The 57,545-nt window shown below is 66.9% G+C and carries 41 protein-coding genes and 1 pseudogene (2 of these 42 running past the window's edge); 29 read left to right on the top strand and 13 right to left on the bottom strand.

Annotation, left to right across the window (positions count from 1 at the left end):
- The 10 genes from PFLCHA0_RS17635 to PFLCHA0_RS17590 form a co-directional block, all read left to right on the top strand.
- Positions 1 to 494, top strand: the 3' portion of a protein-coding gene (locus PFLCHA0_RS17635) for a (2,3-dihydroxybenzoyl)adenylate synthase (RefSeq protein ID WP_015635964.1). 1,174 nt of this gene lie to the left of the window's left edge; only the last 494 of its 1,668 coding nucleotides appear in the window; the start codon falls outside the window, past its left edge; the stop codon is at positions 492 to 494.
- Positions 487 to 2,232, top strand: coding sequence for an ABC transporter ATP-binding protein (locus PFLCHA0_RS17630; RefSeq protein ID WP_015635963.1), 1,746 nt, complete (start codon positions 487 to 489; stop codon positions 2,230 to 2,232). Before PFLCHA0_RS17635 ends, PFLCHA0_RS17630 begins: the two co-directional genes overlap by 8 nt.
- On the top strand, positions 2,229 to 3,995 hold the full coding sequence (locus PFLCHA0_RS17625) for an ABC transporter ATP-binding protein (protein ID WP_015635962.1): 1,767 nt from the start codon (positions 2,229 to 2,231) through the stop codon (positions 3,993 to 3,995). The genes PFLCHA0_RS17630 and PFLCHA0_RS17625 overlap by 4 nt, the downstream gene beginning before the upstream one ends.
- Positions 3,985 to 7,455, top strand: coding sequence for a non-ribosomal peptide synthetase (locus tag PFLCHA0_RS17620; RefSeq protein ID WP_015635961.1), 3,471 nt, complete (start codon positions 3,985 to 3,987; stop codon positions 7,453 to 7,455). Before PFLCHA0_RS17625 ends, PFLCHA0_RS17620 begins: the two co-directional genes overlap by 11 nt.
- On the top strand, positions 7,452 to 12,875 hold the full coding sequence (locus tag PFLCHA0_RS17615; protein WP_015635960.1) for a non-ribosomal peptide synthetase: 5,424 nt from the start codon (positions 7,452 to 7,454) through the stop codon (positions 12,873 to 12,875). Before PFLCHA0_RS17620 ends, PFLCHA0_RS17615 begins: the two co-directional genes overlap by 4 nt.
- The gene (locus PFLCHA0_RS17610) at positions 12,872 to 13,987 is read left to right on the top strand and encodes a saccharopine dehydrogenase NADP-binding domain-containing protein (RefSeq protein WP_015635959.1); all 1,116 of its coding nucleotides are present in this window, start codon (positions 12,872 to 12,874) and stop codon (positions 13,985 to 13,987) included. Before PFLCHA0_RS17615 ends, PFLCHA0_RS17610 begins: the two co-directional genes overlap by 4 nt.
- Positions 13,984 to 14,763, top strand: a complete 780-nt coding sequence (locus PFLCHA0_RS17605; protein ID WP_015635958.1) for a thioesterase II family protein — start codon at positions 13,984 to 13,986, stop codon at positions 14,761 to 14,763. The genes PFLCHA0_RS17610 and PFLCHA0_RS17605 overlap by 4 nt, the downstream gene beginning before the upstream one ends.
- Positions 14,764 to 14,786: 23 nt before the next feature.
- The gene (locus PFLCHA0_RS17600) at positions 14,787 to 15,110 is read left to right on the top strand and encodes an isochorismate lyase (protein WP_041752761.1); all 324 of its coding nucleotides are present in this window, start codon (positions 14,787 to 14,789) and stop codon (positions 15,108 to 15,110) included.
- Positions 15,103 to 16,527, top strand: a complete 1,425-nt coding sequence (locus PFLCHA0_RS17595) for an isochorismate synthase (protein WP_041752315.1) — start codon at positions 15,103 to 15,105, stop codon at positions 16,525 to 16,527. Before PFLCHA0_RS17600 ends, PFLCHA0_RS17595 begins: the two co-directional genes overlap by 8 nt.
- Before the next feature lie 356 nt (positions 16,528 to 16,883).
- On the top strand, positions 16,884 to 17,354 hold the full coding sequence (locus PFLCHA0_RS17590) for an Imm30 family immunity protein (RefSeq protein ID WP_011061767.1): 471 nt from the start codon (positions 16,884 to 16,886) through the stop codon (positions 17,352 to 17,354).
- A gap of 76 nt (positions 17,355 to 17,430) precedes the next feature.
- Here the strand turns inward: PFLCHA0_RS17590 and PFLCHA0_RS17585 are convergent, their stop codons facing one another.
- The 4 genes from PFLCHA0_RS17585 to PFLCHA0_RS17570 form a co-directional block, all read right to left on the bottom strand.
- On the bottom strand, positions 17,431 to 18,372 hold the full coding sequence (locus tag PFLCHA0_RS17585; protein ID WP_015635956.1) for an alpha/beta hydrolase: 942 nt from the start codon (positions 18,370 to 18,372) through the stop codon (positions 17,431 to 17,433).
- 166 nt (positions 18,373 to 18,538) lie between these two features.
- Positions 18,539 to 20,959 carry a TonB-dependent siderophore receptor gene (locus PFLCHA0_RS17580; protein WP_015635955.1) on the bottom strand — a complete coding sequence of 807 codons (2,421 nt, stop codon included), beginning with the start codon at positions 20,957 to 20,959 and terminating at the stop codon, positions 18,539 to 18,541.
- Positions 20,960 to 21,075: 116 nt separating this feature from the next.
- On the bottom strand, positions 21,076 to 22,059 hold the full coding sequence (locus PFLCHA0_RS17575) for a DUF4880 domain-containing protein (RefSeq protein ID WP_015635954.1): 984 nt from the start codon (positions 22,057 to 22,059) through the stop codon (positions 21,076 to 21,078).
- On the bottom strand, positions 22,056 to 22,565 hold the full coding sequence (locus tag PFLCHA0_RS17570) for a sigma-70 family RNA polymerase sigma factor (RefSeq protein WP_011061763.1): 510 nt from the start codon (positions 22,563 to 22,565) through the stop codon (positions 22,056 to 22,058). The genes PFLCHA0_RS17575 and PFLCHA0_RS17570 overlap by 4 nt, the downstream gene beginning before the upstream one ends.
- A 181-nt stretch (positions 22,566 to 22,746) precedes the next feature.
- On the opposite strand from PFLCHA0_RS17570, the gene PFLCHA0_RS17565 reads away from it, so the two are divergent.
- Both PFLCHA0_RS17565 and PFLCHA0_RS17560 read left to right on the top strand, forming a co-directional pair.
- Positions 22,747 to 23,718 carry a bifunctional helix-turn-helix transcriptional regulator/GNAT family N-acetyltransferase gene (locus PFLCHA0_RS17565; protein ID WP_015635953.1) on the top strand — a complete coding sequence of 324 codons (972 nt, stop codon included), beginning with the start codon at positions 22,747 to 22,749 and terminating at the stop codon, positions 23,716 to 23,718.
- A gap of 207 nt (positions 23,719 to 23,925) precedes the next feature.
- A complete protein-coding gene (locus tag PFLCHA0_RS17560) occupies positions 23,926 to 24,933 on the top strand; it encodes a zinc-dependent alcohol dehydrogenase family protein (protein WP_015635952.1) in 1,008 nt (335 codons plus the stop codon).
- 82 nt (positions 24,934 to 25,015) lie between these two features.
- Here the strand turns inward: PFLCHA0_RS17560 and mhpT are convergent, their stop codons facing one another.
- Positions 25,016 to 26,227: a 3-(3-hydroxy-phenyl)propionate transporter MhpT gene (gene mhpT / locus PFLCHA0_RS17555; protein ID WP_015635951.1), complete on the bottom strand. Its 1,212-nt coding sequence runs from the start codon at positions 26,225 to 26,227 to the stop codon at positions 25,016 to 25,018.
- 332 nt (positions 26,228 to 26,559) lie between these two features.
- On the opposite strand from mhpT, the gene PFLCHA0_RS17550 reads away from it, so the two are divergent.
- A complete protein-coding gene (locus PFLCHA0_RS17550) occupies positions 26,560 to 27,882 on the top strand; it encodes an OprD family porin (protein WP_015635950.1) in 1,323 nt (440 codons plus the stop codon).
- A 54-nt stretch (positions 27,883 to 27,936) separates the two neighbouring features.
- Here PFLCHA0_RS17550 and PFLCHA0_RS17545 read toward each other — a convergent pair whose 3' ends face one another.
- Positions 27,937 to 28,425: a MarR family winged helix-turn-helix transcriptional regulator gene (locus PFLCHA0_RS17545; RefSeq protein WP_015635949.1), complete on the bottom strand. Its 489-nt coding sequence runs from the start codon at positions 28,423 to 28,425 to the stop codon at positions 27,937 to 27,939.
- Between the two features lie 207 nt (positions 28,426 to 28,632).
- Here PFLCHA0_RS17545 and PFLCHA0_RS17540 point away from each other — a divergent pair, with 207 nt between their 5' ends.
- The 7 genes and pseudogenes from PFLCHA0_RS17540 to PFLCHA0_RS17515 form a co-directional block, all read left to right on the top strand.
- A complete protein-coding gene (locus PFLCHA0_RS17540) occupies positions 28,633 to 29,463 on the top strand; it encodes a p-hydroxycinnamoyl CoA hydratase/lyase (RefSeq protein ID WP_015635948.1) in 831 nt (276 codons plus the stop codon).
- A gap of 105 nt (positions 29,464 to 29,568) precedes the next feature.
- Positions 29,569 to 31,017, top strand: a complete 1,449-nt coding sequence (locus PFLCHA0_RS17535) for an aldehyde dehydrogenase (RefSeq protein ID WP_015635947.1) — start codon at positions 29,569 to 29,571, stop codon at positions 31,015 to 31,017.
- Positions 31,018 to 31,164: 147 nt separating this feature from the next.
- Entirely contained in the window at positions 31,165 to 33,048 is a 1,884-nt protein-coding gene (locus PFLCHA0_RS17530) for a feruloyl-CoA synthase (protein ID WP_041752760.1), read from the top strand.
- Positions 33,045 to 34,286: a thiolase family protein gene (locus PFLCHA0_RS17525; protein ID WP_015635945.1), complete on the top strand. Its 1,242-nt coding sequence runs from the start codon at positions 33,045 to 33,047 to the stop codon at positions 34,284 to 34,286. The genes PFLCHA0_RS17530 and PFLCHA0_RS17525 overlap by 4 nt, the downstream gene beginning before the upstream one ends.
- 59 nt (positions 34,287 to 34,345) lie before the next feature.
- A complete protein-coding gene (locus PFLCHA0_RS17520) occupies positions 34,346 to 36,100 on the top strand; it encodes an acyl-CoA dehydrogenase (protein WP_015635944.1) in 1,755 nt (584 codons plus the stop codon).
- Between the two features lie 159 nt (positions 36,101 to 36,259).
- Entirely contained in the window at positions 36,260 to 36,538 is a 279-nt protein-coding gene (locus PFLCHA0_RS31720) for a hypothetical protein (RefSeq protein WP_134532605.1), read from the top strand.
- Positions 36,535 to 37,840, top strand: a pseudogene (locus PFLCHA0_RS17515) (MFS transporter); the annotation flags it as partial. The gene PFLCHA0_RS31720 and the pseudogene PFLCHA0_RS17515, both read left to right, overlap by 4 nt.
- Before the next feature lie 53 nt (positions 37,841 to 37,893).
- Here the strand turns inward: PFLCHA0_RS17515 and PFLCHA0_RS17510 are convergent.
- Positions 37,894 to 38,790, bottom strand: a complete 897-nt coding sequence (locus PFLCHA0_RS17510; RefSeq protein ID WP_011061759.1) for a LysR family transcriptional regulator — start codon at positions 38,788 to 38,790, stop codon at positions 37,894 to 37,896.
- Between the two features lie 115 nt (positions 38,791 to 38,905).
- Between PFLCHA0_RS17510 and mdlC the strand changes: the two genes are divergently transcribed.
- The 6 genes from mdlC to PFLCHA0_RS17480 all read left to right on the top strand — a co-directional run bounded on the left by mdlC (position 38,906) and on the right by PFLCHA0_RS17480 (position 46,904).
- Positions 38,906 to 40,492 (top strand): benzoylformate decarboxylase, encoded by a 1,587-nt coding sequence (mdlC, locus tag PFLCHA0_RS17505; RefSeq protein ID WP_015635942.1) that lies wholly within the window; start codon positions 38,906 to 38,908, stop codon positions 40,490 to 40,492.
- Positions 40,493 to 40,573: 81 nt separating this feature from the next.
- Positions 40,574 to 41,965, top strand: coding sequence for an MFS transporter (locus PFLCHA0_RS17500; protein WP_015635941.1), 1,392 nt, complete (start codon positions 40,574 to 40,576; stop codon positions 41,963 to 41,965).
- Between the two features lie 43 nt (positions 41,966 to 42,008).
- The gene (locus PFLCHA0_RS17495) at positions 42,009 to 42,932 is read left to right on the top strand and encodes a ketopantoate reductase family protein (RefSeq protein ID WP_015635940.1); all 924 of its coding nucleotides are present in this window, start codon (positions 42,009 to 42,011) and stop codon (positions 42,930 to 42,932) included.
- A 138-nt stretch (positions 42,933 to 43,070) separates the two neighbouring features.
- Positions 43,071 to 44,546: an aldehyde dehydrogenase family protein gene (locus PFLCHA0_RS17490; RefSeq protein WP_011061755.1), complete on the top strand. Its 1,476-nt coding sequence runs from the start codon at positions 43,071 to 43,073 to the stop codon at positions 44,544 to 44,546.
- Positions 44,547 to 44,684: 138 nt separating this feature from the next.
- A complete protein-coding gene (locus PFLCHA0_RS17485; protein WP_373365326.1) occupies positions 44,685 to 45,923 on the top strand; it encodes an OprD family porin in 1,239 nt (412 codons plus the stop codon).
- A 267-nt stretch (positions 45,924 to 46,190) separates the two neighbouring features.
- Positions 46,191 to 46,904 (top strand): GntR family transcriptional regulator, encoded by a 714-nt coding sequence (locus tag PFLCHA0_RS17480; RefSeq protein ID WP_011061753.1) that lies wholly within the window; start codon positions 46,191 to 46,193, stop codon positions 46,902 to 46,904.
- A 4-nt stretch (positions 46,905 to 46,908) separates the two neighbouring features.
- On the opposite strand, the gene PFLCHA0_RS17475 is transcribed toward PFLCHA0_RS17480, so the two are convergent.
- The 3 genes from PFLCHA0_RS17475 to PFLCHA0_RS17465 form a co-directional block, all read right to left on the bottom strand.
- Positions 46,909 to 47,859 (bottom strand): PDR/VanB family oxidoreductase, encoded by a 951-nt coding sequence (locus PFLCHA0_RS17475; RefSeq protein WP_015635938.1) that lies wholly within the window; start codon positions 47,857 to 47,859, stop codon positions 46,909 to 46,911.
- Positions 47,860 to 47,914: 55 nt separating this feature from the next.
- Complete coding sequence (locus PFLCHA0_RS17470) at positions 47,915 to 48,973, bottom strand: aromatic ring-hydroxylating oxygenase subunit alpha (protein ID WP_015635937.1); 1,059 nt, start codon at positions 48,971 to 48,973, stop codon at positions 47,915 to 47,917.
- A gap of 277 nt (positions 48,974 to 49,250) precedes the next feature.
- A complete protein-coding gene (locus PFLCHA0_RS17465; protein WP_011061750.1) occupies positions 49,251 to 50,399 on the bottom strand; it encodes a MalY/PatB family protein in 1,149 nt (382 codons plus the stop codon).
- Positions 50,400 to 50,783: 384 nt separating this feature from the next.
- Between PFLCHA0_RS17465 and PFLCHA0_RS17460 the strand changes: the two genes are divergently transcribed.
- The 3 genes from PFLCHA0_RS17460 to PFLCHA0_RS17450 all read left to right on the top strand — a co-directional run bounded on the left by PFLCHA0_RS17460 (position 50,784) and on the right by PFLCHA0_RS17450 (position 54,526).
- Positions 50,784 to 52,031, top strand: coding sequence for a beta/alpha barrel domain-containing protein (locus PFLCHA0_RS17460; protein WP_015635936.1), 1,248 nt, complete (start codon positions 50,784 to 50,786; stop codon positions 52,029 to 52,031).
- A complete protein-coding gene (locus tag PFLCHA0_RS17455; RefSeq protein ID WP_077934337.1) occupies positions 52,024 to 52,971 on the top strand; it encodes an AEC family transporter in 948 nt (315 codons plus the stop codon). The genes PFLCHA0_RS17460 and PFLCHA0_RS17455 overlap by 8 nt, the downstream gene beginning before the upstream one ends.
- A gap of 514 nt (positions 52,972 to 53,485) precedes the next feature.
- On the top strand, positions 53,486 to 54,526 hold the full coding sequence (locus PFLCHA0_RS17450) for an ABC transporter substrate-binding protein (RefSeq protein ID WP_011061749.1): 1,041 nt from the start codon (positions 53,486 to 53,488) through the stop codon (positions 54,524 to 54,526).
- A gap of 105 nt (positions 54,527 to 54,631) precedes the next feature.
- On the opposite strand, the gene PFLCHA0_RS17445 is transcribed toward PFLCHA0_RS17450, so the two are convergent.
- The 3 genes from PFLCHA0_RS17445 to PFLCHA0_RS17435 form a co-directional block, all read right to left on the bottom strand.
- Positions 54,632 to 55,513 (bottom strand): helix-turn-helix transcriptional regulator, encoded by an 882-nt coding sequence (locus tag PFLCHA0_RS17445; protein ID WP_041752312.1) that lies wholly within the window; start codon positions 55,511 to 55,513, stop codon positions 54,632 to 54,634.
- Between the two features lie 74 nt (positions 55,514 to 55,587).
- A complete protein-coding gene (locus PFLCHA0_RS17440; RefSeq protein ID WP_015635932.1) occupies positions 55,588 to 57,006 on the bottom strand; it encodes an aminotransferase in 1,419 nt (472 codons plus the stop codon).
- Between the two features lie 56 nt (positions 57,007 to 57,062).
- Positions 57,063 to 57,545, bottom strand: the 3' end of a protein-coding gene (locus tag PFLCHA0_RS17435) for a polyamine ABC transporter substrate-binding protein (protein WP_015635931.1). 618 nt of this gene lie beyond the right edge of the window; 483 of the gene's 1,101 nt are visible here — the last part of the coding sequence; its start codon lies beyond the right edge, outside the window; the stop codon is at positions 57,063 to 57,065.

Here is a 57,545-nt window from a genome sequence, read left to right as displayed (position 1 = left end):
GCCCCTACACCATCCGCGGTTACTACCGTTACCCCGAGCACAACGCCCAGGCCTTCACGGCCGATGGTTTCTACCGCACCGGCGACCGGGTCATGCTCACCGCCGACGGCTACCTGATGGTGGAAGGGCGCGACAAGGACCTGATCAACCGCGGGGGCGAAAAGATCGCTGCCGAAGAAGTGGAAAACCTGCTGCTCAGCCACCCGGCGGTGGCCGACATCGCCCTGGTGGCGATGCCTGATGCCTTCCTGGGCGAACGCACCTGCGCCTTCGTCATCCCCCGCGGCACCGCGCCCCGGGCCCCGGAACTGCTGCGTCACCTAAGGGCCCAGGGCCTGGCGGCGTTCAAGCTGCCGGACCGCTTCGAGTTCATCCCGGCCTTCCCCCAGACCGGGGTCGGCAAGGTCAGCCGCAAGCACCTGCGCGAGGCGATCCAGGCCCTGTACTTCGGCGCCCAGGCCGAACCCCTGGAGGGAAGTGGCGCCCGTGGCTGAACGACAAGGACTTTGCGACCTGTTGCACCCGGTGCGCGGGCGCCTGCTGGCGGCCATGCTGCTGCAGGCCCTGGCGGCGCTGGTGGGGCTGTTGCCGTTCATTGCCGTGGCCGAACTGGCGCCGCTGCTGCTCGCCGGCGAGCTGGATGCGCAGCGTGCGCAGTTCTGGCTGCTGGCCGGCGCCGCCGCCTTGCTCCTGCGCCTGCTGGGGCTGGCGGCGGCATTGCAGATCACCCACCTGGCCGATAGCGACCTGCAACGCCAGTTGCGCCAGCGCATCGCCGCGCACCTGGCACGGGTGCCCCTGGCCTGGTTCGGCCAGCAGCGGGAGACCGCCGAACGGGCCTTGCTGGATGATGTCGGCGCCCTGCACCAGTTGGTGGCGCACCTGCCCAACAACCTGGTGGCGGCGCTGGTGGTGCCCCTGGCCAGCCTGGTCTACCTGCTCACGGTGAGCCTGCCCATGACCCTGGTGGTGCTGCTGCCGCCATTGCTGGCGCTGTGGCGCTTGCGGGTCATGCGCACCCCGGCCTATCAGGCCGAGCGCCAGCGCCTGGGGGCGGCCCTGGGCGACCTGTCCACCGCGACCCTGAACTTTGTGCAGAGCATCGCCATGGTCAAGTCCTTCGGCCGTGCCGAGCGGGTGCAGGCGGATTTCGTCAGCGCGGTGCAGGGTTTCGGGCGTTTTTTCTCCCAGTGGGTGGAGCGCTGGGCGGGCCTGGGGGCGAGTGTCGAGGTGCTGCTGTCGCCCTTGCTGGTGCTGGCCCTGGTGCTGGTGGCCGGGGTGGCGCTGACGGCGGCCGGCTGGCTGCACCCGGTGCAACTGTTGCCGTTCGCCCTGCTTGGCCCGGCCCTGGCGGCGCCGGTGGCGGCATTGGGGCATGGCGCCGATTCCCTGGTCCAGGGCCGGGCGGCGGCGCAGCGCATCAGCACCGTGCTGAGTACCCCGGTGCAGGCGCAGCCGGCATTTTCCCGGGAGCCCGAGGGGCATCAGGTGATCTTTGATGAAGTGGCTTTCAGCTACCCCGACGGCACCCAGGTGCTGCACGGCATCGACCTGTGCCTGCAACCGGGGACCCTGACCGCCCTGGTGGGGGATTCGGGCGCTGGCAAGTCGACCCTGGCCACCTTGCTGGCGCGCTTTGCCGACGTCAGCGCCGGGGCCATCCGCATCGGCGGCGTCGACCTGCGGGACATGGACAGCGCGACTCTCTATCGCCAGGTGGCCTTTGTCTTCCAGGACGTGCGCCTGCTGCGCAGCAGCGTTCTGGACAACCTGCGCCTGGGGCGTCCCGAGGCCACGCTGGCCGAGGTCGAGGAGGCGGCCCGGGCGGCGCAGATCCACAGTCGTATCACCGCCTTGCCCCAGGGTTATCACACCCAGCTGGGCAGTGGCGTGCAGCTCTCCGGTGGTGAAGTGCAGCGCCTGGGCATTGCCCGGGCGATGCTCAGCCAGGCACCGATCCTGGTGCTGGACGAAGCCACCGCCGCCAGCGACCCGGAGTCCGAAGCGGCGATCCAGCAGGCGTTGTCGCGGCTGGCGGCGGGGCGCACGGTGCTGGTGATCGCCCATCGCCTGAGCAGTATCCAGGATGCCGACCAGATTGCCGTGCTGCAGGCCGGGCAACTGGTGGAATGCGGCCGGCACCAGGCCCTGCTGGAGCAGCAGGGGGTGTATGCCTGGCTGTGGGCGGCGCAGCAGTTCTGCGCCGTGGAAACGGCGGGGGAGCAGGCATGATTGGCGCACTGTTACGCAGTTTGCAGCCGGCCGAAGCCAGCCTGCTGCGCCGGGCCTTGCTGGCCATGGCCACCAGTGCCCTGGCCCAGGGCGCGGCGCTGGCCCTGTTGCCCATGGCCTTTGCCAGCCTGTTCGATGCCGCTGCCGGGCAGGCGCCGTGGCGATGGGCCGGGGCCTTTGCCGGTTTCGCGCTGCTGTGCCTGGGGTTGCGCCGGCATGCGCAGCTGGCGGGTTACCGCGCGGGCGCCGCGGCGGCCCAGTCGTTGAACCTGCGCATCGGCGAACAACTGGTGCGCCTGCCCCTGGAGTGGTTCGTCGAGCGCCGCAGCGCCGAGCTCAATCGGCTGGTGACCCACACCGTACTGCAGATCATGAGCACCCCGGCGCACCTGTTGCAGCCCATGGCCAACGCCTTGCTGACGCCCCTGGCGCTGCTTGTGGCGCTGTTCTTCTATGACCGCACCATGGCCCTGGCGGCCTTGGCCAGCGTGCCCCTGCTGCTGGTGTTCTACCACTGGGGCGTACGCTGGGGCGGCCAGGCCGAAAGCCGCAGTGAGGCGGCGGCCAACGAGGCGGCGGCGCGGGTCCTGGAGTTCCTGCGCCAGCAGCCGCTGCTGCGTGCCAGTGGCCGCACCGGCGAAGGCTTCAGCCTGCTCAGCGAGGCCTTGCAGCAACAGCGCCGGGCCCAGCGTCGGGCCCACTGGCGGACCTTTCCGGCGGCCCTGGGGCTGGCGGTGGTACTCCAGGCCGGCTACACCGCGATGCTGCTATGCGGCCTGTATGCAGTGCTCGGTGGCAGCCTGGGAGTGGCCCAGTACCTGGCGCTGGCGGTGCTCGCCACCTGCCTGGTGGAGCCCATGGGTACCCTGGTCAACCTCGGCACGACCTTACGCCAGACCCGCCATGGCCTGAACCGTTTGCGCCACTTGTTGCGCCTGCCGGCGCTGCCGGAGCCGAGCCAGCCCGAGGAACCCCGGGGGCATCAGGTGCAGGTGCGCGACCTGGGGCTGGTGCGCCAGGAGCAGGTGATCCTGCAGGGCATCAGCTTCGAGCTGGCGCCGGCCTCGCTGAACCTGCTGGTGGGCGCCTCCGGCTCCGGCAAGTCGAGCCTGCTGCGCCTGCTGGCGCGGTTCAGCGATGTCGATAGCGGCGCCATTTTGTTGGGTGGTGTCGACCTGCACCAACTGTCCGCCGCGCAGCGCGATCGTTCCATCGCCCTGATGTTCCAGGACTGTCCGCCGCTGGCTGCGAGCTTGCTGGACAACCTGCGCCTGGGCGGCCCCGAGGCCAGCGACAGCCAACTGATGGACGCCGCCCGCGCCACCGGCCTGGACCTTGTGGCCCAGCGCCTGCCCCAGGGCTGGCAAACCCGGGTCGGCGAGGGCGGCGTCAGCCTCTCCGGGGGCGAGCGCCAGTGCCTGGCCCTGGCCCGGGTGCTGCTCAAGGACGCCAGCCTGATCCTGCTGGACGAACCCACCGCGGCCCTGGATGCCATCAGCGAGGCCCGGGTCAACCGTTGCCTGCTGCAACTGGCGCGCAAGCACACTGTGCTGCTGGTGACTCACAAACCGACCCTGGCCCCCAGCGCCGGACAGATTCTCCTGCTGGAGCAGGGCCACCTGGCCCAGCGCGGTACCCACGCCCAACTGATGGCGGCCCCGGGCCGTTATCGCGAGCTGTTCCACGAGCGCGAGGCGATCAATCGCTGGCGCCTGCGCCAACCCCCTTCCGTACCCCAAAGGAACGTCCACCATGACCGATAACCCAGCACTGGCACGCGCTCATCCAGCGCACGCCGGCCTGAGTCATTCACCCCAAGGACTCTGCGAAGGCATTGCCCGGCTGCTCGGCTACAGCGCCGAGGATCTTGAACCCCAGGCCTCCCTGATCGAGCAGGGGCTCGACTCGGTGAGCATCATGCGCCTGCCGGCGCTGCTGGCCGCCGAAGGCGTGGCCCTGAGCTTCGCCGAACTGATCCAGCAACCGACCCTGGACGCCTGGTGGGCGCTGATTGAGGCTCGCCGTGGCCTCGCGGCGCCGCGCCTGCAGGCTGTGGCCAGCGCTCCTGCCGACAGCGATTTCTCCCTGACCCCACTGCAACAGGCCTACTGGTTCGGCCGCGATCCGGGCATGCCCCTGGGCGGCGTCGGCTGCCACCTGTACCAGGAACTGGACGGCCATGGCCTGGAGCCCCAGCGCCTGGAGCAGGCCCTGCGCCGCCTGTGCCAGCGCCATCCGATGCTGCGGGCGTGCTTTATCAGCGACACCTGCCAGCGCATCCTGCCCCAGAGCCCCTGGCCCGGGCTGACCGTCCACGACCTGCGCCAGGCTTCCTGCGTCGGGGCTGCCGAGGCCCTGGAACAGATCCGCGAAAACCTCTCGCACCGGAGCCTGGAGGTCAGCCGCGGGCAGGTGTTCGATGTGCAGTTGAGCCTGCTGCCCGAAGGTCGCAGCCGCCTGCACCTGAACATCGACCTGCTGGTGGCTGACGTGCTCAGCATTGGCATCCTGCTGCGCGACCTGGCGCTGATCCATGCCGGCCAGGAGCACAGCCTGCCGGCCCTGGACTGGAACTTCGCCGACTACCTGCGGGCCGAACAGGCGGCGCGCGCGCCACTGCTGGCGGCGGCCCGGGACTATTGGCTGGAGCGCCTGGAAGAGCTGCCGGACGGCCCGCAACTGCCCCTGGCCCAGGAGCCGCAGAACGCCGGCACTGCGCGTTTTCGCCGCCTGGCCATGCGTCTGGACCAGGGCCAGTTGCAGGCCCTGGAGCAGCGCGCCCGGCAGCACGGGCTGACCCTGGCCAGCGTGCTGGCCTGCGCCTATGCCCAGGTGCTGGGGCGCTGGAGCGCCAGCCAGCATTTCCTGCTCAACGTGCCGCTGTTCAATCGCCAGGAACTGCACCCGTGCGTGCCTCATCTGCTGGCGGACTTTTCCAACCTGGTGCTGCTGGAAGTCGACCAGCGCCAGCCCGCGCCCTTCAGCCAGCAGGCCCTGGCGTTGCAGGCTCAATTGCACCGCGACATCGCCCACAGCGCCTGGCCCGGGGTCGAGGTGCTGCGCGAGCGGGCGCGGCTGCGCCAGGGCGGTGGCCAGGGCGCGCCGGTGGTGTTCGCCTGCAACCTGGGCCCGGCCTTTGTCGACGCCACCTGCCGCGAGCAACTGGGCGAACCGGGCTGGGCGCTGTCGCAGACGCCCCAGGTCTGGCTCGACCACCAGAGCTACCCGCTGGCCGACGGCCTGCTGCTGAACTGGGACGCGGTGGACGCGCTGTTCCCCGAAGGCCTGCTGGACGAGATGTTCGACGCCTACCGCGCCTTGCTGTTGTGGCTGTGCGCCAACGACTGGCAGCAGGTGGCGCCCTTGCCGCTGCCGGCGGCGCAACAGCAGCGCCGCCAGCAGGTCAATGCCACCGCACACGCGACCCCGGCTCAGCTGTTGCACCAGGGCTTTTTCCAGCAGGCGCGCCTGAACCCCGAGGCCGTGGCGCTGATCTGCGAGCAGGGCAGCCTGAGCTACGCCGAGCTCGCCCGGCAGGCCCTGCAACTGGCCGGGGCCTTGGGCGAGTGGGGCGTGCAGCCGGGTGACGCGGTGGCGATCACCTTGCCCAAGGGCCGCGACCAGGTGGTCGCGGTGCTGGGGACCCTTGCCGCAGGGGCGGTCTATGTGCCGGTGGGCATCGAGCAGCCGCCGGCGCGCCGCGACATGATCTACCAGCGCGCCGGGGCGCGGGTGGTGATCACCGATCAGGCCCACCGCGAGGGCGGTATCTGGCTCGCCGAACTGCGGGTGGTGACCCTGGCCCAGGCGCTGGTCGCACCAGCGCTGGGGCAACCCCTGGAGATGGCGGCGGATGCCCTGGCCTACGTGATCTTCACCTCGGGCACCACCGGCGAACCCAAGGGCGTGGAACTGTCCCACCAGGCGGCGATGAACACCATCACCGCCATCAACCGGCGCTACCAGGTGAGCGCCGAGGATCGGGTGCTGGGGGTCTCGGCCCTGGATTTCGACCTGTCGGTGTACGACCTGTTCGGCCTGCTGAGTGTCGGCGGCGCCCTGGTGCTGCCGGCGGACGGGCTGCGCAAGGAGCCCCGGGAATGGCTGCGGCTGATCCGCGAGCAGCGGGTGAGTGTGTGGAACTCGGTGCCGGCGCTGCTGGACATGCTGACCCTGCAAGTGCGCGACGACGGCGGCCTGGGAGCCTTGCGCCTGGCCATGGTCTCCGGTGACTGGGTCGGTCTCGACCTGCCACGGCGCCTGGAGCGGGCGGCGGGCCACCGCGTGCCGTTCGTGGCCCTGGGCGGCGCCACCGAGGCGGCGATCTGGTCCAACTACCAGGACGTGGCGCAGGTGCCCGGGCACTGGCGTTCGATCCCCTACGGGCGGCCCCTGGACAACCAGTGCTTCCGGGTGGTGGACAGCCAGGGCCGGGACTGCCCGGACTGGGTGCCCGGCGAGCTGTGGATCGGCGGTGCCGGGGTGGCCGCCGGCTATCGCGGCCTGCCGACCCTCAGCGCCCAGCGCTTTGTCGAGCACGAGGGCCGGCGCTGGTATCGCACCGGCGACCAGGGCCGCTACTGGGCCGACGCCAGCCTGGAGTTTCTCGGGCGCCTGGACCATCAGGTCAAGGTCCGCGGCTTTCGCATCGAGCTGGCAGAAATCGATGTGGCCCTGGAGCGCCACCCGGCCATCGACCGCGCGCTGAGCCTGGTGCTGCCCGGCAGCGAAGCCCAGCTGGCGGCGGTGCTGCTGGCCCGGGAGCCGCTGCCCGAGCCCCAGGCCCTGCGCCAGTGGCTGGGGCAATGGCTGCCCGAACACATGCTTCCGGACCTCTGGCTGAGCCTGCCGGAACTGCCCCTGAGCACTAACGGCAAGGTCGATCGCGCGGCTTTGCTGTGGCTGCTGCAGGAGCAGCGCCGGGGCATCCAGCCGCAGAGTGCCGAGCCGCCGCAAGGGGAATGGGAAGAGGCCGTGGCCGCGCTCTGGCAGGAGCTGCTGGAGGTGCCGCAGGTGGGCCGGCACCAGGGCTTTTTTGCCCTGGGCGGCAACAGCCTGCTGGCGGCCCGGTTGATCGAACGCATCGCCCGGCAGTTCCAGCTGGAACTGTCGCTCAAGGATTTTTTCAACGCGGCCACCGTGGCCCTGCAGGGGCAGTTGCTTGCCTCGCGCCGGGAACAGCGGCCCGTCAATCAGAACGCAATGGTGGAGGGCGTGTTATGACGCTGCAGCAACTGCAACAGGATCTGCAACAACTGGGTGTGGAGCTCTGGGAAGAACAGGGTCGCTTGCGCTATCGGGCCCCGGCCGGGGTCATGGACGAGGCGCGCCTGCAACAGCTGCGCGAACACAAGGAGGCGCTGCTGCAACAGCTGCAAGCGGCGCAGATGCCGACCCTGGAGGCCGACCATTCGGCCCGGGAAGAACCCTTCCCGCTGACCGACGTGCAGGCCGCCTACCTGCTGGGCCGCACCACGGCTTTCAGCTACGGCGGCGTGGCCTGCCACGGCTACCTGGAGTTCGCCCAGAAGGACCTGGACCCGGTGCGCCTGGAGCAGGCCTGGAACCAGTTGATCGCGCGTCACGAGATGCTGCGGGCCGTGGTCCTGGAGGAGGGCTACCAGCGCATCCTGCCCCAGGTGCCGCATTACTCCATCGCCCGCCACGACCTGAGCCGGGACGACGGCAGCGCCTTGCAGGCCTTGCGCGAGCGCATGGAACTGCGCCGTGCACCGCCCCAGCAATGGCCGCTGATCGAGCTGTGCGTGAGCCAGGGCCGCGACACCTCGCGCTTGCACCTGTCAGTGGACCTCTTGGTGTGCGACTACCAGAGCGTGCGCATGCTGCTGGCCGAACTGCAGCAGCTGTACCGCGGCGAGAGCCTGCCGGCGCCGGCGCAGATCAGCTTTCGCGACTATGTGCTGGGTGAGCGCCGCCTGCGCGAGCAGCCGCGCTACCAGCGTGATCGCGACTACTGGTGGGCGCGGGTCGACAGCCTGCCGGGTGCGCCGGAACTGCCATTGCTGGGGCCGCCCAGCGGGCCGCGCTTCCAGCGCCGGGCCATGGGCCTGGAGGCCCGGGACTGCAATGCCTTGCGCCTGAACGCGGCGGCGGCCGGGGTCGGTGTGTCGGCGGCAATCCTCTCGGCCTATGCCGAAACCCTGGGCCGCTGGAGCCGGCGCGGGCACTTCTGCCTGAGCCTGACCCTGCTCAATCGCCTGTCCCTGCACCCCCAGGTGGATCGCCTGGTGGGGGACTTCAGCTCGGTGGAACTGCTGGAAGTGCAGACCCTGCAAGGCGGCAGCTTCGGCCAGCGCAGCCAGCAGCTGCAGGAGCGCCTGTGGCAGGACATGGACCATCGCCTGTGTTCGGGCATCGAAGTGCTGCGCGAGCTGGCGCGGCGCAAGGGCCAGGACGCGGCGCTGATGCCCTACGCCTTCACCAGCACCCTGGGGGCCGGCGGCGAGAGCGGCGGCGGGGCCTTCATGCCCGGTGCCGAGCTGGTGTTCGGCATCAGCCAGACGCCCCAGGTGCTGATCGACTGCCAGGTCAGCGAGCGTGACGACGGCTTGGCGATCAACTGGGACATCCGCGAAGGGGTGTTCAGCGAGACCCTGCTGGATGCGCTGTTCGACACCTTCGAACGCCTGCTCAAGCGCCTGGCCCGGGAGCCATCGGCCTGGACCCTGGATGACTGCCTGGAGTTGCCGGCGGCCCAGCGTCTGCAGCGCGAGCTGGTGAACCAGACTGCCGCGCCTTTGCCCTCCGGCCTGCTGCATGAGCCGTTCTGGCGCCAGGCCGCGGCTGCTCCCGAGCGTGTGGCGCTGATCCAGGGCGCCGCGCAACTGAGCTACGGCGAACTGGCCGGGCGCGCCGAAGCCGTGGCCGAAGCCTTGCTCGACGCCGGCTGCCAGCCTGGAGAGCGGGTCGCGGTGTGCATGGACAAGGGCCTGGAACAGGTGATCGCGGTGCTCGGCATCCTGCGGGCCGGGGCCGCCTACCTGCCCCTGGACACCAACCAGCCCGAGGCCCGGCGCCAGTTGATCCTGGACAACGCCGAGGTCGCCCGGGTGCTCAGCCAGTCCTGGCTGAGCGACAGCCTGTGCTGGCCGGCGCGGGTGACCCAGGTGATCGCGGTGGACCAGGGCCCGCGGGCGGCACAACGGGCGTTGCCGAGCCTGGACATCGACCCGCAGCAACTGGCCTACGTGATCTACACCTCGGGCTCCACCGGGGTGCCCAAGGGCGTGATGATCAACCATCAGGCGGCCCTCAATACCATCGTCGACATCAACCAGCGCTTTGCCATCGAGGCCCAAGACCGGGTACTGGCCCTGGCCAGCCTGGGCTTCGATCTGTCGGTGTACGACATCTTCGGCCTGCTGGCCGTGGGCGGCGCCCTGGTGCTGCCGGACCCGCAACGCCGCGCCGACCCTTCGCACTGGGCCGAGTGCGTCCGGGAACACGGGGTGACCCTGTGGAACTCGGTGCCGGCGCAATTGCAGATGCTCACCCACTACCTGCAGGCCGTGCCATCCATGGCCCCCGGTTCCCTGCGCCTGGCGCTGCTGTCTGGAGACTGGATCCCCCTGAACCTGCCGGCGGAGGCCGCCCAGCTACTGCCCGGGCTGCGGCTGATCAGCCTCGGCGGCGCCACCGAAGCGGCGATCTGGTCGATCTACTATCCGATTACCCAGGTCAACCCCCAGTGGCGCAGCATTCCCTACGGCATGCCCCTGGCCAATCAGCGCTTCATGGTGCTCGACGAGCAGGGCCGGGATCGCCCGCAAGGGGTGGCCGGCGAGCTGTACATCGCCGGTAGCGGTCTGGCCCTGGGTTACCTGGGGGATGCCGAGAAAACCGCCGAGCGCTTTGTCGACCATCCGCGCAGCGGCGAGCGCCTGTACCGCACCGGCGACCTGGGGCGTTACCTGGACGACGGCCTGATCGAGTTCCTCGGCCGCGAAGATTTCCAGGTCAAGGTCCGTGGCCACCGCATTGAACTGGCGGAGGTGGAAAGCGCGCTGCTCAGCCATCCCCATGTGGAGTCCGCGGTGGTGGTGGCAGCGGGCGAGGGTGCCTTCGAGCGGCACTTGCAAGCCTGCTTGCGGGCCAGCCTGCGGGACACGCCGATCGCCTGGCCGGCGCAGTTGCAGGCGCGCACCCAGGCGGCGGCCGAAGCCGTGCGCGGCGGCTTGAGCGATGCCCTGGTGAGCGAGATGTCGGCCTGTGTCGAGCGCGCCGCACTGCTGTCCATGGGCCTGGCCCTGCAACGCCCCGGCTTGTTCGAGAGCGCCGGGCAGAGCCATGCCCTGGACGAGATTGTCGCGGCTTGTGAGGTGGCGCCGCGCAACCAGCGCTTGATCCGCCGTTGGCTGCAAGCCCTGGCCCGGGAAGGCCTGGTGCACCGGGACCTGCACACCGGGCGTTATTCGGGCCTGCAGGTATCGGCCGAGGAATACCGCCAGCAATGGCAGCGCATCGATGCCCTGGAACCGTCCGTGGGCTGGGGCGCCGAAGTGCTGCGCTACCTGCGCGAAAGCCAGGAGCAACTGCCGGCGCTGATGAGCGACCAACTGGACCCGCTGCACCTGCTGTTTCCCCAGGGCCGCACCGACACCGCCGAAGGCGCCTACCGCAAGAACCTGATCAGCCAGTACCTGAACCAGGCGGTGTGCGCCGCGGTGCAGGAGATCATCCGCCAGCGTCCGGCCGGCCAGCGCCTGCGCCTGCTGGAAATCGGCGCCGGGGTCGGCGGCACCAGCGCCGACCTGATCCCGGCCCTGGACGGGCTGGCGGTGGACTACCAGTTCACCGACCTGTCGCAGTTCTTCCTCAACGAGGCCCGGGAACATTTCGCCGCTTACCCCTGGGTCAGCTACGGGCTGTTCGACCTCAACCAGGACCATTGGGCCCAGGGCGTGGCCGCCAACTCCCTGGACGTGATCCTCTGCGCCAACGTGCTGCACAACTCGCGGCACGCCAGCCGGGTGCTGGCGCGGCTGCGGGAGATGCTGGCCCCGGGCGGCTGGCTGATCTTCATCGAGGCCACTCGCGACACCTACCAGATCATGGCGTCCATGGAGTTCAAGGAGGGCCTCACCGCCTTCGAGGATTTCCGGGCCGAACTGGATACCACCTTCATCCGCCGCGAGCAGTGGCAGCAGTTGCTGCTGGAGGCCGGAGGCGAGACCCCGCTGTGCCTGCCCGGGGCCGATGACGCCATGTCGCAGATCGGCCAGCACCTGTTCATCACCCGCTTCAAGAGCGAGCGCCAGGCCCTGGAGCCCGAGCAGATGCGGGCCCATCTGGCCCGGCACCTGCCGGAGTACATGATCCCGAGCCACTGGCAGATCCTCGATGAAATGCCCCTGACCGCCAACGGCAAGGTCGACCGCCAGGCCCTGGCGCGGATCGGCGTGGCCGGCCCCGAGCAGCAGGCCAGCAGCGGCGCGGCGCCCGTGGATGAGCTGGAACGCAGCATTGCCGAAGTCTGGCAGACCCTGTTGCGGGTGCCGGCGGTGGGCCGTGACCAGGGCTTCTTCGAGCTTGGCGGCGACTCGCTGCTGGTGGCCCAGGTGGTGGGCCGCCTGCGTGAAGCCTTGCCCCAGGCCCGGCAGTTGCCCTGGAGTGACCTGCTGCGCCAGTTGATCAACCAGCCCACGGTGGCGGCCCTGGCCGATTACCTGCGAGGCCAGGGCGTGGAGGGCGATTCGCCGCTGGTGCGCATCAGCGACAAGGCCCAGGGCCCGACGCGGATCTTCGTCCACGACGGCAGCGGCACCCTGGCGCCGTACCGCGCGCTGTTTGCCGCCCTGGGGGAAGAAGCGCCCCTGGAAGGGCTGGTGCTCAACGATGTGCCGGCCTACCTGGCCCTGGAGCCGGCCACGGCGATCCGCCAGTTGGCCGAGCGTTATGCCGACACTCTGCAGGCCGAAGGCCGGCGCCAGGTGAGCATCGTCGGCTACTGCCTGGGCGGGCTGCTGGCCACCGAGCTGGCGGCGTGCCTGGCGGCGCGCTCCGTCGAGGTGCTGCAACTGAGCGTGATCAGCAGCTACCGGGTGCCGTTCATGATTGAGGACGACCTCTTGGCCGAGTACGTGTTCGCCCGGGTGATGCAGGCCGATCCGCTGGCCCTGGGTTACCCCGAGGATGAACAGGCCATGGAACGCACCATCGCACGGGTGCTGACGCAGACTCCGGGGCGCGTGCCCCAGGGTTCGCTGCTGGCCTTGAGCGAGGATGCCCAGTGCGCCCCGGCCCTGGCCTGCCTGCGGCGTCTGGCACACAAGACCCCGGAGCAGCGCCTGCAGGCCATTGCCGAGGCCATGCGCCACGCCGGTTCGCAACTGAGCGACCTGCACTGGCTGCGCGAGCAGTTGCAGGTATTGCGCCACAGCCTGGCCGCGGTAGCCCTGCACGAGGCCACGCCGTACCAGGGCGACATGCTGTTCATTCGCCAGAGCGGCGAGGTGCAGGTGCTGCCCGGCATGCACCGTGACATGAGCGCCTACTGGCAGGCCCTGTGCCTGGGTGAGCTGCGGGTAGTGGATGTGCCCGGGGATCATTTCAGTTGCATGCAGCAGCCCCAGGTGCAAGCCGTGGCCCAGGCCTTCGATGCACCTACCGAGGTGGCGGCATGAGGGCAGGGGTGATGGGGCTGGTCGGCGCTTACGGCAGCGTCGGCCGTCAGGTCGCGCAGTTGCTGGCCGGCAAGGTGGCACTGCGCCTGGGTGGACGCGATCCGCGGCAGGCCGAGCAACTGAACCAGCAGTTGGGGGCGCGCGCCGAGGTGCGCGCCCTGGACCTGTGGGAGCCACAGAGCCTGGCGGACTTCTGCGCTGGTTGTTCGCTGGTGATCAACTGCGCCGGGCCCAGCTACCGGATTCTCGATCGGGTGGCCCGGGCCGCCCTGGCCGCAGGCGCCGACTACCTGGATGTGGGGGGCGACGATCCACTCCATGAGCGGCTGGTGGGACAGTTGCCGGCGGGGCACCGGGTGCTGTTGTCGGCGGGCATGCTGCCGGGGCTCTCGGGGCTGTTTCCGCAACTGCTGGCGCAGTCCTTCCAGCGGGTCGATGCCTTGCGCTGCTATGCCGGTGGGCTGGGGCGCTTGTCCGCCACGGCTGCCGAGGATTTCCTGCTGAGCCTGGGCAACGGCTTCGGCCAGGCACAGTGCGGCTGGTGCGAAGGGCAGGTGGTGCGCAGCACGGCAAGTGCCGAACAGGCATTGCAACGCGACTGGCTGCCACCGGCCGGGGTGCAGGCCTATCCGTACCTGAGCACCGAGCAGCAGCGCCTGTTCGGTGATGTGCCGGTGCGCCACGGTCAGGGTTTCAACCTGTTCGAGGGCGGCCAACTGGCGGCGGCCCTGCAACGTATCCAGGGCTCGGCGCCAGAGGCGCGGAGCAGCGCGCAGAACATCGCTGCGCTGGTGCAGGCCAGCGCCCTGGATGTGGCCGGGCGCCGGCCCTATCAACTGCTGGCGGTGGAAATCGACGGCCTGCGCGAGGGCCGCCAGCAGCAGGCCAGCGCCTGGCTGCGGGCCAGCGACGGCTCGCGCCTGACCGGCAGCGTCGCAGCCTTCTGTGCATTGCAGTGGGCGCATCTGCCTGAGGGGCTGCACTACGCCGCCCAGGTGCTGGACGCGACGGCCTGCCTGGAACAACTGCTGCGCTGGCTGCCGGATACCCGGGTGCGCCTGCCCGACTTCGCCGCTGTGGCGCTGGCCGAGCCAGAGGAGGGCGTGCTGTGAGAAAGGTTCCCAGTGCCTGGCTGCGTCGTTATCCGCAGCCGCAACCGCCGCGCTGCCGCCTGGTGTGCCTGCCCCATGCCGGTGGCAGCGCGAGCTTTTTCAACGACTGGCGTGGCCAGTTGCCGGCGGATGTCGAGCTGGTCAGCGTGCAGTACCCGGGGCGCGAAGAGCGCCTGAGCGAAAGCTGGCCCGGCAGCCTGGAGTGGATGGCGGGCACTATTACCCGGGCCCTGTCGGACCTGGTGGACCGGCCCCTGGTGCTGTTCGGCCACAGCATGGGCGCGGCCCTGGCCTATGAGGTGGCGGCGCGCATGCAGCAGCAGGGCTCGGCGCCACAACGGTTGATCGTGTCCGCGCACCCCGCGCCCCATCGCCAGCGCAGCGGCGAACTGCACCTGGGCCCGGACGAGGACCTGCTGGCGAATGTGCGACGCCTGTCGGACGGTGCGCCGTCGCCCCTGGATGACCCGGCGCTGCGCGACCTGTACCTGCCGGCGTTGCGCAACGACTACCGGCTGATCGAGTGCTACCGCGGTGCGCCCGGCCGCGCCCTGGACCTGCCCCTGAGCGTGTGCCTGGGGGCCCGGGACACCGAGGTGGACCAGGACGAAGCCTATGCCTGGGCCGAGGTCAGCGCCCAGGTCACCGACTTCCAGGCCTTCCCCGGCGGGCACTTCTACCTGCGCGAGCAACAGGCCGAACTGCTGCGCCACCTGACCCGGCTGCTGGCCGGCCATGGCGAGCAGCCGTGGCAGTGCTGGCCCTCGACCCCATGAATTTTCCCTTGGTAGACCCCGACATGAAGACACCCGAGCAGTGCAGCGGCCTGGACGACGTCCGCTGCGGTATCGACGCCATGGACCAGCAGATCATCCAGGCCCTGGGCCTGCGCCTGGCCTACGTCAAGGCGGCGGCGCAGTTCAAGCCGACCGAGGACAGCATTGCCGCCCCGGAGCGGGTTGCGGCGATGCTCCCGCAACGTCGGCAATGGGCCGAGCAGGCGAGCCTGGACCCGATGTTCGTGGTGCCGCTGTTTGCCCAGATCATCCACTGGAACATTGCCCAGCAAGTGCGCCACTGGCGCCGTCAGCACGGGCTGGATCAAGGAGCCCAAGATGAGTGAATCCTGCCTGTCCGGCTTGACCCGGGCCCTGCGCAAGGGCGAATCCCTGGCCCGACGCAGGGGGCGGGCGGTGCTGGTGGTGTACAGCCTGGCCGCCGAGCGCCTGGAGCCGCTGCGGCTGTTTGCCGCCAACCGCCAGGTGTTCGGCCAGAGCCTGTTCTGGTCCAGCGACCAGGGCGCCCTGGCCCTGGCCGGGTTCGGCTGCACCGAAGAAATCAGCCCGCCGGCCGCCGAGCGTTTTGCCGCCAGTACCCAGGCCTGGCGCCAGTTGCTGCTGCAGGCCCATCAGGTAGGGCCCAAGCGGGCCTACCTGTGCGGCGGCTTTGCCTTCGACCCCCAGGGCCCGCGCAGTGCCCAGTGGCAGTCGTTCGCCGCCACGTCCCTGGTGCTGCCGCGGATCCTGCTGCTGCGCGAAGGCGAGCAGCAGCACTGGCTGTTCAGCCTGTGGGTCGAGCCCGGCGCCGACGTGGCCCAGTGCGCCGGTGCCCTGGAGGCGGAGTGGGCCCTGTTGCAGGCGCGCTATACCCACGCCCCCTTGGCACAGATGCCCGTTGGCACCCAGGCCGAGGACGACACCCAGGCCGCCGGCCGCTGGCAGGACTGCGTGGCCCGAGCCATCGCGCGGATCCAGGGCGGCGAGCTGAGCAAGGTAGTACTGGCCCGGGAAGTCTGCCTGCGGGCGAGCCGCAGCATTCCTTGCGGGCCGCTGCTGGAAAACCTCAGGGCGGCCTATCCCCAGGCCTTCCTGTTCGCCTTCAGCCGTGGCGACAGCTGCTTTCTCGGCGCCACGCCGGAACGCCTGGTACGCCTGGCCCGCGGCACCCTCAACACCGTGGCACTGGCCGGCACCTGCGCGCGCGGCCAGCATGAGCAGCAGGACGCGGAACTGGGCCAGGCCCTGATGGACAGCGCCAAGGACCGCCATGAACACGCCCTGGTGGTGCAGACCCTGCGCGAAGCCCTGCAGCCCTACTGCGCGATGCTGGAGATTCCCCCGCAGCCGCAATTGCACCGCCTGGCCCACGTCCAGCACCTGCTGACCCCGGTGCTGGGGCGGTTGCGGCCCCAGGTCGATCTGCTGCAAGTGGTGGATGCCCTGCACCCGACCCCGGCGGTGGGCGGCCTGCCTCGGGGCAAGGCCCTGGGCTATATCCGCGAGCATGAGCAACTGGACCGCGGCTGGTACGCCGCCCCGGTGGGCTGGCTGAACGCCGAGGGCGATGGCGAGTTTGCCGTGGCCTTGCGTTCCGCCCTGATCCGCGGCAACCAGGCGCACCTGTTTGCCGGTTGCGGCATCGTCGGTGAGTCGGACCCGGCGAGCGAATACCAGGAAACCTGCCTGAAGTTGCGCACCATCGGCGAAGCCCTGCGCCCGCAACCGGCCGCCACCTACGAAAAGCTCGGCCTCTCCCTGTAGGAGCCGGCTTGCCGGCGAACCGCGCAGCGGCCAGTTGGCGCGGTTCGTGGCGAAGGAATGCGACGCTCTTGCGGGCCTCTTCACTGGCAAGCCAGCTCCTACGGATGAGCGGGTGTGCACCCGTAGGAGCCGGCTTGCCGGCGAGCCGCGCAGCGGCCAGTTGGCGCGGTTCATGGCGAAGGAATGCACCAGGGCGTTGATGGCCTGACCGGAGCCCTTGCCCGCCAGGCTCAGGCGCGGCGGTACGTAGTCGTCCTTCAGGCCATGGACCACCCGCAGCGGCATGCCGATTTCGCGGATGGTGTCAATGGCGTATCGTTGCGCCTCCCTCCCTTCGAGCTCCCTGGCGAGTACCCATGAAATTCGACGCGTTGACCGACATCCTGCTAAAGCTCGAAAACGCCTTCAACGACCCTGGCGAGAACCTTGTGCGGCGCATCGACGCCTGCATCGCCGAGGTGGCCCAGTTGGCCGACCCGGCCAGCATTGGCCCGCTGTTGTCGTTGCTCGACGATGAGGCCGAATATGACGAGGTGATGTTTTCGCTGATTCACGCCGCCGAGCATTTCGATGATGCTGTGTATGTGCCGGCGTTGCTGGCGGCGCTGCCCGGCTTGCAGGAACACAGCCCGAGGTGGGCGCAGACGCTTTTCATGCGGGTGCTCAACAGCGAGCCCGCGCGCCTGGAGATGGTCCGTGCCTTGCGCGAAGCGGCGCCTGCGGTCAAGGCGGCGGCCCTGGAGTTGGCCGATTCGATCAATCAGCAGTCTCCGGCATTCCTGGCCAAGACCGTGGTGGTCATGGTGGCGGCTCAGCCGGCTGCGTAAGGGACGTCTAGGGACAGGTTTTTTGCAGGTGCCGCGGGCCCATTCGCTGGCAAGCCAGCTCCTATACAAGCCAGCTTCAGCTGGTGGGGGCGGCGGTGGGGGGCGGGCCGGCGAATTTTTGGCTGGGTTTGGCACGCAGCAGGGCGTTGATGGCCTGGCCGTAGCCCTTGCCCGCCAGGCTCATGCTGTTGTTGTGGGTGCCGCCGGGCACCAGCAGCAGTTTCTTCGGCTCCAGGGCGGCCTGGAACAATTCCTTGCTCAGGCGCGGCGGCACGTAGTCGTCCTTCAGGCCGTGCACCACCAGCAGCGGCATGCCGATCTCGCGGATCTTGTCGATGGAGTCGAACTTCTGCGACATCACCCAGCGCACCGGCAGGGAGGTCTTGGTCACCGCCGCGGCAGCGTCGGCCAGGGTAGTGAAGGTGGATTCGACGATCAGCCCGCGAGCGGCGGTGGGCGCCTTGGCGCTGGCGGCCTGGCGCCCCAGTTCGGCGGCCAGGTCGATGGCCACCGCGCCACCCAGGGAATGGCCGTAGATCAGGCGCTTGCTGGCGTCGGGCTGCAAGACCTTGAGCCGCTCCCAGGCGATGCGCGCGTCTTCATACACGCTGTTTTCCGAGGGCAGGTCGCCGTGGCTCTGGCCAAAGCCGCGGTAGTCGATGGCCAGCACCGAGTAACCCAGGGCGTGCAGCTGCTCGATGCGAAACAGCTGGCCAGTGAGGTTCCAGCGGACCCCGTGCAGGTAGAGGATCGCCGGGGCATCGGCGCGTTGTGCCGGCCACCACCAGGCGTGGATGTTCTGCCCGGCCTTGAAGCTTTTCGGCTTGAGTTCGAATTCCTGCACCGTGCTCGGCAGGCCGCGATACCAGCCGGCGGTGCCGGGCTCGATGCGAAACACCAGTTGGCGTTCCTTGTGTTCGAGCACCGCGCAGCTCACCGGCAGGCCGACCACCAGCGCGGCCATGCACAGCAGGGAAAACCAGCGACGGCGCAGGCGCTGGGGCAGGGTTGGGGACATGGAAGGCTTCACCGCAGGACAGTCGAAAACGCGTTTTAACAGATGTGCCGCGACGGCTGCAGGAATTTCGGCGCAACGGTCGGCGGCAAGGGTTAGCAAATGCTACAGAGAGGGGCGGCAAGCGCCGTGGCCACCCGCTGCCGGGGCGGGCCACGACGGCGGGGCTTTAGAAGTTCCAGCGGGTGCTGAGCATCACATTCCGCGGGTCGCCGTAGTACGACGAGTTGTAGAAACCGATGTTGGTGAAGTACTTCTTGTCGAACAGGTTGTTGACGTTGAGGGTGGCCGAGACGTTCTCGGTGATCTGGTAGCGGGCCATCAGGTCCACCAGCCAGTAAGGGTCCTGGGCGAATTTTTCCTCGGTGCCCTTGCCGTAGTTGCTGAGTATCTTCCAGCCAGTGCCCTGCCAGCGCACGCCGCTGCCCAGGGTCAGCTTGTCGAGGCTGCCGGTCAGCTTGTAGCTGGTGTAGAGGTTGACCTGATCTTCCGGTTCCCAGGTGGAGACCTTGGCCCCGCTCTGGTCGCGAATGATCTTGTGGGTGTAGCCGGCCTGCAGTTGCCAGCCGGGAGCGACCTCTCCGGAGATTTCCGCTTCATAACCCTTGGCCTTGGACTTGATGCCCTTGGACGCATAGTCCAGCCCGGGGGTGGTGGGGTTGGCGTTGTAGGCCAGGTCATCCACCGGCCGGTTTTCTTCATGCACTTCGAAATAGGCCAGGCTGGAGTTCAGGCGGCCGTCGAAGAACTCGCCCTTGAGGCCCACCTCGTAGTTGGTGCCTTCGTCGGGCTTGAGCACCTTGTCGTTGCGGTCGCGGTAGTCGTCCTGGGGCAGGTAGATCTCGGTGTAGCTGGCATAGACGGAGAAGTTCTGGTCGAGGTCGTAGACCACCCCAGCATAGGGAATGACCTTGCCGGTGTCCTTGGTCCGGCTGGTACCGCTGACCTCGTAGTTGTTGACCCGGCTGCCGAGCAGCAACGAAAGATCATCGTTGAGGCTAAAGCGCGCAGTCATGTAGCCGGCGCTCTGGCGGGTGGTCTCGTCGTTCTTCTTGGTCATGCTGCCCCAATCGGGCTTGGGGCTGTGCCCGTCCCAGTTGAAGTAGTCGTAGAAATTGTCGTGATTGGTGGCGCTGGTGAAGTCCCGGCCTTTCCAGTGCGAGTTGGAGATCGATGCACCGACCACCAACTGATGCTCGCGCCCCAGCAGGTCGAAGGGGCCCGTGGCGTAGAGGTCGCCGCTGTCGCTGACGGTTTCGCCGGTGTACTTGCGGGTCAGCAGCGAGGCGATGCCGGTCTCGGCATTGGGCGACATCAACGAACCCAAGGGGGCGTTGTAGCCATTGATCTGATGGTTGTACTGGGCCTTGGCCACCCAGCCGTTGGCGAAGCTGTGCTCCAGGGTGGTGAACGCGGTACGGGTGTATTGCGACCAGCGGCTCCAGCTCGCGCCGTTGTTGTAGGAACGCGAGGTGCTGATGGCATTGCCCTTGGAGTCGTACAGCGAGCTGCTGCCCGACCAGCTGGAACCCTTGGGGTCGTTGTCCTGATAGTCGGCGCCGACGGTCAGCAGGGTGTCCGGTGACAGGTCGAACTCGAGGATGCCGTAGTAGACGCTGGTCTGGCGCTGGTAGTGGTCAAGGAAGGATTTCTTGTCCTGATAGGCGGCGACCATCCGCCCGCGGACATTGCCGCTGTCGGTCAGGGGGCCGCTGACATCGACCTGCGAACGGTAGTTGTCCCAGGAACCGGCCCCCAGGTCGATGTGCCCGGCGAATTCGGCAGTGGGTTTCTTGCGCACCATGTTGATGGTGCCGCCGGGGCCACCGGCACCGGTGAGCAGGCCGGTGGCACCCTTGAGTATTTCCACGCGGTCGTAGATCACCGTGTCGGTGAGGGTGTGGCCCGAGGAGTACTGTGCGTCCTGCAGGATCGGAATCCCGTCGTACTGGAAGTTCTGAATGGCAAAACCGCGGGAGTAGTAGCTGGTGCGGTCACTGTCGTAGGTGGCCACGGTGATGCCTGGGGTATGGCGCATCACCTCGTCGATGGAGTTGAGGCCAAAGTCATCCATGGCCTGGCGGGTCACCACCGAGATCGACTGCGGGGTTTCCCGCGGTGTCAGCACTAGCCGGGTGGCGGTGGCGATGGTGCCCGGCGTGTAGGAGCCGCTGCCTTCGGTGACGGTGCCCAGCTGGTTGGTGGTGACCGTGGTTGCTCCCAGCTCGACCCGTTCACCGCCGCTGGCCTGTATTACCCGATAGCCCGCGCCCTCGGCCACGGCTTGCAGGCCCAGGGGTTTGAGCAGGCGCTGCAGGCCTTCGGCCACGCTGAAACTGCCATTCAGGCCGGTGCTGCGCTTACCGGCGCTGAGGTTGGCGTCGATGGCGATCATGCTTGCCGATTGCTGGCCGAAGATGCCCAGCACCTGGTCCAGGTTGCCCGGGGCGATGGCGTAGTCGCGCTGCTGGTGGTCGGTCACGGCGGCGCCGGCTTCCGTGGCCAGCAGCGGCAGGCTGGTGCTGGCGATGGACAGGCCGATGATGACCGGGCGCAAGGTCGCGGCAAGGGGCGTAAGGCGAATGTGCATAAGGAAAATCCGTGGGTTGGGAAGGGATGGCGCTGAGCTGTTTTCCAGCTTCTTCCCTGGTCTTGATGCACGAGATTGAAAAAACTGCCGCCGCCCTGAAAAAAACAGGAAAACAATCAGGCAGCGTCCACGGAGGCCCAGTACCCCATTACCCGCCGGATGCGAATCGGCAGGGTCCTGGCCAGCAAATCGAGGCTGGCGTCCGGCTGGTCCAGGGAGAACGAGCCGGAAACCCGCAACCCGGCGACTTCGGCGGAGCAGCGCAGCAGGCCGGGGCGATAGCGGTCGAGTTCGGCGATCACCTCGCCCAGGGGGCGACGCTCGGCGATCAGCAGGCCCTGGGTCCAGGCATTGGCCGTGGTGGGCACGGCGGCCAGGGCGCTGATCCGCTGTTGGGCGATATCCACTTGCTGGCCCGGGTCCAGGCTTAGCGCAGGGGCATGGGCGGTGCTTACCGAGCCGCTGCCGGCGAGCAGTTGTACCCGGGTGCCGTTGATGCCCGGCAAGCCGACGCTGAGGATCAACTGCGAGCGTGGGGCGAGCTGGATCTGCCCATCGGTGGTGGCGACCTGCACGGGCGCGGCGTTGCCCAGGGTCAGCAACAGGCGGCCGCTGTTGAGCCGCAGTTGCAGGCCCTGGGGGCTGGCCTTCTGGTCGAGGCTGGTGCGGGTGTCCAGTTGCAGGCTGGCGCCAGCGGCCAGTTGCAGCTGGCGGCGCTCGCCGGTGCTGGTGTGGTAGTCGCTGAACAGCTGCGGCAACAGCAACCCTTCGCGCACGCTCCAGCTGCTGGCGGCCACCACGCCCAGGCCGACGATGCCCTTGAGCAGGGTGCGCCGCCCGGGGTGGCTGCGAGCCTGCAGCAGTTGCCGGGCGTGGGGCGCGGGCAGGCTGCGGGTGCTGTCGCGCAGGTCCTGGCCGATGCCGGCCAGGCGCTGCCAGGCCAGCTCATGCTGCGGGTCGGCCCGGCGCCAGGCCAGGCAGGCGGCCTGCTGCTCGGGGGGGCTGATGCCCGATTGCAGCAGCACCAGCCACTCCAGGGCCTGGTCCAGTACCTGCTGTTCCACGGCGCCCTGATCGTCCACTGGCTGGAAGGCGTTCATCCCGGGTACACCGCCGCGTAGCAGTGGCGGTAGGCCTTGAGCATGGCTTTCTGCACCACGTTGACCGAGAGCTGCAGGCGTTGGGCAATTTGCGGGTAGGTCAGGCCTTCGAGCTGGGACAGCAGAAACACCTCGCGCACCCGGCTGCCCAGGCCGTCCAGCACCTGGCCCACGGCGTCCAGGGCCTCAAGCACCAGCAGCCGGGTTTCCGGCGAGGGCTGGTACTGCGGCTCCAGCTGCGCCAGGGTTTCCAGGTATGCGCGCTCCAGGGCCTGGCGCCGGAAATACTGCCCGCACAGGCGGCTGGCCACGGTGTTGAGGTAGGCCCGGGGTTCGCGCAGTACCGGCAGTCGCTCGCTGCGCAAGATGCGCACAAAGGTGTCCTGCGCCAGGTCCATGGCCTGGTCCTGGTTGCCGAGCTTGCGTCGCAGCAGTTGCACCACCCAGTTGTGATGCTGGAGGTAGAGCTCGCCCACGGCGTGCTGTAGCGAAGGGTTGGGCACCATCGATAAGGGTTCCGGGGTCGAGGTGGGTGAAATGGGCGTTTATGGTAATGCTTCTCATTAGTGAGTGCTTGAGTTTTTATTGCCGTTCACCAGGGCTGACTGTCACTCGGAAAAGTGAGCAGGGTTGAGGTTTAATTGGTTGCAAGTTACAACTAAATGCCTCACTTGCGAGGTCACGCCCATGCCGAGTTCATCCGCTTCCCTTATCCCATCACTGCGCCAGGCCTCCCGGCAGATGGTCCGCGAGCTGGGCTTCATGCAGGCCACCCTGGCCGCCACCGACTACCCACCCTCGGCGGTGCACGCACTGCTGGAGATCGGCCAGGGCAATGCCCTGACCGCCGGTGACCTGGTGACCCTGCTGGGCCTGGAGAAATCCAGCGTCAGCCGCCTGGTGCGCAAGCTGGTGGACGCCGGCGAGATCAGCGAGCAGGCCCATGACCAGGACGCCCGCTCCAAGAAGCTGCAGCTCAGCGCCCGGGGGCGCCAGACCCTGGCCGGCATCGACCGTTTCGCCCAGGCCCAGGTGGCCGCGGCCCTGGCCCACCTGAGCCCGGCACAGCAGCGCAGCGCCTGTGCGGGCATCGCCGACTACGCCCGGGCATTGCGTGCGGTGCGGCTGGGAGACGTGCCCGAGCCGCCCGAGCGCTGCTCCATCGCCCGTGGCTACCGGCCCGGAGTGATTGGCCGCATCGCCGAAATGCACGCCCGTTACTACGCGGATCTGGCGGGTTTCGGCCAGCCCTTCGAAAGCCTGGTGGCGCGGGACATGGCCGAATTGATGGGGCGTTTGCACAACCCGCGCAATGAAGTCTGGGTGGCGCTGCAGGGGGAACGGATTGTCGGTTCCATCGCCATTGATGGGGAGGGCGAGGGCGGCGAGGCGCTCCTGCGTTGCTTCATTCTCGATGAGGCCGCCCGCGGCCAAGGGCTGGGCCGGCGGCTGCTGGCCGAGGCCCTGGGCTTTTGTGACCAGTGGGGTTTTGCCGTCACCCGGCTGTGGACCTTCAAGGGCCTGGATGCGGCGCGCGCGTTATATGAGGAACAGGGCTTTGTGCTGGTGCAGGAGCAAGAGGGCGAGCAATGGGGCGCGCCAGTGACCGAGCAGTGTTTTGTGCGAGCAAGGGTGGCGGAGCGTGACACCATCCGCTGAGCCCGCGAAGCTGCGCAAAGGCCCGCAGGGCCTTGCTTGGCGGCCCCGAGCCGAGCCTGTGGCGGCCCTGAAAACCTGCGTCTGCTGCGTCGGAATGCCGCCCAAGCCGTTCGCAGCCTTGTGCAGCCTTGTGCAGCGGCTACAGATAGCCGGTATTGGTGGTAGGGTTAGCCCCCTGATGATTATCGATCTGTGGAGAAGCATCCCATGCAAGCCATCAAGCTCAGCCTGCCGGCATCCCTGGACAACCTGAAGCGCGTGGAGCTGGCAGACCCCGGCCAGCCCGGCGCCGGGCAGATCCGCGTGCGTATCCATGCCTGTTCCTTGAACTTCCACGATTACGCCGTGGTGACCGGCGCGCTGCCCACCGCCGACGGGCGGATTCCCATGGCCGATGGCGCCGGGGTCGTGGAAGCGGTGGGCGAGGGCGTCAGCGAGTTCAAGGTGGGCGATGCGGTGGTGTCCTGCTTCTTTCCCCATTGGCACGATGGCGGCCCGGCGATCGCCGATTTCAGCACCACCCCGGGCGATGGTGTCGACGGTTACGCCCGTGAAGTGGTGATCCAGCCCAGCCACTGGTTCACCCATGCGCCCAAGGGCTACAGCCATGCCGAGGCGGCGACCCTGACCACCGCCGGCCTGACTGCCTGGCGCGCACTGGTGGTGGACGGCGCGCTCAAGGCCGGGGAAACCGTGCTGGTGCTGGGCACCGGCGGGGTGTCGATCTTCGCCCTGCAACTGGCCAAGGCCATGGGCGCCACGGTGATCGCCACCTCCTCCTCGGACGCCAAGCTGGCCAAGGTGCGCGAGCTGGGGGCCGACCATACCCTCAACTACCGTACCCACCCCGAGTGGGGCGCTGAAGTGCTCAAGCTCACCGGCGGCCGCGGCGTCGATCACGTGGTGGAAGTCGGTGGCCCGGGCACCTTGCCGCAGTCGATCAACGCGTGCCGCATTGGCGGGCACATCGCCCTGATCGGCGTGCTCACCGGCTGGGCCGGACCGGTGCCGACCGCGGCGCTGATGGCCAGGCAACAGCGCCTGCAGGGGCTGATCGTCGGCAGCCGCCAGCAGCAGATCGAAATGGTCCGGGGCCTGGAAGCCACCGGCATCAAACCGATCATCGACAGCACCTTCCCCCTGGCCGAGATCGCCAAGGCCTTCGCCCATGAAGCCTCGGGCGCGCACCTGGGGAAAATCTGCCTGACGTTCTGAGGCGTTGATCGCGGCGACACCCGGGTTGGACTCGGGGTTGCCGCAGCCCAGGTGTGGCGTTGGCCCGCATTGCCGCCTCGGCTCAATGCGCCGGCTTGAGCTCAGGCGTGGCGTTGGCCCGGGCGATGACAGTGAGGATCGACAGCGCAGCGATGACCAGCCCTGGGGACGTGGCCAGCAGCACGCCCGCAGTGCCGGCGCCGGCGGCGAGGATCTGCCCGGCGGCCAGGGGCCCGGCCACCGAGCCCAGGCGGCCGATGGCCACGGCAGCGCCGACGCCGGTGGCACGCACCGCGGTCGGGTAGGCGGGCGGCGCCAGGGCATAGAGCACCAATTGTGCGGCCATCACGAACAGCCCGGCAGCAAAACCGGCCACGGTCATGGGAACAATGCCCACGGACAGCCCGACCCCGGCCAGCGCCGCCAGCAACCCGGCGTACACGAACAGCACCACCTTGATCCCGTTGCAGCGATCCAGCAGCAGGCCGCCGAGCAGCGAGCCAAGGGCGCCGCCTATGTTGAACAGCATCTGCACCAGCCCCGCCTGGGGTTTGCTAAAGCCTTGCTCGAGCAGCAGTGACGGCAGCCAGTTGAGCAGCATGTACATCACGGTCAGGGTGAAGAAATAACTCAGCCACAAGGCCAGTGTGGTGCGCCCGCGACCTTCGCCGAACAGCGCCTGGGTCGTGGAGGCACGGCGGGTGCCGGCACTGGTAGTGTGTTGGCGAAAGGCGCTGGATTCCGGCAGCAGCCAGGCCATCAGCGGCACCACCAGCAGTGGTACCAGGCCGCCGATGATAAAAGTGGTCTGCCAATGTTCGCTGGAGAACATCGCCACCACCGCTGCCAGCGCGCCGCCCAGGGGCACGCCGCAGTACATGACGCTGATGGCGGTGCCCCGACGTTGCTCGCTCACCGCTTCGGCGCATAGGGCGATCAGGTTGGGCAGCGCCGCGCCCAGGCCGAGGCCGGTCATGAAGCGCACCAGCAGCAGGCTCGAATAACTCTCGACGTAGGCCGTGCATAGCGAGAACAGGCCGAACAGCAGCACCGCGCCGACCAGGATCTTCTTGCGCCCGATACGGTCGGCGACCCAGCCGCCGAAGAACGCCCCGGGCAGCAGGCCGATGATCCCGACGCTGAACACCCAGCCCATCATCTTCGGGTCCAGGGCGAAGCTCTGGCGCAATCCGGCAGCGGCGGTGCCGGCCGCTTGCAGATCGAACCCCTCGATCAGCGCAACGATAAAACACAAAGCGATGGTCAGCGTCGAACGACGCGATGGACTGTCCATGGGCAAACCTCATTGTTGTTTTTGTTGTGGTGACCAGCCGGACGCCGAGCCTGAATGCGCCGGCGCTGGTGGCTGGTGATTAAGATAACAAAGATAACTAAAAAATGAATAGCGCCTTAATTTCGGACAATAAATGCAAATAATGTGATTTAAATCAGATATATAAACTGACACTGAGGATTTTTTTAAAAAATAGATAATAATATTAATGTTCGATTATCGGTCGTTTGTGATTGACGTAAGGCTTGGGCTGTTTCCATTCTCTGTCCGCGACGTCGGCTGCCAGGCCCTCGCTCGACACCTAAAACAACAACAAAAAATGGACATCGGACATGCCAAATATCCCCACCAACGCCGTTGCTGCGGCGTCAGCTTCCTGTGTGCCCAGTCGCCCCACGCGGCTGGCTCTGGCCTTGCTGGGCTTGAGCCTGTTGCCTGGCCCACTCTGGGCGGCGGGTTTTATCGACGACAGCCACGGCACCCTGACCCTGCGCAATTACTACCTGGATCGCGACTACAAGGACGATGGGGCGAAGACCGCCGCGCGGGAATGGGCGCAGGGTTTCATCATGAACATGGAGTCGGGGTTCACCGAGGGCAGCGTCGGTTTCGGCCTGGATGTGCGCGGGCTGCTGGGGGTCAAGCTCGATTCCTCGCCGGACCGCAGCGGCACCGAACTGCTGCCGGTGTCGGCCAGCGACAAGCGCGCCGCCGATGAATACTCGCGGCTGGCGCCCACCGCCAAACTGCGCTTTGCCCAGACCACGGTGAAGACCGGCGATGTCTCGATCTTCCTGCCGTTTGCCTTTGCCAGCCCGTCGCGCCTGCTGCCGCAGACCTTTCGTGGCACCACCCTGAGTTCCAGGGATATCGACGGCCTGACCCTCAACACCGGCTACATCGACCGCATCAGCAAGCGCGACTCCACTGACTACCAGGCCATGACCATTGCCTCGCCCAACCGGCGTTTCAATGCCACGGCCAGCACCTCGCACCTGGCGTACCTGGGGGGCGACTACCAGGTCAACAAGGACCTCAGCCTGCGCGCCTATCACGCGCAGGTGGCCGACCTCTACCAGCAGGACACTCTGGCCCTGCTGCACAACCTGCCCCTGGGCGATGGCGTGCTGAGCAGCGACCTGCGCAGTTTTTTCAGCCGGGAAGACGGCAGTGCCAAGGCCGGCCGGGTCGACAACCGCAACCTCTCGGCGCTGTTTGGCTACAAGTTCGGCGGGCACCGGGTGAGCCTGGGCTACATGCATTCCAGCGGCGACACGGCCACGCCCTACATCTCCGGCACCGAGTTGATGGGCATGAGCGAGCTGACCATGAGTTCGGACTTTCTCAATGCCAAGGAGCGCACCTGGCAAGCCATCTACGACTATGACTTTGCCGCCGCCGGTGTGCCCGGGCTCAAGAGTCGGCTGCGTTACGTGCGTGGCGGCAATATCGAGCTGTCGGCGTTCAATGCCAGTGAGCGCAAGGAGCGCGAGTTTCAAATGGAGTTGGGGTACGTGCTGCAGAGCGGCCCGTTGAAGAACCTCGGGCTGGTGGCGCGCAAGTCGATCTATCGCAATGATTTCCCGGCGGGCGCAGCGTTCCGCGATGAAAACCAGACCCGCTTCCTGGTGCTCTACACCTTGCCGATCTGGTAGGCCCGCAAGCGCCTTGCTGCGTCAGCGTGCCGGCCCTGTGCCGGCACCTTGGGTTCAGTCCTGGTACACCTTCTTCAGCAGGCGCAGCAGCTCTTCGCGCTCCCCGGCGCTCAAGGCCGAGGTGGCGTCGACGTCGCTTTGCGCGGCGATCTGCTTGAGCTCCTTGAGCAGGGTTTCGCCGGTCTTGCTCAGAAAAATCCCGTAAGAGCGCTTGTCCGGCTTGCAGCGCACCCGCACCGCCAGCGCGCGGCTTTCCAGTTTATTGAGCAGGGGCACCACTTGCGGCGGCTCGATGGCTAGGGCGCGAGCCAGGTCGGCCTGCATCAGCCCCGGGTTGCTGTCGATGATCGCCAGGGCCGAGAACTGCGCGGGGCGCAGGTCGTGGGCCGAGAGCCGGCCGATCAGGTTCTGGAACAGCTTGAGTTGGGCGCGACGCATGGCGTAGCCAATCAGTTCGTCCAGTGCCGAATCCAGCGGCGCCTGTACCTCGGCGTTGGCGGGTGGGGCCTCGCGCGGGTCGGCGAGGGGAGCGGGCTTGGCCATGACAAAAACATCCTGGGTCGGTTAACAAGGCTATCCAGTTTGCCGGGGTCAGCCGCTGATAGCTACGTTTGCCTGTGTTTGCAGGCGTTGCAGAAGGATTTTTCCAGGGCGAAGGAAAATGGTTAATCATATTAATAGTTAATTGACATAACTAATTCTGCGGTTTAATTTCGACCCATCTTCAAACCAGAACAAGAGAGCATCGCCATGAGCAACTACGAAGGTCGCTGGACAACGGTCAAGGTCGAAATCGAAGAAGGCATTGCCTGGGTCATTCTCAATCGCCCGGAAAAACGCAACGCCATGAGCCCGACCCTGAACCGGGAAATGATCGACGTGCTGGAAACCCTGGAGCAGGACCCGGCCGCCGGCGTGCTGGTGCTGACCGGCGCCGGCGAGGCCTGGACCGCCGGCATGGACCTCAAGGAATACTTCCGCGAGGTGGATGCCGGGCCGGAGATCCTTCAGGAAAAAATCCGCCGCGAAGCCTCCCAGTGGCAGTGGAAACTGCTGCGCATGTACGCCAAGCCGACCATCGCCATGGTCAACGGCTGGTGCTTCGGCGGCGGCTTCAGCCCGCTGGTGGCGTGCGATCTGGCGATCTGCGCCGACGAGGCGACCTTCGGCCTCTCGGAAATCAACTGGGGCATCCCGCCGGGTAACCTGGTGAGCAAGGCCATGGCCGACACCGTCGGTCACCGCCAGTCGCTGTACTACATCATGACCGGCAAGACTTTCGGCGGGCAGAAAGCTGCAGAAATGGGCCTGGTCAACGACAGCGTGCCCCTGGCGCAACTGCGTGAAGTCACGATCGAGCTGGCGCGCAACCTGCTGGAGAAAAACCCGGTGGTGCTGCGTGCCGCCAAGCATGGCTTCAAGCGTTGCCGCGAGCTGACCTGGGAGCAGAACGAAGACTACCTGTACGCCAAGCTCGATCAGTCGCGCCTTTTGGACACCGAAGGCGGCCGCGAGCAGGGCATGAAGCAGTTCCTCGACGACAAGAGCATCAAGCCCGGCCTGCAGGCGTATAAACGCTGAGCCCGGCCGGCGAACGGCGGGCGCATCCCGCTGTTCGCCATGCCCCTGGTATTACTGTTGCACCGCTGCGCTGTATTCCCGACAAAGACAACAAGAGGAATCACCATGCTGGACGTGCCCCTGCTGATTGGTGGCCAGTCGCGCCCCGCCGGCGACGGTCGAACCTTCGAACGCCGCAACCCGGTGACCGGCGCTGTGGTTTCGCGCGTGGCCGCCGCGACCCTGGACGATGCCGACGCCGCCGTGGCCGCGGCCCAGGCCGCATTCCCCGCCTGGGCGGCCCTGGCCCCCAACGAACGCCGCAGTCGTCTGCTCAGGGCCGCCGAGCAATTGCAGGCCCGCAGCGGCGAATTCATTGCCGCCGCCGGCGAGACCGGGGCCATGGCCAACTGGTACGGCTTCAACGTGCGCCTGGCGGCCAACATGCTGCGTGAAGCGGCATCGATGACCACCCAGATCACCGGTGAAGTCATCCCTTCGGATGTCCCGGGCAGTTTCGCCATGGCCCTGCGCCAACCCTGCGGCGTGGTGCTGGGCATCGCGCCATGGAACGCCCCGGTGATTCTCGCCACCCGGGCCATCGCCATGCCCCTGGCCTGCGGCAACAGCGTGGTGCTCAAGGCGTCCGAACTGAGCCCGGCGGCTCATCGCCTGATCGGCCAGGTGCTGCAGGACGCCGGCCTGGGCGATGGCGTGGTCAACGTCATCAGCAATGCCCCGGCCGATGCCGCGGCGATTGTCGAGCGCCTGATCGCCAACCCGGCGGTGCGCCGGGTCAACTTCACCGGTTCGACCCATGTCGGGCGGATTGTCGGCGAGCTTGCGGCGCGCCACCTCAAGCCGGCCCTGCTGGAGCTGGGCGGCAAGGCGCCGCTGCTGGTGCTGGACGACGCCGACCTGGATGCGGCTGTCGCGGCCGCGGCGTTTGGCGCCTACTTCAACCAGGGGCAGATCTGCATGTCCACCGAGCGCCTGATCGTCGATGCCAAGGTGGCCGATGCCTTCGTCGCCAAGCTGGCGGCCAAGGTCGAGAGCCTGCGTGCCGGCGACCCGGCGGCCGCGGACTCGGTGCTCGGTTCGCTGGTGGATGCCAGCGCTGGCACGCGCATCCGGGCGCTGATCGACGATGCCCTGGAGCAGGGCGCGCGGCGGGTGGTCGGCGGGCAACTGGACGGCAGCATTCTGCAGCCGACCCTGCTCGACGGCGTCACCGACGCCATGCGCCTGTACCGCGAGGAGTCCTTCGGCCCGGTGGCGGTGGTATTGCGCGGCAGCGGTGATGAAGAACTGTTGCGCTTGGCCAACGATTCCGAGTTCGGCCTGTCGGCGGCGATTTTCAGCCGCGACATCGGGCGGGCCCTGGCCCTGGCGCAACGGGTCGAGTCGGGTATCTGCCATATCAACGGGCCCACCGTGCATGACGAGGCGCAGATGCCGTTTGGCGGCGTCAAGTCCAGCGGCTACGGCAGTTTTGGCGCCAAGGCCTCGATCGAACACTTCACCCAATTGCGCTGGGTCACCTTGCAGAACGGCCCGCGGCACTACCCGATCTGATCCGTCGCCACGGGCGCGGTGCCTTGAGCACGCGGCCCGTGTGCAGGCCAGGCATAACAATAACAAGGCCGCAGCCACCGGCTGCCACGCTTGCCAGCCGTCGCCCTGCGTGCGCGGCGCAGGCGTGCCTTGATGGAGGACATGTACGTGAGTTGCCAATTCAGAGCGCCATCCCCACCCGTGGCCGAGCCGCCGCGTTACCGTCAGGTGTCCATTGGCCGGCCGGCGGTTGCCGTCAGTGAAGAGCAGGGCGTGTTGCATATGCGTTCCCTGGAACCTCTGGCGCCCTTGCCGCAGCGCTTGCTCGATCGTCTGTTGCACTGGGCCCGGGTGCGTCCCGAGCAGACCTTCATCGCCGCCCGCGAGGACGGCGGCGACTGGCGCCGGGTCAGCTATGGGCAGATGCTCGACAGCGTGCGCGCCATCGCCCAGGGCCTGCTCGGCTACGGTTTGTCGGCCGACAAGCCGCTGGCGCTGCTCTCGGGCAATGACATCGAACACCTGCAACTGGCCCTGGGCGCGATGTACGCCGGGATTCCCTATTGTCCGGTGTCGCCGGCCTATTCGCTGCTGTCCCAGGACTTTGCCAAGCTGCGCCACGTCTGCGACCTGTTGCAGCCGGGGCTGGTGTTTGTCAGCGATGCTGGCGCCTACCAGCGGGCCATCGACGCGGTGCTGCCACCCGAGACGCCGCTGATCTGCGTGCGCGGCCAGGTGCCGGGGCGACGCCAGGCGAGCTTCGCCAGCCTGCTGGCCGAGCCCGGTGCTGCCGAGGCCGATGCGGCCTTTGCCGCCACCGGCCCGGACAGCATCGCCAAGTTTCTCTTCACCTCGGGCTCGACCAAGCTGCCCAAGGCGGTGATCACCACCCAGCGCATGCTCTGCGCCAACCAGCAGATGCTGTTGCAGACCTTCCCGGTGTTCGGTGAAGAGCCGCCGGTGCTGGTGGACTGGCTGCCCTGGAACCACACCTTCGGTGGCAGCCATAACGTCGGCATCGTGCTCTACAACGGCGGCAGTTTTTATCTGGACGATGGCAAGCCCACGGCCCAGGGCTTTGCCGAAACCTTGCGTAACCTCAAGGAGATTTCGCCCACCGCCTACCTGACCGTGCCCAAGGGCTGGGAGGAGCTGGTCAATGCCCTGGAGCAGGATGCCGAGCTGCGCGAGTGTTTTTTCAAGCGCATGAGCCTGTTCTTCTTCGCCGCCGCCGGGCTTTCGCAAAGTGTCTGGGACCGCCTGGACCGGGTCGCCGAGCAGCATTGCGGCGAACGTATCCGCATGATGGCCGGGCTCGGCATGACCGAGGCCGCGCCGTCTTGCACCTTCACCACCGGGCCGCTGTCGATGGCCGGTTACATCGGCCTGCCGGCGCCGGGTTGCGAGGTGCGCCTGGTGCCGGTGGACGGCAAGCTCGAAGGGCGTTTTCGCGGGCCGCACATCATGCCCGGCTACTGGCGCGCGGCGCAGCAGACCGCCGAGGTGTTCGATGCCCTGGGCTTCTACTGCTCGGGGGATGCGCTCAAGCTCGCCGACCCCCACGACCCGCAGTTGGGGCTGATGTTCGACGGGCGCATCGCCGAGGATTTCAAGTTGTCGTCCGGGGTGTTTGTCAGCGTTGGCCCGCTGCGCAATCGCGCGGTGCTCGAAGGCTCGCCCTATGTCCAGGACCTGGTGGTGGCCGCACCGGACCGCGAGTGCCTGGGCGCCCTGGTGTTCCCACGGCTGTATGAATGCCGGCGGCTGGCGGGGCTGGCCGCCGAGGCCAGCGACGCCCAGGTGCTGGCCAGCGCGCCGGTGCGCCAGTGGTTCGGCGACTGGTTGCAGCGCCTGAACCGCGACGCCAGCGGCAATGCCAGCCGCCTGGAGTGGATCGCCCTGCAGGTAGAGCCGGCGTCCATCGACCGCGGGGAAATCACCGACAAGGGCTCGATCAACCAGCGCGCGGTGTTGCAGTGGCGCGCCGAACAGGTCGAGGACCTGTATCGCGGCCGCGAGCCGTCGATCCTGCGCGCCGAGCCCAAGCCATGAACGGCGCCGGGCAGTACAGCGGGTTTGCCGATGTGGCGATCCTTGAGGCGTTGCGCACGCCCTGGGTCGACCTTGGCGGGGACCTGGCCGAGATCTCGCCGATCGATCTGGGGATCAAGGTCGGGCGCGAGGTACTGCTGCGCGCCGGCATCGATGCCCGGGCGGTGGACAGCGTGCTGGCCGGTTCCATGGCCCAGGCCAGTTTCGACGCCTACCTGCTGCCTCGGCACATCGGCCTGTACAGCGGTGTCGGGCAAGCGGTGCCGGCCCTGGGGGTGCAGCGCATCTGCGCCACCGGTTTCGAGCTGCTGCGCCAGGCAGCCGAGCAGGTGCGGGGCGAGGTGCAACTGGCGTTGTGCGTGGCCAGTGAATCGATGTCGCGCAACCCGATTGCCGCCTACACCCATCGCGGCGGCTTCCGCCTGGGGGCGGCGGTGCAGTTCAAGGACTTTTTATGGGAGGCACTGTACGACCCGGCGCCGGGGCTGGACATGATCGCCACCGCCGACAACCTGGCCCGGCGTTACGGCCTGACCCGCGAAGCCGTGGACGGCTATGCCTGCGCCAGCCATCAGCGGGCCCTGGCGGCCCAGCAGGCGGGCTGGTTCGCGCCGGAAATCGTCGCCGTGAGCCAGCAGACCTTCGAGCTCGACGGTTATCGACCGCGCGGCATTTGCCTGCCGCGTGGAGTCGAGACAGTCAGCCAGGACAGCCATCCGCGCCCCAGTGAGCTTTCTGCCCTGGCGCGATTGCGGACGATTCACGAAGGCGGGGTGCAGACCGCCGGCAACAGCTGCGCGGTGGTCGATGGCGCGGCGGCGGCCCTGGTTGGTCGGGCGTCGGCTTGCAGGGACAGGCCCCTGGCGCTGTTGCGGGCCAGTGCGGTGGTCGGGGTGGCGCCGGAGCTCATGGGTATCGGTCCGGCCCCGGCGATCCGCCTGCTCCTGCAGCGCAGCGGCTTGAGTCTGACGCAGATTGGCCGCCTTGAAGTCAACGAGGCCCAGGCGGCCCAGGTGCTGGCCGTAGCCCGGGAGTTGGAACTGGACAGTGATCGCCTGAATGTCCAGGGCGGCTCCCTGGCCCTGGGTCATCCCCTGGCCGCCAGCGGCCTGCGCCTGGTGCTGACCCTGGCCCGGCAACTGCGCGAGCACAACCTGCGCTACGGGATCGCCGCCGCCTGCGTGGGAGGTGGCCAGGGCATGGCGCTGTTGATCGAAAACCCGGCCTGGCGCGGCTGAGTCCGACCGGCCCGCCGCCCCTGGCGGGCCACTCTATTTCTACTCGATGAGGTGTCCCCATGTGGAGCTACCAGGCGCCGCTGCGCGATATGCAATTTGTCCTTGAGCACTGGCTGGAGGCCCCCGAAGCGTGGCGTCGCAGCCCGGCGTTCGAGGCGCTGGACCTGCCCCTGGCGCTGCAGGTGCTGGAGCAGGCCGCGCGTTTCAGCCAGGACGTACTGGCGCCGCTGAATGCCAGCGGCGATCGCCAGGGTTGCCAGTGGGCAGACGGGCAGGTCAGCACCCCACAGGGTTTTGCCGAGGCCTATCGGGCCTATGTCGAGGGCGGCTGGCCGGCCCTGGCCTGCGCCGAAGCTTTGGGTGGCCAGGGCCTGCCGCAGCTGCTGGACGCGGCGCTGCAAGAGATGCTCTATGCCAGCAACCACGCCTGGGCCATGTACACCGGCATCGCCCACGGCGCCTACTTGTGCCTCAAGACCCACGGCGCGCCCTGGCTCCAGGAGCGCTACCTGCCCGAGATCATCAGCGGCGCGAGCCTGCCCACCATGTGCCTGACCGAGCCCCAGGCCGGCAGTGATGTCGGCCTGTTGCGCTGTCGTGCCGAGCCCCAGGCCGATGGCAGCTATCGCCTCAGCGGCAGCAAGCTGTTCATTTCCGGCGGCGAGCATGACCTCACCGACAACATCCTGCATCTGGTGCTGGCCCGGCTGCCGGGCGCGCCGGAGGGCAGCCGGGGAATCTCGCTGTTCCTGGTGCCCAAGCGCTTGCAGCAGGGCCAGGGCAACGGCGTGCGCTGCGACGGCATCGAACACAAGATGGGGATCAAGGGCAGCGCCACCTGTTCCCTGGTGTTCGAGGCGGCCCAGGGCTGGCTAGTGGGCGAGGCCCATCGCGGCCTGGCAGCGATGTTCGTGATGATGAATTCGGCGCGCCTGCACGTGGGCCTGCAAGGCCTGGGGCATGTCGAAGCGGCGTGGCAGAACGCCCGTGACTACGCTGGCGAACGCCAACAGATGCGTGCGCCATTGCGCCCCGCCGGTGTCGCCGCCCAGGCCGCCGACCCGATTCGCTACCACCCGGCCATGCGCCGCGTGCTGCTGGAATTGCGCGTCACCAGCGAAGGCCTGCGGGCCATCGGCTACTGGGCCGCGCACCTGCTGGACCAGGCCGAGCATCACCCTGAACCCCAGGTCCGGCGCCAGGCCGATCAGCTGGCGCAACTGCTGACGCCGATCATCAAGGCGTTCTTTACCGAGCAGGGCTTTCGTCAGGCCAGCAACGCCTTGCAGGTCTTCGGCGGCTACGGCTACGTCGCCGAGTTCGCCATCGAGCAGACCCTGCGCGATAGCCGCATCGCCATGATCTACGAAGGCAGCAACGAGATTCAGGCCAACGACCTGCTGTTGCGCAAGGTGCTGGGGGATGGCGGGCAGGGCTTCGCGCTGTTGCTTGAGCAATTGCGCGATGAGGCCGGGCACGGCGCCCAGGTGCCCGAGTGCGTGGGGTTCGCCCGGTCGTTGGCGGATCTGGCCGAGGCGTTGCAGGCACTGGTTGCCCAGGTGCAGCAGTGGGCGCTGGAGGATGCCGAGTACCCGTATCGCGCGGCCGGGGATTTTCTGGCGTTGTGTGGCCTGAGCCTGCTGGCGCTGGCCTGGGCTCGGGCGGCGCGGGTCTCGCACAGTTTGCCCGAGGGCGATCCGCTGCGTGGGGCGAAGCTTGAGACGGCGGGGTTCTTTTTCAGCTACCTGTTGCCCCAGGTCGAACAGCGGATGACGGCGGTGCGCGGCGCCCGGGCGGCGCTGGCCTTTATCTGAGGCGATGCAGGCTATTGGATCCAATATCGAAGCGAACCACGCCACAGGCTTGCTTAGCAGTGAGCCTCGTAGTGGGGCTCGTCGCCTGCCTGAACGGTGATGGTCGATAATCGCCCGCTAATCCCGGTGCCTTGTCGGGCACCTAAGCATTTGATCCCTATGGAAATTAACCCCGACCCTGGTTGGTCTGGGATCTTTTGCTCAGCCGTTTCAGCCCGTTCGTCTCTTGTTATTGGATCCATTAAGCGCTTTATTGGCGACCTGGCGATGGCAGGAGCCCTCCTGACCGTCGGCAATAAAAACAACAATAAGGGTTTCGTCATGAATGTCTTATCGACGGTGTGCAGCCGCCTGGCTGGCGCGCGCTGGCTGTCTGTGTGCACAGGTTCTTTGGGTGTTGCGCTTCGGGTCCTGGCCGAATGGCAGGTGCGCCCATGAACCTCGATCTCAAGCAACGGGTCGACCAAGGCCCGATGGGCTCCTTCCAGTGCCTGGCGATCGGTATCTGCATTGTCCTCAACATGATCGACGGCTTCGATGTACTGGTGATGGCCTTCACCGCCGCTTCGGTGTCCGCCGAGTGGCAACTCAACGGGGCGCAGATCGGTCTGCTGCTCAGTGCCGGTCTGTTCGGCATGGCCGCCGGTTCGCTGTTTATCGCGCCCTGGGCCGACCGCTTCGGGCGCCGGCCGCTGATCCTGTTCTGCCTGCTGCTGTCGGGTGTCGGCATGCTGCTTTCGGCCGGCAGCCAGAGCCCTTTGCAACTGGCGCTGTTGCGCGGCCTGACCGGCCTGGGCATCGGCGGCATCCTGGCCAGCAGCAACGTGATCGCCGCCGAGTATTCCAGCCGCCGCTGGCGCGGCCTGGCGGTCAGCCTGCAATCCACCGGCTATGCCCTGGGCGCGACCCTGGGCGGGCTGCTGGCGGTGTGGCTGTTGACTCATTGGGGCTGGCGCTCGGTGTTCCTGTTCGGCGGCATCGTCACCTTGCTGGTGATCCCCCTGGTGCTGCTCTGGCTCCCCGAATCCCTGGACTTTCTCCTGGCCCGGCGGCCGGCCGATGCCCTGGCGCGAATCAATCGCCTGGCCGGGCGCCTGGGCCATCCGCAACTGCTGCAAATGCCCGCGGCAGCGGTACGCGAGCAGGGCGCCGGCAGCGGTTTTGACCAACTGTTCGCCGGGCCGATGCGGCGCACCACGCTGCTGATCTGGCTGCTGTTTTTCCTGGTGATGTTCGGTTTCTACTTCGTCATGAGCTGGACCCCGAAACTGCTGGTGGCCGCCGGGCTCTCGGCGCAGCAGGGGATCACCGGCGGGGTGCTGCTGAGTGTCGGCGGGATCTTCGGCGCGGCGCTGGTTGGCGGCTTGTCCTCGCGCTGGCCGCTGACCCGGGTGCTGTCGCTGTTCATGCTGGTGACCGCCGGGCTGCTGGTGCTGTTCGTCGGCTCGGCCTCCTCGATTGCCGCGGCCCTGGGCCTGGGGCTGCTGATCGGGCTGTTCGCCAACGGCTGCGTGGCCGGGCTCTACGCCCTGTCACCAGTGGTCTACGACGCTTCGGTACGGGCCACCGGGGTCGGCTGGGGGATCGGCATCGGGCGCATTGGCGCGATTGTCTCGCCCACGGTGGCCGGGGTGTTGCTGGATGCCGGCTGGCAGCCGCTGCACCTGTACGCAGTGTTTGCCGTGGTCTTCGTGCTGGCGGCGGGTTGCCTGTTGTTGCTACGCCCGGCGCCGCCGCAGGCGCAAGCGGCCCTGGCTTAGCCCGCGGAACCGGATAAGGCGGCGGGCGCTGTTTCAAGACTGGCCGTCGATGATCGCCGCGGCCACGGCCTGGCGGAACCAGCTCAGGGCGGCGGAGCTGTCGCTGTTGGGGTGCCAGTGCAGCGAGACTTCGAACTCCCCCACGGAAAACGGCAGTTCCAGTTGCCGCAGGCCGCCTTCGAGGGTGAACAGGCGGGCGATCTGCGCTGGCAGCACGGTCAGCAGGTCGGTGCCGGGCAGCACTTTGGGCAGCACCGAGAAGTGCGGCACGTGCAGGCTGATGCGGCGCCGGGCGCCCATCTGCTTGAGCACGTCCTCGACGCTGCCGTGGCCGGTGGTGCGGGTCACGGCGATGTGCCGCTCGGCGAGGAACTGCTCCAGGCTCAGCTGGGTGCCGATGCGCGGATGGCGGTCGCTGAGCAGGCACACGTAGCGCTCGCGGATCAGCACCTGGCTGCGGGTGCCGGTCAAGGGTTTGCGGCAGATCAGCGCGTCGACCTTGGCGCTGCTGAGCCACTCGCCGGCCTGGTCCACCTGCAGCGGCAGGACTTCGACTTCAGCCTCGGGGGCCTGCTGGTTCAGGCGCGCCAGGATCAGCGGCAGGAAGCCCATTTCGCCAAGGTCGGAGAGGGCGATGCGAAAGCGCCGTTCGGTGGTCGCCGGGTCGAAGCGCCGGGTGCTGTGCACGGTGTTCTCGATCCGCGTCAGGGATTCGCGAAAGGCCGGGTACAGCTCATCGGCCAGTTGGCTGGGCTGGATGCCGTCCCGGGTGCGGCTGAACAGGCCGTCGTCGAACAGCTCGCGCAGCCGCGCCAGGCCGTAGCTGACCGAGGGCTGGGTGACGAACAGGCGCTCGGCGGCCAGGGTCACGCTGCGGGCTTCGTAGAGGGTGACGAAGGTGCGGATCAGGTTCAGATCGATGTGGCTCATGCTGCCTCATGGATATAGACGGGTCTTATTTTTAATAGAGATAGTATCGATTTGATCAATTTCGTGGCGGCTGCAAGAGTAACTCAAATTCTAAAAAACAGCGGCAAAGGTCCATATGAAAACCGTCCATAGCGCCTCCTACGACATCCTGCGGCAACAAGGCCTGACCACCGTGTTCGGCAACCCGGGTTCCAACGAGCTGCCCTTTCTCAAGGGCTTCCCCGAAGACTTCCGCTACATCCTCGGCCTGCATGAAGGCGCGGTGGTGGGCATGGCCGACGGCTTCGCCCTGGCCAGCGGCCAGCCGGCCTTCGTCAACCTGCACGCCGCGGCCGGCACCGGCAATGGCATGGGCGCCCTGACCAATGCCTGGTACTCCCACAGCCCGTTGGTGATCACCGCCGGCCAGCAGGTGCGCTCGATGATCGGCGTCGAGGCGATGCTGGCCAACGTCGATGCACCGCAGCTGCCCAAGCCCCTGGTCAAGTGGAGCGCCGAGCCGGCCTGCGCCGAGGACGTGCCACGGGCCCTGAGCCAGGCGATCCACATGGCCAACCAGGCGCCCAAGGGCCCGGTGTACCTGTCCATTCCCTACGACGACTGGGCCCGCCCGGCGCCGGCCGGGGTCGAGCATCTGGCCCGGCGCCAGGTGGCCACTGCCGGGCTGCCCTCGGCGGCGCAATTGCGTTCGCTGGTGCAGCGCCTGGCGGCAGCGCGCAACCCGGTGCTGGTGCTGGGGCCGGATGTGGATGGCAGCCAGAGCAACCACCTGGCCGTGCAACTGGCGGAGAAACTGCGCATGCCGGCCTGGGTCGCGCCGTCCGCTTCGCGCTGCCCGTTTCCCACCCGTCACCCGAGCTTTCGCGGGGTGCTGCCGGCAGCCATTGCCGGCATCAGCCGCTGCCTGGCGGACCACGACCTGATCCTGGTGGTGGGGGCCCCGGTATTCCGCTACCACCAGTTCGCCCCGGGGGACTACCTGCCCGCGGGCACCGAGCTGCTGCACATCACCTGCGACCCCGGCGAAGCGGCGCGCGCGCCCATGGGCGATGCGCTGGTGGGGGACATCGCCGAGACCCTGCAGGCCCTGGTCTGGGCGCTGCCGGATTGCGACCGGCCGCAGCCCCAGGCCTTGCCGCCGGCTGCTCCGGTCGAGGAGCTGGGCGGCCTGCTGCGCCCGGAAACCGTGTTCGACGTGATCGATGAGCTGGCGCCCAAGGATGCGATCTACGTCAAGGAGTCCACCTCCACCGTAGGCGCCTTCTGGCAGCGGGTGGAAATGCGCGAACCCGGCAGCTACTACTTCCCGGCCGCCGGTGGCCTGGGCTTCGGCCTGCCAGCGGCGGTGGGGGTGCAACTGGCCCGGCCGGAGCGGCGGGTGATCGGGGTCATTGGCGACGGCTCGGCCAACTACGGTATCACCGCGCTGTGGACGGCCGCCCAGTACCAGATCCCGGTGGTGTTCATCATCCTCAAGAACGGCACCTATGGCGCCCTGCGCTGGTTCGCCGGTGTGCTGCAGGTCAGCGACGCCCCGGGCCTGGACGTGCCCGGCCTGGACTTCTGCGCCATCGGCCGCGGCTATGGCGTGCACTCGGTGCAGGCCAACACCCGCGAGGCGTTCGCCCAGGCCCTGAGTGAGGCCCTGGCGGGCGACCGCCCGGTACTGATCGAGGTGCCGACCCTGACCATCGAACCCTGAGGGCTGCCTTGTCGCCGGGCGCGAGCCCGGCCTTGCCAACCGCAACCTGCGGACTCACCAGAAGAATAAAAAGAGGTGGTTATGAACACGACTTCGGTCACTGCTGTGATAGATGACGCGCCCCAGCCGGCGCGTTCCGGTTCCACCCACGCCGACATCGGCACCTTGCTCGACCATGGCCCCTTCACCGGCATGCAGAAGCTGGTGGTGTTGCTGGCGGCGCTGTCCATCGTCATGGACGGCTTCGACGGCCAACTGATCGGCTTTGCCATTCCGCTGATGATCAAGGAGTGGGGCATCACCCGCGAGGCGTTCGCTCCGGCGGTGGCGGCCGGGCTGATCGGCATGGGCATCGGCAGTGCCTGTGCCGGTCTGTTTGCCGACCGGTTCGGCCGGCGCATGGCGATCATTGCCAGTGTCTTCGTGTTCGGTGCGGCCACTTGCGCCATTGGCCTGGCGCCCAATGCGCTGGCGGTGGCGGCCCTGCGTTTTATCGCCGGGCTGGGCATCGGTGGCGCGCTGCCCAGCGCCACCACGGTGACGGCCGAGTTCACCCCGGCGCGGCGGCGTACCCTGGCGGTGACGGCCACCATTGTCTGCGTGCCCCTGGGCGGGATGCTGGCGGGGTTGTTCGCCTCCCATGTGTTGCCGCTGTACGGCTGGCGCACCCTGTTTTTCATCGGCGGCAGCCTGCCCATCGTCCTGGGCTTTGCCTTGCTGGCGACGCTGCCGGAGTCGCCGCGCTTTCTGGCGCGCCGGCCCCAGCGCTGGAACGAGCTGGGCACCTTGCTCGGGCGCATGGGCCGGCCGATGGCGGCGGGGGTGGTCTACACCGATGCCCTGGAGCAGAAGAGCGAGAAGCAGGGTGGTTTCCGCGCCTTGTTCGCCCTGGGCTACGGGCGTGACACCCTGGCCCTCTGGGTGGCGTTCTTCATGTGCCTGACCGCGGTCTACAGCGCCTTCAGCTGGCTGCCCACCATGCTGCTGTCCGAAGGCCTGGAGCTGTCGGTGGCCGGTTCCGGGCTGACCGCCTACAACCTGGGCGGGGTGATCGGGGCACTGGTGTGCGCGGTGGCCATCACTCGCTGGGGTTCGTTCTGGCCGCTGCTGATCTGCTGCGCCGGCGGCGCGGCCAGCGCCTTCCTGTTGCAGGTGGTGGACATCCACCAGGACACCGGGCTGCTGATCTTCGGCTTCGGCGTGCACGGCCTGTTCGTCAACGCCGTGCAGTCCACCATGTTTGCCCTGTGCGCCTTTATCTACCCCACCAGTGTGCGCGCCACGGGCACCGCATCGGCCCTGGCCTTCGGGCGCCTGGGGGCGATCCTCAGTGCCTTCGCCGGAGCCCTGGTGATCACCCAGGGCGGCGCCAACGGCTACCTCACGCTGCTGGGTTCGGTGATGGTCATGGCGCTGCTGGCGCTGCTGATCGTGGGCCGGCACATTCCCCGGCGTCTGCCGGGCCAGTCATGAACGCGGCCCGGTGCGTGAACCAGCCACTCAAACAGGAGGTTCGATGAACATCACCATTCTTGGCGCGGGCGCCATGGGTTCGCTGTTTGGCGGCCTGCTGGCGCAAAGCGGCCAGCAGGTAACCCTGCTGGACATCAACGACGGGCACCTTGCGGCGATCCGCAGCGACGGCCTGCTGCTGGCCACCGACAGCGGCGAGCGGCGCATTACCGGCCTGCACGCCAGCCGTCCGGAGCAGGCCACGGGGCACCCCGACCTGTTGCTGGTCTTCACCAAGACCCTGCACACCGACAGTGCCTTGCGCAGTGTCGCCGGGCATATCGCCGGCCACACCCTCGTACTGACCCTGCAGAACGGCCTGGGCAATGCCGAGGCGCTATCCCGGCATGTGGCCCCGCAGCAGGTGCTGATCGGCATGACCAACTGGCCCGCCGACATGGTCGGGCCGGGGCAGGTGCATTCCCACGGCCAGGGCATGGTGCGGGTGCTGGCCCTCGATAGCCGCGAGCGCAACGCCAGCCAGGAGGTGGCGGCGGTGCTGGACGCTGCCGGGCTGAACTGTGCGGTGGACCCGCAGGTCTGGACCTCTATCTGGGAGAAGGTGGCCTTCAACGCCGCCTTGAACAGCCTGTGCGCCGCCACCGGCTGCACCGTGGGCCAGCTGGACGCAGCGCCGGAAGGCGTGGCCCTGGCCCGGTCCATTGTGCTGGAGGTGGTGGCGGTGGCCAGGTCCCAGGGAATAGAGCTGGATGCCCAGGGCTGCCTGGACAGTGTGGCGTTCGCCATTGCCCATCACCGCACCCACAAGCCTTCGATGTTGCAGGACGTGCTGGCAGGGCGGCCCACGGAGATCGGCTCCATCAATGGCCAGGTGCTGGAACGGGCGCGGCAGGCGGGGGTGCCTGTGCCCCACACCGAAACCCTGCTGGGCCTGCTGCGCCTGATCGAAAAGCGCGCCGCCTCGTAGGAGCCGGCTTGCCGGCGAAGAGGGCCTTGGGGCTTGTGTGGCGCTGGCGGGCGCCTTCGCTGGCAAGCCAGCTCCTGCATACGCCGGCTTTTGTGTGACACATCGGTTTATGAATGCTGTTCCATGAGGAGATTTTCCATGAGTGATTCCAACGCGGTCTATCGCGATCTGCACCTGCAACCCATCGCCGGACAGTGGCGCGCCGGCGCCTCCGGCAAGACCCTGGTGGTGAGCAATCCATTCGACGGTGCACAGCTGCTGGAACTGGCCCAGGCCAACCGCAGCGACCTGGACGCGGCCTACGCCAAGGCCGCCCAGGTGCAGCCGCAATGGGCGGCCCTGGGCCCGTCCCAGCGCGCGGCGGTGCTGCACCAGGCGGTGGCGATCTTCGACCGGCGCCAGGAGGAAATTGTCGACTGGATCATTCGCGAATCCGGCAGCACACGGATCAAGGCCCTGGCCGAGTGGGGCGCGGCGCGGGCCATCACCCTGGAGGCGGCGTCCTTCCCGGCGCGGGTCCACGGGCGGATTGTCGAATCCGATGTGCCGGGCAAGGAAAGCCGGGTGTACCGCAGCGCCCTGGGGGTGGTCGGAGTGATCAGCCCGTGGAACTTCCCGCTGCACCTGACCCAGCGCTCCATCGCCCCGGCCCTGGCCCTGGGCAACGCGGTGGTGGTCAAGCCGGCCAGCGATACGCCGGTGTGCGGCGGCCTGCTGCTGGCCAGGATCTTCGAGGAAGCGGGCCTGCCCGCCGGGGTGTTCAGCGTGGTGGTGGGGGCCGGTAGCGAGATCGGCGATGCCTTTGTCGAGCACCCGGTGCCGGCGCTGATCACCTTCACCGGCTCGACCCCGGTGGGGCGCGGCATCGGCCGCATCGCCAGTGGCGGCGAGCACCTCAAGCACGTGGCGCTTGAATTGGGGGGCAACAGCCCGTTCGTGGTACTGGACGATGCCGACCTGGAACAGGCGGTGAACGCCGCGGTGTTCGGCAAGTTCCTGCACCAGGGGCAGATCTGCATGGCGATCAACCGCATCATCGTCGACGAGCGCCTCTATGACGCCTTCGCCCAGCGCTTCGTGGCCCGGGTCAAGCAGCTCAAGGTGGGTGATCCGCAATCGCTGGACACAGTGATCGGCCCGGTGATCAACGCCCGCCAGTTGCAGGGCCTGCAGGACAAGATCGCCCTGGCCCGCGAGCAGGGCGCCGAGCCACTGTACGAGGGCGGGCAGAACGGCAACCTGCTGGCGCCCCATGTGTACGGCGAAGTGCGTGCCGACATGGACCTGGCGCGCAATGAAATCTTCGGCCCGCTGGTGGGGCTGCTGCGCGCCCGGGACGAAGCCCATGCCCTGGAGCTGGCCAACGACAGCGAATTCGGCCTGGCCAGTGCAGTGTTCACCGGCAACCTGGAGCGCGGGGTGAACTTCGCCCGGCAGGTGCGCGCCGGCATGACCCACATCAACGATGTGCCGGTGAACGACGAGGCCAACGCGCCCTTCGGTGGCGAGAAGAACTCAGGCCTTGGGCGCTTCAACGGCGACTGGGCGATTGATGAATTCACCCGGGACCACTGGATCAGCCTGCAGCACCGGCCGCGTCAGTATCCCTTCTGACCCGGCACCTTTGAATAACGCCCGGCCGCCCTGGCCGGGCTTTTGAGCATCCGTGAGCGCGCGGGCCCTTGTCGGCCTGTCGGGCACGGCTGCGCCTATGAAAAGCGGAGAACAATAATAATGAACACCCGTCATCCGATGCAGTGCCGTTCCCTGGTGGGGGCTTGCTTGTCCGTGGGCCTGTGCGTGCCCGCCTGGGCCGCCGACGACAGCGGTTTTTTCGAGGGGAGCAAGACCGACCTGCTGCTGCGCAACTACTACTTCAACCGGGATTTTCGTGACCATGACGCGCCCAAGGGCCAGGTCGAGGAGTGGGCCCAGGGCTTTATCCTCAAGTTCAGCTCCGGCTACACCCCGGGCACCGTGGGCTTTGGCCTGGACGCCATCGGCCTGTTCGGCCTCAAGCTCGACAGCAGTCGCCAGGCCAGCGGTTCGGAGTTGCTGCCGGTGCACGACGACGGGCGCGCCGCGGACAATTTCGGTCGCGCCGGAGCGGCCCTCAAGGCGCGGATTTCCGCCACCGAGTTCAAGGTCGGCGAGCTGCTGCCGGACATTCCACTGCTGCGTTATGACGACGGCCGCCTGCTGCCGCAAACCTTCCGCGGGGCCATGCTGGTCTCCCGAGAGATCAGCGGCCTGGGGCTGCAGGCCGGGCAGTACCGTGCCGTCAGCCTGCGCAACTCCTCGGACATGCAGGACCTTTCGGCCTGGGCCGCGCCCGGGGTCAAGTCCGACGGCTTCAACTACGCCGGTGCCGAATACCGCTTCAACCAGCAGCGCACCTTGCTCGGGGTCTGGCATTCGCAGCTGGAGGACATCTACCGCCAGAGCTACTTCAACCTGCTGCACAAGCAACCGCTGGGGGACTGGACCCTGGGGGCGAACCTGGGCTACTTCATCGACCGCGACGATGGCAGCGCGCGTATCGGCCGGGTCGACAGCCACACCGCCTATGGTCTGTTCTCCGCCTCCCGGGCCGGGCACACGCTGTACCTGGGGTTGCAGAAAGTCAGCGGCGACAGCCCCTGGATGTCGGTCTACGGCAGCAGCGGCCGGACCCTGGGCAACGACATGTTCAACGGCAACTTCAGCAACGCCGGCGAGCGTTCGTGGCAGGTGCGTTATGACTATGACTTCGCCGCCTCGGGGATTCCCGGGCTGCTGGCCATGGTGCGCTACGGTCGTGGCGACAGCGCCACCACCAAGGTGGGCAATGACGGCCATGAGTGGGAGCGCGATACCGAGATCGGCTACACCCTGCAGAGCGGCACCTTGAAGAACCTCAGCCTGCGGCTGAACAACGCCACCAACCGACGCAGTTTCAACAGCGACTTCGACCAGACCCGGCTGATTGTCAGCTACCCGCTGTCGCTCTGAAAACCCTGTAGCCGCTGCCGCAGGCTGCGAACGGCTTGGGCGGCATTCCGACGCAGCAGACGCAGCGATTCCACGGGCGCTGGAGGTCCGGCGGCAGATCGCCAGGCAAGGTCCTGCGGACCTTTGCGCAGCCTCGCCGAGGCTCGGCAGCGGCTACAAGGTAGCCGCTGTTTCGTGCTGCTTCGTATGGCTACGGCAATCTCGGGGTGCGTGTTGCGGGGGGGCTTGCGTTACTATGGCCGCCCACGTTTTCAGGAAGCTGCCCGGATGAGCAAACCCGGTCAAACGGTGCTGGTCGCGCTGCGCAAGATGATCGCCTCGGGCGAGTTGGCGGCAGGCGAGCGCTTGATGGAGGTGCCCACCGCCGAGCTGTTCGGGGTGTCACGCATGCCGGTGCGCATGGCCTTTCGCACCCTGGAGCAGGAAGGCCTGCTGGTGCGGTTCGGCGGTCGCGGGTTTCAGGTGCGTTCGGTGAGCGCCGAAGACATCGCCGGGGCGGTGGAGGTGCGCGGGGTGCTGGAAGGCCTGGCGGCGCGCCAGACCGCCGAGCGCGGGCTGTCGGCCGAGGGCCGGGCGATTCTCGAACGCTGCCTGGTCGAGGGCGATGCGCTGTTCGACAAGGGCTATGTCAACGAAGAGGACCTGGAGCTCTATCACGACCTCAACATGCGTTTTCACCAGGTGATCGTGGCGGGCAGCGGCAACCCGGCGATCGCTGATGCCCTGGCGCGCAACGACCACCTGCCTTTCGCCTCGGTCACCGCCCTGGCAGTAGACCGCCAGGACATGGCCCGGGAATACCGGCGCTTCAACTATGCCCACATGCAGCATCACTCGATATTCGATGCCCTGGTCAATGGCCAGGGCGCGCGGGCCGAGGCCCTGATGCGCGAGCATGCCAACGCCACCTTGCGCTATGCCGAGATCTTCGGCTCGGCCGTGGCCGACGAGCGCATGAGGCTGATCCTGCGCCCGCAGTGAGGCTCTACAGATCCAGCACCAGCAGCGGGCTCCTGGCCCGGGAACAGCAGGGCGTGAACTGATCGTTGCGCGCCTGCTCGTCCTCGGTGAGGAACAGGTCGCGGTGCTCCGGTACCCCTTCCAGCACCCGGATCAGGCAGGTGCCGCAGATCCCTTGCTCGCAGGAAATCGGCACTTCGATGCCCTGGTCCTGCAGCACCTGGACCACGCTGCGATCGGCCGGTACCTGGAACACCTGGCCGCTGCTGGCCAGCTTCACCGCGAAGCTGGCGTCGGCGCTGTGGTCGATGGGCGCAGCGCTGAAATATTCGCGGTGCAGGCATTGCTCCTTCCAGCCCTGGGCCCGGGCGTTGTCCAGCACGTGTTGCATGAAGCCACCGGGGCCGCAGACATACAGGTGCACGTCGTCCCGGGGCCCGGCCAGGGCCTGGGCGATATCCAGGGCGGTGTCCGGTTGTTCGTCGAAATGCAGGCTCACCCGCTCGGCAAAGGGCGAGGCCTGCAAGCGCTGGACGAAGGCCGCGCGCTGGGCCGAACGAGCGCAGTAGTGCAGCTGGAAATCCGCGCCGCTGTGGGCCAGCTGTTCGGCCATGCTGAGGAGCGGGGTAATGCCGATGCCGCCGGCGAACAGCAGGCTGCGCCGTGCTGCGTGCTCCAGGGCAAAGAGGTTGCGTGGCTCGCTGATGCGCAGGCGCGTGCCTACCTCCAGTTGCTGGTGCAGGCTGCTGGAGCCGCCGCGGGAGGCAGGGTCCTTGAGCACGCCGATCAGGTAGCGGTGGCGCTCTGCGGGGTGGTTGCACAGGGAGTATTGGCGCACCAGGCCGTTGGCCAGATGCACGTCGATATGGGCGCCGGCGCTGAAGGCGGGCAGGGGGCTTGCGTCGGCCGCGGCCAGTTCGAAGCTGCAGATGTCCAGGGCTTCGTCGTGGCGCGCGGCCACCAGTACGTCGATCATCATCGGTCCTCGCCAGTGGCCGCATCCGGGCCGCCAGCCTGTCGGGTTCGGGGGGTTAACGGCTTGTGGCGATCAAGGGTTCCCGGGGCTCGCGCTCCTGGGCGATCAGCCGCTCCAGGACCCGGCGCGACTGCACGCCGCCGGCGTCGATATTGAGCTTGAGCAGGTTGCGCTGGGGCTGGGCGAGAAGGTTCTGCTGCTGGCGCTCAAGCATCTCCAGGTCCTCGCTGAAGATCTTGCCCTGGCCTTCGCGGATGCTCTCGGTGAGCGCCTGGTCCTGGGGGTTGAAGTTGCGCGCCATGCCCCAGAAGTACCAGATCGAGGTGTCACTTTCTGGGGTGATGAAATCCACCACGATGCTCGACGCCTTGTACTGCGCAGGGGCGTCGTAGCCACCGTGGCCGGCATGGGCCACGCCGACTTCGATCAGCACATGGCTGGGCGGGCTGAAGCGGCAGATCTGCCAGCGGTCCACCGGCACGTCGTCGGCCAGCTGGTTGCCGCGCAGGGCCATGCGCCAGAAGGGCGGCGGCATGACGTTGTGCATGTGCCGGGCGGTGACCACCTGATCGCCGTCTACCGTGGTCTGCGGTGGCGCCTCGTCGATTTCCTTCTGGCCGATGCTGGAGGCATGCACGTAGGTTTCGTGGGTCAGGTCCATCAGGTTGTCGATCATCAGCCGGTAGTCGCACTGGATGTGGAACAACCCGCCGCCATAGGCCCATTGATCGTTGTCGGCCCATTCCAGGTGATGGATCAGCGCCGGGTCGGCCAGGGCCTGGTCGCCGGGCCAGACCCAGATGAAACCGTAGCGCTCCACCGCGGCGAAGGTCTTGTTGCAGGGGAAGCCGCGCACCCGCTGGCCGGGCATTTCCACGGTCTTGCCGTCGCAGCCCATCACCAGGCCGTGATAGCCGCATACCAGGTTGCCGTTCTCGACATAGCCCAGGGACAGCGGCGCGCCGCGATGGGGGCAGAAATCCTCGACGGCGGCTACCCGACCTTCATGGGCGCGGTAGAACACCATGTGTTCGCCGCAGATCTGCCGGCCCAGGGGCTTGCCCTGCAATTCATCGGGGGTGCAGGCAACGTACCAGGCATTCTTGGGGTACATGACGTCTCTCCAGGCGTTTGTTGTTTTTATTTAATGGATCCATTAAATGGTTGGCGCTCTGGGGGTGTCAAACAAATATGCTGATTTAGTGTTCGATAATCGGCTGCTATAGGGGTTTTGGATCCAGTGAAGGGGATTTATGGATCCATTGTTCGCGCGTCAAGGCGCGGCGCGCCGAAGGGCCGGTGGGCAGTTGCGGGGCGAGGCTGGGGGGCGGGCCGCAGCGCCAGGGGGGATCTGGCGGCTGCGGTGTCGGGGACGAAGTGGGGTTGCAGAATCAGCGCCGTTGCAGGCTGTCCTGCAGGCGCTGGATGCCGTCTTCCAGCAAGGCCCGCGGGCAGCCGAAATTCAGGCGCACGAACTGCCCGCAGTCGTCTCCGAATTCCAGGCCGGCGCTGAGGCCGACCTTGGCTTGCTCGAGGAAGAAGGCGTGGGGGTCGTCGAGGCCCAGGGCGCTGCAGTCGAGCCAGGCCAGGTAGGTGCCCTGGGGCGCGTGCATGCGGATGCCGGGCAGGCGGGTCTGCACCGCGTGCAGCAGGTAGTCGCGGTTGGCCTGCAGGTAGCCCAGCAGGGCCTGGAGCCAGGGGCCGCCGTGGGTCAGGGCGGCCAGGGTGGCTTCCAGGCCCAGGGGGCTGACGCTGTCTACCATGCCGGCGCGGGCATTGTTGAAGGCCAGGCGGGTGGCAGGGTCCTGGATGATGGCGAAGCAGGTCTTCATCCCGGCGATGTTGTAGGCCTTGCTGGCCGACATCAGGGTGATGGTGCGCCGGGCGATTTCCGGGCTCAGGGAGGCGGTGGGGATGTGCCGGCGGCCGTCGAAGCACAACTCGGCATGGATCTCGTCGGAAATGATCAACGCGCCCTGGTCCAGGCAGGCAGTGGCCACCGCCAGCAGTTCGTCCCGGGGGAAGACCTTGCCCAGGGGGTTGTGCGGGTTGCTCAGGAGCATCGCGCCGGCGCCTTGCAAGGCCTGGCGCAGGGCGTCCATGGGGGTGTCGTAGGTGCCGTCGACGGTGAGCTGGAACGGCACTTCGACCTTGTCCAGGCCCCAGTTGCCCGGGGCCAGGCGCAGGGGGCGATAGTTGGGGGTTTGCAGCACCACCTTCTGCTGCGGCTGGACGAAGGCGTGCAGGGCCATGTTGAACCCGGGCTCGACCCCGGGGAGGAAAATCAGCTCGTCGGGCCTGACGCGCCAGGCGTATTTGTCCCACAGGTCGGCGACCACCGCCTCGCGCAATTCGTCCCGGGCCACGCTATAGCCCAGCAGCGGGTGCTCCAGGCGCTGGCGCAGGGCCTGAAGGATGCCATCGGCCACGGCGAAATCCATGTCCGCCACCCACATCGGCAGGACATCCTCGGGGTAGCGGCTCCATTTGGTGCTGCCGGTGCCATGACGGGGGTGCAGGGTATCGAAATCGAAGCTCATGAACGGATCTCGTCGGGTCGCGGGGGAGAAAGGAACTGATTCTAGCCTCACCTGGCGCTGAACCGGCAGGCGCTCTAGGGCGGGCTCGCAGGCCAGTGGCCGGATGTTGACGGGCAGCGAGTGGAATACTGAAGTTTTCTAGTGTGTTGCCTGCCACTGAGTTAGTTGCTTGTTTAATTTGTGAAGTTGTTTTGTCGTTAATATCCAGTCAATGGTTTTTAATGTTTTTGTAGTTTGTTTGTGATTGTTTGTTGTTTTGTCTTTTAAGAATTGTCTTAGGTCGAGTTTTTGTTTGTTGCTATATCGTGTGTTGGTTGTTGGGTTTTAATTTGATGTCTCAACTCAATGAGCAGGCAAGTAAAACAATCAGCAAGGAGCATAAAAATGATGGTTGAAAATGGAATTCGCTATTGTGATTACTCGGTCCCGCATCTGGTGGATGAAACGCTTAGAGAAGGCATTGAACGTACTGCCTTTCCGATCACGGTAGAGGCCAAGGTCGCAATCCTCAAATCCATGGTGGCGGCAGGCTTGAGGGATTTCGTGGTGGGTTGCGGCCCTGAGGAACCCCTGGTCTGGGACCGTCTGCATTTGGCTCGGGACACCGGTGAGCTGCCGGCCGACACCCGGGCCACCTTCATTATTCTGCTCAACTGCTGGGAAACCGCTTTCGACTATTTCAAGGCTCGGGAAGCCCATCGCCAGTGGATCGCCGATACCGTGTTCAGCTTCGGCATGATCACCTATCGGCAGAGCACCGGGGAGTTCGAACGGGCCATCGAGGCCTTTCGCAGTATCGGCGCGGTCAGGTTCAAGGCCAGTGTGCTCAACAACTTCCGTGATGGGGTGTCGAACCGCAGTTACCAGGAAATCTGCCGGCAGATTGACTGGGCTGCCGGCCTGGGAGTGGAGATCATCAGGATTAACGATTCCGTGGGCTCATTGCAGCCTCACGTGACCCAATGGCTGTGTTCCAGGCTGGTGAAGGATTTCCCTCAACTGGTGTTCTGCCTGCATGCTCACAATGACAACGGGCTGGCGCTGGCCAATACCATGCAGGCCATTCATTCGGGCTTCCAGATGGTTGAAGGGTCATTGGCCGGCTTTGGCAATCGTTCCGGTATTGCCCCACTGGAACAAGTTGTGAAGTTGTGCCAGGCCAACAATATAAAACTGGGCTCCCTGGAACTTGATCTGCCGGGCCTGATCAGCGCCGCTCATCAGTGTGAAGAGGCGTTTTTGCAATTGCCCAGTATCTATCGTGCGGTGAGTGGCAAGTTTGAAACGCTTTCCAACTACGGCGTCCTGAATATTCCGGACTTTCTCGAAACCAATGATGAGAAGGGCTATTTCGTCAACTATGTCGGCCTGCATCCGCAGACTTTACGGCAGGCTCTGGAGAACTATTCTTCGGCCGGGCTGGATGTAGGGGCTATTGCCGACCAGGAGCTGTGGGCCATAGTGGACAGCCTGAAAAACGAGATGCAGGCGTCCATACCCCATATCGAGTCCCAGTACCGGCAGGTGATGGGCGGGGTAATGGATTTCTATCGCGCGTCCACCTACACCCCTCGCCAGCTGGCGGTGTATGCCGAGCAGCGCATTTTCCGCAGGCGTGCGGCCCATGGATAAGGTCTTTACGGTGGTGATACCGCTGTTTGCCATGATCTTCGCCGGCTACTGGATAGTGCGGATCGGGGTGATCGCCAAGGACACGGTGAACGGCCTGGTGGGGGTGGTGTTCTGGCTGTTCCTGCCGTGCTTCATCTTCATCAAGACCCTGGGCACCCGAGACCACGGCGAGCTGGACTGGAGCCTGCTGAGCGCCTACTACTTGGCCTGCCTGGTGACCTTCATCATCGCCGTCGTCGGTGGCCGGCTGATCTGGGGCGGCAACGCCAGGGTGGCGGGCCTGCGGGGGCTGTCCTCGATCTCGGGGGTGGTGGGGTACATGGGCCTGCCGCTGATGGTCATGGCCTTCGGTGACGCAGCGGCGCTGCCGACCCTGATGATTACCATGGCCGACAACCTGGTGATCCTGGCAGGTGGGGCGTTGCTCATGGAGCTCACTGCCCAGCAGGAGGTTCAGGCCCGGCCGGATCTGGCCCGTGTATTGCTCACCACTCTGCGCTCGATTGTCAGTAACCCGCTGATCCTGGCGGTGGCGCTTGCGGGATTGTTCATCCTGCTGGAGTGGCAGTTGCCCGGCCCGTTGCAGATCTTTGCCACGCAGATGACCAACGCCACCGGGCCGCTGGCCCTGGTAGCCCTGGGTGCGGCCTTCGCGGTGCACCGCAACCACAACCTGATCCAGGGGGATTCCCTGGCCCTGGCGCTGTTGAAGGTGGTGCTGCTGCCGGTGCTGGTGTTCGTTTCGGCCCGTTATGTGTTCGACCTCAGCGACTTCCTGATCAAGATCGCGGTGATCATGGGGGCGCTGCCGGTGGCGGTGAACGTCTTCATCCTGGCCTCGCGCTACAAGACCTACGAAACCGAGGTGTCCAGCAGCATGCTGCTCTCGGCGGTGCTGGGCATCGGGGTAATCTCGGGATTGCTGGTGCTGCTGGACTGAAGCCCTGATCGACCAAGGTACCCCCGCAGGCGTGATATGCCTGCGGGGTGTTTTGCGTTATGCCGGCTGGCCCGATTGCGGCTTTTTTACCCCGGCTGTCCTCTAGGCAGCTTTTCCCTTGCCTGTGCCTCACAAAAACCTCGTTTCGTAACGCCCCGGGTTATGGAAACAATGAACCCCTGCATCCGCCTGCCCGACTGCCACGGGCGCTCCTGCGATGCACTGCCGATCGATTTGTTCTTCCTACAAAAACAACAGGGAGCAAGCGATGAACTGCCATTCGCGCATGACCACGGCCGGTTGCTCCGGACGGGTCGCCACTACACCAAACGATCAGGGCCGCAGAGCCCGCAACGGTGATGATCCGGCTACGCGGCCTGCGCCGCGCGAGCCCTTGCGCCGCTGACCAAGACTCGTAGTGCCTGGTGCTGTACCGCCCGTTGCATACGGTCGCTTCCAGGCTCTTGTTGTGCGGGTTCGTGCGGGCGAGCCGGCTTTCTTGAGGATGGGTTTCATGTCCAACACCTTGCGTTGCGGCGTTGCGTTGTCGTGGGTCTTGCTGTGCACCGGGGCTTACGCCCAGCCGCAGAACCTCACGGTCATTTCCTTTGGCGGAGCCACCAAACAGGCTCAGGAGCAGGCCTACTTCCAGCCATTCAACCAGAGCGGGGCGGCCCGGGTAGTGGCCGGCGAATACAATGGCGAGCTGTCGAAGATCAAGGCCATGGTCGATGTCGGCAAGACCAGCTGGGATGTGGTCGAAGTGGAGAGCCCGGAGCTGCTGCGTGGCTGTGACGAGGGCCTGTTCGAACCCTTGGACCTGGCCCGTTTCGGGGACCCGGCGCAGTACGTGCCCGGCACGTTGACCGAATGCGGGGTCGCCACTTATGTGTGGTCGATGGTCATGGCCTTTGCCCCGCAGAAGCTGGCGAAGGCGCCGCAGTCCTGGGCGGATTTCTGGAACCTCAAGGACTTCCCCGGCAAGCGCGGCTTGCGCAAGAGCGCCAAGTACACCCTGGAAATTGCCTTGCTGGCCGACGGTGTGGCGCCTGCCCAGTTGTATCAGGTGCTCAACACCCCCGAGGGCGTGACCCGGGCTTTTGCCAAGCTCGACCAGATCAAGCCCTACATCCAGTGGTGGGAAGCCGGGGCTCAGCCGCCGCAGTGGCTGGTGGCCGGTGACGTGGTGATGAGCGCAGCCTACAACGGGCGCATTGCCATGGCCCAGAAGGAGGGCATGCAGCTGAGTATCCTCTGGCCCCAGAGCCTGTACGACCCGGAGTACTGGGCGGTGGTCAAGGGCTCGCCGAACAAGGCCCTGGCCGAAGCCTTCATTCTGTTCGCCAGCCAGCCCCAGGCGCAGAAAGTGTTCTCTGAAAACATCCCCTACGGGCCGGTGCATCGTCAGGCGCTGCCATTGCTACCTGAGGCGGTGCAGCGGCAACTGCCGACCTTCGAGGCCAATTTGAAGGGCGCCAGGGCAGTGGACGCGGGGTTCTGGGTCGATCATGGCGAGGAGCTGGAGCAGCGTTTCAACGCCTGGGCCGCCCGCTGATGGAAAGGCCGTAGGAGCGAGCTTGCTCGCGAAGATCGTCAACGAAAACGCCGCGTTCACTCAGTGACCGCGGCGTTTTTGAGTGCAGCGCGAGCACGCTCGCTCCTACAGGGGGCTTTGGCTGGTGGGTGCGGGCTGGGTCAGCCAGTCGATGAATAGCGCGAACAGCTCGGCCTGGGAGTTGATGGTCAGCTTGGTGTAGAGGTTCTTGCGGTGCATGCGCACGGTTTCCGGGGAAATCTCCAGCACCTTGGCCGTGGATTTTACCGAGTGCCCCCGCAGGATCAGGTGGGCAATTTCGCGCTCGCGAACCGTCAGCAGTGGCTGGCCAAAGCTCATGAACGCCGCTTCGATCTGCTGGTTGAAGTTGGCCGGTGCCGGGGCGGGCAGCGCGTCCTGACTGGCCTGGTGCAACAGCGGTTGCAGGCCGCTACCGCCGAAACGGCGGATCAGCTCGCGCACCAGCGGTTCCACCGCCCGCAGCAGCGCCAGGGGTTCGCTGGCGAAGCGCTCACCGCTCAGGCCCTGGAACATGCACAGGGAAATCTTGCTCTGGGGATCGAGGTCGACGATGTAGTAACTGTCTTCCGCGCCCCCGGTCTTGAGGTAGTAGGTCTTGTAGTACTCGCTGCTGAAGAAGTCGTCCGGGGCGATTTCCGACAGGTGATAGAAACCTTCGGCCAGGCCGTTTTCCACCGCCAGGCAGAACGGATCCAGCAGATAACCGCGGGAAAAGTAGCGGTTGATGATCTCGTCGCGGTAGGCGCCGACTATGCCCCGTTCATGCAGCAATTGCGGTGGCAGGCCCTTGCGTTCCAGGCTGATCATCATCGATTCGATGGGCGTCAGGGCGTTCAGCGCCGTCGCCAGGTGCTGCAGGAAAGTGCCATCGTCCACGCTGCCGAAGGCCTGGGCCAGGCAGGCGTGCCAGGCCTGCAGGGCAGGGAGGCTGAGGGGGGCGGTAGAAGTGTTTGCTGGTGCGCTCATGCCCGGCAGTCTAACGGTCGGGCGCAGGCCCGGTAAGACCCCGGGCCGATATTCGCGCTGCCAGCGGCTAGGGGTCATTGGCCCAGGTACTGGCCGTTCTGGCGCAGTTCGGCGGCGGCTTCGAGGATGCAGTCGCGCAAGGTGGCGACTATTTCGTCGATCTGCTGGCGAGTGATGATCAAGGGGGGCGACATCACATTGAGATGGCCGATGGGGCGCACCAACAAGCCTTTGGCCTGGGCCCGCAGATGGATGCGCTCGGCGATGTTCAGCCCGTCGGGCAGCAGCGCCTTGGTGCGCTTGTCGGCGACGAATTCGACGCAGGCCATCAGCCGCTTGCAGCGCACGCTGCCCACCAGGGGCAGTTCGGCCAGGGTCTGCAGGCGCTGCTCCATATAGACGCCGACCTCTTCGACATGGGCCAGCAGGTTTTCCCGCTCGATGATCTCGATGTTCTTCAACGCCGCGACGCAACTCACCGGGTGCCCGCTATAGGTGAAACCGTGGGTGAAGCAGCGACCCTTGCCCGGCTCGCCGATGACCTGCCAGATGCGCTCGGAGAAAATGCACGCGCCCAGGGGCAGGTAGCCCGAGGTCAGGCCCTTGGCAGTGGTGATGATGTCCGGCTGCATGCCGAACACTTCCTCGGAGGCGAAGAAAGCACCTAGGCGGCCGAAGGAGGTCACCACTTCGTCGGCGACATACAGCAGGTCGTAGCGCTGGCAGATTTCCCACATGCGCTGGTGATAACCCTCGGGAGGAATGATTACCCCACCGGAGCCCATGATGGGTTCGGCGAAGAACGCCGCCACCTTGTCCGGGCCCAGGGTGAGGATCTTGTCTTCGAATTCCGCTACCAGGAACTCGAGGAAGTCCGCTTCGCTCATGCCGGCCGGCGCCCGGTAGTAGTTGGGGCAGGAGATGTGGTGAAACAGGTCGCTCATGAAGTCGAATTCAGGCGCTCGGTCAGCGGCCTTGTTACCGATGGACATGGTCAGGAAGGTGGAGCCGTGGTACGCGTTGTGCCGCGAGATCACGTGCTTCTTCTCATGCTTGCCGCGACTGTTCTGATAGAACTGCACCAGGCGGTAGGCGGTGTCCACCGCGGTGGAGCCGCCGGTGGTCAGGAACACGTGATTCAGGTCCCCTGGGGCCAGGCTTGCCAGCTTTTGGCAAAGCTCGATGGCGCTGACATTGGCCATGTCGCAGAACGGGTTGGAGTAGGCCAGTTGCCGCACCTGGTCGGCGATGGCCTCGGCCATTTCCTCGCGGCCCAGGCCGATGTTGGTGCACCACATGCCGCCTACGGCATCCAGGTAGCGGGTGCCGGCGGTGTCATAGATGTAGGCGCCGTCGCCGGCAGCGATATTCAACGACCCCTGCTCGCGGTGTTCGTCGAACATATGGAAGCCGTGCATGTAGTGCGCCTTGTCGGCGGCCACCAGTTTCGAATCGTCGAACTGCTGGAAGAAGGCGTCGGGTTGGATAGCCATGGGCTTCACCTCGGGTAGCAATATGGGGTGGAAAGTCTGTGGGTTCGGGGGGGGGCTCACTTGCCGATCTTCACCATGTTCCAGGTACGGGTGATCAGCCGGGTGCTGGCGGGCGTCTGGATCTTCTGGGTGAACAGCCGCTCGCGGGTCTGGGCATCGGGGTAGATCGCCGGGTTGTCCCGCACCTCGGCACTCAACAGTGGCGTGGACTTGAGGTTGGCGTTGGCGTAGCGGATGTAGTCGCTGACCTCGGCCATTACCTTAGGTTGCAGCAGGTACTGGATAAAGGCATGGGCGCTGGCCACGTTCGGCGCGTCGGCGGGGATGTAGAAATCGTCGAACCAGATCAGCGAGCCTTCCCTGGGAATGAAATAGTCGAGCTTGACCGGTGCCCCGGCCTCGTTGGCCCTGGCCTGGGCCGTGGCGTAGTCGCCGGACCAGGTGGCGCTGACGCACAGGTCGCCATTGGCCAGGCCATTGAGGTAGCTGGTGGAGTCGAACTTGCGGATATAGGGGCGCACCGCCATCAAGGCATCCTG

Origin of the sequence: Pseudomonas protegens CHA0 (assembly GCF_000397205.1) — a bacterium.
Lineage (GTDB): Bacteria > Pseudomonadota > Gammaproteobacteria > Pseudomonadales > Pseudomonadaceae > Aquipseudomonas > Aquipseudomonas protegens.
This window is presented reverse-complemented; position numbering and strand designations above follow the sequence as displayed.

What these genes read in the sequence shown, in the direction of transcription:
- PFLCHA0_RS17625 (WP_015635962.1), top strand. Translation starts at nt 2,229, where the DNA reads ATGATTGGCGCACTGTTACGCAGTTTGCAGCCGGCCGAAGCCAGCCTG.
- PFLCHA0_RS17620 (WP_015635961.1), top strand. Translation starts at nt 3,985, where the DNA reads ATGACCGATAACCCAGCACTGGCACGCGCTCATCCAGCGCACGCCGGC.
- PFLCHA0_RS17615 (WP_015635960.1), top strand. Translation starts at nt 7,452, where the DNA reads ATGACGCTGCAGCAACTGCAACAGGATCTGCAACAACTGGGTGTGGAG.
- PFLCHA0_RS17610 (WP_015635959.1), top strand. Translation starts at nt 12,872, where the DNA reads ATGAGGGCAGGGGTGATGGGGCTGGTCGGCGCTTACGGCAGCGTCGGC.
- PFLCHA0_RS17600 (WP_041752761.1), top strand. Translation starts at nt 14,787, where the DNA reads ATGAAGACACCCGAGCAGTGCAGCGGCCTGGACGACGTCCGCTGCGGT.
- PFLCHA0_RS17595 (WP_041752315.1), top strand. Translation starts at nt 15,103, where the DNA reads ATGAGTGAATCCTGCCTGTCCGGCTTGACCCGGGCCCTGCGCAAGGGC.
- PFLCHA0_RS17590 (WP_011061767.1), top strand. Translation starts at nt 16,884, where the DNA reads ATGAAATTCGACGCGTTGACCGACATCCTGCTAAAGCTCGAAAACGCC.
- PFLCHA0_RS17585 (WP_015635956.1), bottom strand. Translation starts at nt 18,372, where the DNA reads ATGTCCCCAACCCTGCCCCAGCGCCTGCGCCGTCGCTGGTTTTCCCTG.
- PFLCHA0_RS17580 (WP_015635955.1), bottom strand. Translation starts at nt 20,959, where the DNA reads ATGCACATTCGCCTTACGCCCCTTGCCGCGACCTTGCGCCCGGTCATC.
- PFLCHA0_RS17575 (WP_015635954.1), bottom strand. Translation starts at nt 22,059, where the DNA reads ATGAACGCCTTCCAGCCAGTGGACGATCAGGGCGCCGTGGAACAGCAG.
- PFLCHA0_RS17570 (WP_011061763.1), bottom strand. Translation starts at nt 22,565, where the DNA reads ATGGTGCCCAACCCTTCGCTACAGCACGCCGTGGGCGAGCTCTACCTC.
- PFLCHA0_RS17565 (WP_015635953.1), top strand. Translation starts at nt 22,747, where the DNA reads ATGCCGAGTTCATCCGCTTCCCTTATCCCATCACTGCGCCAGGCCTCC.
- PFLCHA0_RS17560 (WP_015635952.1), top strand. Translation starts at nt 23,926, where the DNA reads ATGCAAGCCATCAAGCTCAGCCTGCCGGCATCCCTGGACAACCTGAAG.
- mhpT (WP_015635951.1), bottom strand. Translation starts at nt 26,227, where the DNA reads ATGGACAGTCCATCGCGTCGTTCGACGCTGACCATCGCTTTGTGTTTT.
- PFLCHA0_RS17550 (WP_015635950.1), top strand. Translation starts at nt 26,560, where the DNA reads ATGCCAAATATCCCCACCAACGCCGTTGCTGCGGCGTCAGCTTCCTGT.
- PFLCHA0_RS17545 (WP_015635949.1), bottom strand. Translation starts at nt 28,425, where the DNA reads ATGGCCAAGCCCGCTCCCCTCGCCGACCCGCGCGAGGCCCCACCCGCC.
- PFLCHA0_RS17540 (WP_015635948.1), top strand. Translation starts at nt 28,633, where the DNA reads ATGAGCAACTACGAAGGTCGCTGGACAACGGTCAAGGTCGAAATCGAA.
- PFLCHA0_RS17535 (WP_015635947.1), top strand. Translation starts at nt 29,569, where the DNA reads ATGCTGGACGTGCCCCTGCTGATTGGTGGCCAGTCGCGCCCCGCCGGC.
- PFLCHA0_RS17525 (WP_015635945.1), top strand. Translation starts at nt 33,045, where the DNA reads ATGAACGGCGCCGGGCAGTACAGCGGGTTTGCCGATGTGGCGATCCTT.
- PFLCHA0_RS17520 (WP_015635944.1), top strand. Translation starts at nt 34,346, where the DNA reads ATGTGGAGCTACCAGGCGCCGCTGCGCGATATGCAATTTGTCCTTGAG.
- PFLCHA0_RS31720 (WP_134532605.1), top strand. Translation starts at nt 36,260, where the DNA reads ATGGAAATTAACCCCGACCCTGGTTGGTCTGGGATCTTTTGCTCAGCC.
- PFLCHA0_RS17510 (WP_011061759.1), bottom strand. Translation starts at nt 38,790, where the DNA reads ATGAGCCACATCGATCTGAACCTGATCCGCACCTTCGTCACCCTCTAC.
- mdlC (WP_015635942.1), top strand. Translation starts at nt 38,906, where the DNA reads ATGAAAACCGTCCATAGCGCCTCCTACGACATCCTGCGGCAACAAGGC.
- PFLCHA0_RS17500 (WP_015635941.1), top strand. Translation starts at nt 40,574, where the DNA reads ATGAACACGACTTCGGTCACTGCTGTGATAGATGACGCGCCCCAGCCG.
- PFLCHA0_RS17495 (WP_015635940.1), top strand. Translation starts at nt 42,009, where the DNA reads ATGAACATCACCATTCTTGGCGCGGGCGCCATGGGTTCGCTGTTTGGC.
- PFLCHA0_RS17490 (WP_011061755.1), top strand. Translation starts at nt 43,071, where the DNA reads ATGAGTGATTCCAACGCGGTCTATCGCGATCTGCACCTGCAACCCATC.
- PFLCHA0_RS17485 (WP_373365326.1), top strand. Translation starts at nt 44,685, where the DNA reads ATGCAGTGCCGTTCCCTGGTGGGGGCTTGCTTGTCCGTGGGCCTGTGC.
- PFLCHA0_RS17480 (WP_011061753.1), top strand. Translation starts at nt 46,191, where the DNA reads ATGAGCAAACCCGGTCAAACGGTGCTGGTCGCGCTGCGCAAGATGATC.
- PFLCHA0_RS17475 (WP_015635938.1), bottom strand. Translation starts at nt 47,859, where the DNA reads ATGATCGACGTACTGGTGGCCGCGCGCCACGACGAAGCCCTGGACATC.
- PFLCHA0_RS17470 (WP_015635937.1), bottom strand. Translation starts at nt 48,973, where the DNA reads ATGTACCCCAAGAATGCCTGGTACGTTGCCTGCACCCCCGATGAATTG.
- PFLCHA0_RS17465 (WP_011061750.1), bottom strand. Translation starts at nt 50,399, where the DNA reads ATGAGCTTCGATTTCGATACCCTGCACCCCCGTCATGGCACCGGCAGC.
- PFLCHA0_RS17460 (WP_015635936.1), top strand. Translation starts at nt 50,784, where the DNA reads ATGATGGTTGAAAATGGAATTCGCTATTGTGATTACTCGGTCCCGCAT.
- PFLCHA0_RS17455 (WP_077934337.1), top strand. Translation starts at nt 52,024, where the DNA reads ATGGATAAGGTCTTTACGGTGGTGATACCGCTGTTTGCCATGATCTTC.
- PFLCHA0_RS17450 (WP_011061749.1), top strand. Translation starts at nt 53,486, where the DNA reads ATGTCCAACACCTTGCGTTGCGGCGTTGCGTTGTCGTGGGTCTTGCTG.
- PFLCHA0_RS17445 (WP_041752312.1), bottom strand. Translation starts at nt 55,513, where the DNA reads ATGAGCGCACCAGCAAACACTTCTACCGCCCCCCTCAGCCTCCCTGCC.
- PFLCHA0_RS17440 (WP_015635932.1), bottom strand. Translation starts at nt 57,006, where the DNA reads ATGGCTATCCAACCCGACGCCTTCTTCCAGCAGTTCGACGATTCGAAA.